Below are 55,865 nucleotides of genomic sequence, written 5' to 3'. Positions count from 1 at the left end.
ACGCCGGAGCCCGTGCAGCCTGATCCCGTGCTCGGCCTCAAGTTCACCATCGAGGCGCGGCATGGCGGGACGGTCCTGATCGATATGGCCGCACTCGATCCTCGTCCGCTCGCCATCGCCTTTGCTGGCGCATTGCGACGGTCGGCCGCGCTCGGAGGACCGATCGGTGCGGCGAGCGTCATCAAGCAGTATGTAAATGCCTACCGCCTGTTCTTCGCCTGGCTTGGCGACGAAGCGCTGAACGTGGCTGGCGTCGGCGACCTGCGCGCAGCCCATATCGATGGGTTCGCCTCCGCGCTCGACCGCCGCGGGATGGGCGCGATCCACCGGCACATAACGGTCGGCAAGATCGTCAACACATTGCGCGCGATCGAGGCAGACCGGCCCGATCGGATCGCGCCTGACCTGCATGAGCGGCTGCGCTACACACTGGCCACGTCGGCGGGCCGCTCGACCCCGCGCGATGCTTATAGCCCCTTCGTTGCCCGCGCGTTGCGCGACGCCGCGAGGACCGACGTCGAAGCGATGTTCCGCCGTCTCGGTGCCGACGACCGCACCGATGAGGGCGACCCGGTCATCGCCAGCGTGCGCGCCGAGGTCGAAGCGATCATCGCGCGGCAGGGCTTTATCGTCGCAGACCAGCCCGCGCTGAAGAGCCTCTATTTCATGCGCATGCGACGCGGATTGCCGATCAGCACGCTCATCGACGATCTGCATGGCCGCCATCACCTGCTTGCGCGCGATCTGCCGGCGCTGCTCGTGCTGCTCACGCTCGATACCGGGCTCGAGCCCGAGTGCCTGAAGGCGCTGACCGTGGATTGTCTCACCAACCCCCATGCCGGCACGGTGGAACTGCGCTATCTCAAGCGCCGCGCCCGCGGCGCCGAGCACAAGAGCATGCGCGTCCGCGACGGCGGTGGTGGCACGCCTGGCGGCCTCATCCGTCGCCTGATCGACGTCACCGCGCCAGCCCGCGAGCATCTGACCGATGATCGTCTTTGGGTTTATCACAACGTTGGCGGCCTGCGGGCGGGTATCGCTCATCCGAAGGAGCGGATCGCTGCCTGGATAGCACAGCATGCTATTGTCGATGACGACGGCAAGCCGCTCCACCTGCTGCTCTCCCGGCTCCGCAAGACCCACAAGGCGCTGTGGTACACGAAGACTGAGGGGCACATGGCCCGCTTCGCAGTCGGTCATTCGCGCGAGGTTGCGGGGCGCCACTATGCCGATCTGCCGTCGCTTCGGTCCCTGCACGAGAAGACCCTCGCTGACGCCTTTCGCGAAGCGGTCGCCACCGCGACGCCGACCGTGCTGCCGCCCACCGCCGAGAAGGCGTTGCGCCAATCGCCCGATCAGGCCGCGCCGCTGATGCCGCCCGATACCGTCGGTCCGTTGCTCGACGGCGAACAGGATGTCTGGCTCGCCGCCTGCGCGGGCTTCCATAGCAGTCCCTTCGCCGATGCCGGATCACCCTGCGCGCAGCCCTTCTGGGGTTGCCTCGATTGTCCCAACGCCGTCATCACCGCGCGCAAGCTCCCCGCGATCCTCGCTTTCCTCGCATTCGTCGAAGAGCAGAGGCTGAGCCTGCCCGCGAACGATTGGGCGGCCAAGTTCGGCCGCGTCCATGCCCGCATCACCGCCCAGGTCCTGCCGGCATTCTCCGATGCCGTCATCGCCGATGCGCGCCGGCAGATGGAAGGCGAACGGCTTTATCTGCCGCCGGAGGCACGCACATGACCATGCCAGCCCATGTCCAGGCGCCCGCCTTCGACGATCGCGCCGTGCTGGCGAGCGCGCCGCTCAAGGCCGGTCACGCCCGCGAAGATCTGTCGCGCGTCGGCGACGCGAGCTGGGATCTCGGTCCCGCCGTATTCCGCGAGAACGCCCGGCGCTGCCACGTCACCGTGCATTTCGACGTGCTCGAACATGCCGATGTCCAGGCGGCGATGCGCGCCTATCTCTACGCCCGCCTCAACGCCGATCTCCCCGGCTATCGGACGAAGTTACCGCCCGCCTGCATCCGCCAGGCATTCAACCGTGCCCGCCGGTTCTTCGCCTTCGCCCGTGAGCGGCTCGGACGGCTCGACGTTTCCCGTATCGATCAGCCATTGGTCGATGCCTATGCCCGTCATCTCCGTGACGATCCTGCCCGACGACCCGTCATCGTCGGTCACCTCCTCGAAGTGGTCTCCGATCTCTATTACTATCGTGACCACCTCGCTGACGGAGGCCTTGTATTCGAGCCCTGGGCCGGACAGGCGCCCGCCCGCGTTGCGGGCTACCGCCATGTCCGGGAGAACCGCACCCCACGGTTCCCGGAAGAGGTCATCGCCGCGCTGCTCGCCTGGTCGTTGCGCTACGTCACCGTCTTCGCTGACGATATTCTCGCCGCCCGCCGCGAGCTTGATCGGCTCGAAGCGCGCCGGGATCGCCTTGTCACCGCCGACGCCGGCCTCTCGGACCCTGATCGCCGGCAACGTCGCCGCACCCGCCTGAAGGCCTATTTCGATCGCCGACGCCGCGAGGGGCGCGGCGCACCGATCTGGGCCACCGCTCATAACGGCAAGCTGCGCGTCGACCCCAACACCGGCAGCGTGACCCCACCGATCAACGCCCATCTCTTACATCTCCATGTCGGGATCGACGTGCAGGCGGAACCGCACGCACATCTCATGCTGACCGGCGGCGAAGCGAGGCTGATCGATGCAGTGGCGGCCGAGCTGGGGGTGGAGGTCGGCGGCATGGACACGCCGATCTCGATCGATCCCGATAGCGGTCGGCCATGGCGCGAGCGCTTCGACGCGAAGACTCTCGCACACGAGGAACGGATGCTCCAGGCCGCCGCTTATATCGTGTGCGCCTATCTGACCGGCATGCGCGACTGCGAGGTGCAGGCGATGCGGCGCGGGTGTGTCTCTATCGCGCGCAGCGAGGACGGCCTGATCGAACGGCATCGCATCCGATCGACCATCTACAAGCGCCGGGCGGCGGTGGACGAAGTGGCGAGCTGGGTGACGATCGAGCCGGTCGCCGATGCGATCACGGTGCTCGAACGCCTGTCGGCAGGACCGGCGCGCGCCAGCGGCAGCGATACGCTCTGGCCGGTACTGCGCGCGAGCGCCGTCTCCAAGACGCATCTGTCGAGCGAGGTGGTCCGCCAGCTCAACGCCTTCCGCGACCACCTCAACACCGCCTTCGGCAACCCCGATATGCCGGTCATCCCGCGCGGTCCCGACGGCAAGCCGTGGCGCATCACGACACGGCAGTTCCGGCGCACGATCGCGTGGCACATCGCCAACCGCCCGTTCGGCACCATCGCCGGCATGATCCAGTACAAGCACGCCTCGGTCGCCGCTTTCGAGGGCTATGCCGGGACCAGCGCATCGGGGTTTCGCGCCGAGGTCGAAGCGCAGCGCCGGCTCGGTCAGATTGACGATCTGCTGGACTATTTCGACCGCCGTCAGGGCGGCGCATCGCTCGGCGGCCCAGCGGGACCGCGCATCGCGCGGACGCTCGACGATGCCGCCGTCAGACAAGGGCCTTTGCCCGCCATGATCGCCGATCGCGCCCGCCTGCGCGTCATGCTCGCCAGCGTCGCGCGCACCTTCCATGTCGGCCCGCTCGCGGATTGCTTCTTTGATCCCGCGACCGCGCTCTGCCTCAAGCGCGTGACGACCCCTGATCCCGCGCAGCCGCTCACCGCCCTGTGCGAGCCGACCCGCTGTCCCAACGCCTGCATCACCGCCCGCCACAGGCCGGCCTGGGAACGCGCGGCGGCCGATGCCAGGGCGCATCTACGCGAACGGCGCATCTCCGATCTTCAGCGTCAGGCTCTCCAGCGCGAGCTTGATCGCCTGACCGCGGTGATTGCCGGGATCGATCCTCCCACGCCGTAGACCACCCCGGCTGTTGGCGGAGTCCTGCGCCGGTCGGCGCGCCCGCGCAACGGCTTCGCCGTCCTTCGCTTCGCTGCGGCCCTGACGGGTGCGCGAGCCCCCCTGTGCCCGGCGCGAACGGGCCTCCGCCGCCGGGGATGGTCCCCGGCGCGAGAACGGAGAACAGATCATGTCAGCCTCACCACGTGTCGACGTCTATGCTCGCGTCACGCAAGCGATCGTCGACGCCATCGAAGCCGGCACCGGCACCTGGCGCATGCCATGGCATCATTCTGGCGCCGACGTCACCCGCCCGACGAACGTCGCCAGCGGCAAGCCCTATCGCGGCATAAATACGGTCTCGCTCTGGGCAGCCGCCTATGGCAGCGGCTATGCGAGCGGCGTCTGGGGCACCTATCGCCAGTGGCAGACGCTCGGCGCGCAGGTCCGCAAGGGCGAGCAGGCCAGCCTCGGCGTCCTCTGGAAGGAGTTTCGCGCGAAGGATGACGACGCCGGCGACGATGACGACCACCGCCGGCTTTTCGCCAAGGCGTTCAGCCTGTTCAACGCCGATCAGGTCGATGGCTATGCGCCCGAACCGGGGCCGGACCTGCCCGAGAGCGAACGCCTCGCCGCCGCCGAAGCCTTCATCGCCGCCCTCGGCATCGATACCGTCTACGGCTCGGCCAGCGCCTATTATCACATCGCCGAAGACCGCATCCACATGCCGGATTTCAGCGCCTTCCACGATGCCCACGGCTTCTACGCCACCCATATTCACGAGGCGGCTCATGCCAGTGGCGCAGCTCACCGGCTCGACCGGGATTTCAGCGCCAAGTGGACCAGGCACGCGCTCGCCATGGAGGAAGCGACCGCCGAACTGACCGCATCGTTCCTGCTCGCCGATCTTGGGATCGCGCACGAACCGCGACCCGATCACGCGGCCTATATCGCCTCCTGGCTGCAACTGCTCAAGGACGAGCCCCGCGCGATCTTCACCGCGGCGAGCAAGGCGCAGGCAGCGGCCGACTGGATGCACGCCCGTCAGCCATGATCCAGCAGCGACCAAAGCCGAGCGGCCGATCCCTCGCGGGCTCGGCCGCTTCGTCGCGCACGGCGATGCGCGGGCTTCGCCCGCTCACCAGCGGACGCCGCTGGCGCGGCGGCGCTGATTTCTGGGCCTCCCTCGATGCGGGTCTGGTCGGCGCTCCCTGCTAGGCCCGCCACGGCGCGCCGCAAGCCCGGCTTCGCCGCGCTGCTCCATTGCATTTCGCCCCTCCGGGTGCGGCCCCCCGCTTGCGCGGGCCTCTCCGGTCGTTCTCGCCGCCCACCCCCGCCTCGGGGGAGCCATGGGGTTTTTAGGCAGTGCAGGAGGCACCGATGGTTTTCACCTTTCAACCGCCATTTTTCGCTGGACTGTCAGGATATTGCGCCGAGATCGGGGCGGGGCTCTGCTGTGCTGACCTTGGTCTGCCCAACGTCCTCCATGACAGTCATGCGAGCTATGTGGCGCATTGGCTCGGTATCCTCCGCGGCGACAAGACCGCGATCATCCACGCTGCCGCCAAGGCTGAACAGGCTTTCGCGTATCTCAAAAGCTTCGGCGCGGCGAGCAAGGCGCAGCCGGCAGCCGACCGGATGCACGTCCATCGGGGCCACCCCCACGCCGAGGTTCAGTATTTCAGGCCGGTATCACAAAGCACCGTTGCCACGACGGCATCAGCCGTCAACCGCCCCGATGCCAGCAGCTTTGCCGCGGCGCAGACGTTCGCAGCGGCAGAATAGCCGACGTACAGGCCCTCGCGATGGGCCAGAGTACGCCGCCACTCTTCAGCTTCATCATCGCTGATGCCGACACTCATATCCATCAGCGACGGATCCCAGTGCGGCGGAACCGTGCCATAACCGATGCCCTGGAGTTTATGCCGGGCGTCGAGCACCGGTTCTCCGGCCAGCGGCCGCGCGTTCAGCGGTTCGACAGCGGCGCAGACCGTACCGGGATTGGCGCGCTTCAACGCCTTTGCAACGCCCACGAAGGTGCAGCCCGTGCCGACCGCTGCAACCCATCCGTCGACCGGGCCACCGAACTGCGCCAGGATCTCCGGGCCTGTCGTGGTCTCGTGCGCTGCGATCCCCTCTGCAGCGTTGAACTGATCGACGTAGAAACCGTCACGCGCCCGGGCGATCGCGCAAGCCGCCTGTGCGGCAGCATTGACATCGGAACCCGTCACCTGGCCCGGGCTTCCATCCACCTGGGCGATGAGCACCACTTCGGCGCCGAGTCCTTCGAGCATCTTCGCTCGCGCCGGACTGTTGCCTGCCGACATCGTGACGACGAGGGGATGGCCGAGCGCGGCGCATGCCACCGCCAGTCCGGCGCCCATGTTTCCGCTCGTCATTTCCACGACCGGCATTCCCGGCTTCAGCCGGCCATCCTCTCTTGCGGCAAGCAGGATCGCCTTGGCGGCACGGTCCTTCACACTTCCCCCGGGCAGCAGGAACTCGGCCTTGGCGATGATGCGACCAGGACCCGTGTAGATGCGATCCAGTGCGATCAAAGGCGTGCCGCCGATTATCTCAATGGCCGACGCGGCGAGCATGACTTCTCCGACAATGACGGGTGCGGAAGGTCACATCCGCACGACATGAAAATACTGCGACTTTGATACGCGGGCGTTCGCCTGCTGACCAGCGCTCGCGGCCCGACGATCCTCAAACCGGAAACGGCCAGCGGCCGGTTTCCTTCCTCAAGAAAGGACTCATCATGGGATGGCTCTTCATGCCCTTTACGTCGATGGGCGGCCACAAGACCGCCAAATCCTATCTCGACGCGCAGCTTACCTACGAAAACACGCTCGAGGACGGCACGAAACGCGGCCTCAGGGTGCTCGCGTCCTCCTGTCCGGGAAATCGGACCTATTACGCCGCAGCCCAGGAAATCGTGGACGGCATTGCCGGCAACGTTTTCGCGGTAGTGTGCCTGGTGCGCTGGAATCCACGCTCGCGCGATGGCCACCAGTTCGGGTACAAGGATAGTGCGCCGTTGCGGCGCTGAAATGGAGTATCAGTGATGATGAGGTAAGTTGAGAATGCCTCTGCTCGCCGGACTAACCTCGGGCCTCACAAGGTCTGAAATCCCGAAAGGGACGGGGAACAATAGCATGTTCGGAAAAGGCCAGATGCGTCTTAGTCGCAAATGGAGGCGATGACGGTCAGGGCAAGGTGCGTATGGTGAAGGCTACACTGCTTAAATCCCAGTCTGCAGCAATCTATATAGCGATACTGGCGAAAGCGACTGTCACGCCAGGTCCGGATGATGACAGCGGTCTCATGTCTTGGCCGCCTGTTTCTCAGCCCATCCGGTGCGCCTCTCGTCGAGGGGTTTAGTGGACGAACGGGACACCTAACCGCGCCGCATCTCCATTCAGCGTAACTACGGGATGCCCTAAACAGGCGGCTTCTGCCGGCCTGCATGGGTACGGAGCCGCCATATTACTCAAATGCCCGGGGTAATGCCCGGGACATCGACCTCTTCGGAGGCGGCGGTGCAACTGTATAAGGTCTCGAGCGATCGGGCCGAAAGCGGGGAAGACCGGGGGAAGGGCGGCAGCTGTGATTCTTCAACCACCGATCATGGGGTGTGCTGATGCTGCCAGAAACTGTGAAAGGCCGGTTGGAGGCCATTCCGGCGCTCGTTGCGTCGGGCAAAAGGGTGAATGGACTCTATCGTCTGATGGGGTCTCGCCTCCTTTGGGAGGAGGGGCTCCAGAAGATCGGATCCAACAAGGGTGCGATGACGCCGGGTATTGACGGCGAGACCTTCGCGGACTTCGGACCGGAAGACCTCGACCCGATTATCGCCAGCGTGACGGCAGGGACCTATGATCCCAAACCAGTGCGTCGGGTGTTTATCCCGAAAGGCAAGGGCAAACGGCGTCCGCTGGGCATTCCCACGCGCGACGACCGCCTCGTTCAGGAAGTGGCGCGGCAACTGCTCGAACGGATCTATGAACCGGTGTTCTCGAACGCCTCCCATGGATTCCGGCCGGGCCGGTCGTGTCATACGGCGCTTGAACACGTCAAAGCCGTATGGACGGGGGTGAAATGGCTCGTAGATGTGGATGTCGCGGGGTTCTTCGAGAACATCGACCACGACATCCTCCTGCGGCTGTTGCGGAAAAGGATCGATGACGAGAAATTCATCGGCTTGATCGGCAGCATGCTTAAGGCGGGTGTTATGGAAGACCGGGTTCACACCCGGACCTACAGCGGCACTCCGCAGGGCGGTATCGTCTCTCCAATCTTGGCCAACATCTACCTCCATGAACTCGATATGTTCATGGCGGAACGGATCGCGGCTTTCGAGAGGGGGAAGGTCCGTGCCACGAACCCGGAATATGGGCGACTGGCTGGGCGCATCCAGAAACAACGGAAGCGCGTCACCATGCTGCGGGCCAAAGACAATGTCGACGAGGTGAAGGTTGCGGCCTCCTTGGCCAAAATCCAAACCTTACTGCCGCAAAAGCGGTCCATCCCGTCGAGAGACGCGATGGACCCCGGTTATCGCCGACTTCGTTACTGTCGCTACGCGGACGACTTCATGATTGGGGTTATCGGTAGCAAGGAGGATGCACGAAGCGTGTTCGCCGAAGTCAGGGCATTCCTGACCGAGGCGCTGGCGCTCACGGTGTCCGAGGAGAAAAGCGGTATCCGCAAGGCGAGCGATGGAGCCGCCTTCCTTGGATATGAGGTCCGCACATATACGACACGCCAACGGGTTGTCCGGAGCCGACAAGGTTCCGTCAGCTTCCTTCGTAGGCCGCCGTCGGAAGTGATGCAGCTGCATGTCCCTTGGGAGAAGGTCCACGCGTTCGCTTCTGCAAAAGGTTATGGTGATCTGTCGGTGTTGAAGCCGCGTCATCGTAGCCTGCTGCTCAGCTGCAGCGACGTTGAGATCGTCCTAGCTTACAACGCCGAATTGCGGGGTTTTGCGAACTACTATGCTCTCGCCAAGGATGTGAGCTTCAAGCTGAACAGGCTTGAGTTTCTCCAGCGGTGGAGCTTGTTCAAGACCTTGGCCAGCAAGCACAAAACCAATGTGCGAGCGGTCTTGGCCCGCATGAGGACGGGGCAGGAATTCACCATCGGCTACGACGTCGATGGCCAGCCCCGATCGGTCAAAGTCTGGAAACTGGCTCATCTGAAACGTGATCCGGCCACCTCGTCCAGGATTGATATCCAGCCTTGGACGCAGGTGTTCACCCACTCACGTACGGACTGGGTTGATCGTCAGAATGCCAAGCAATGCGAGGCTTGCGGTCGATCCGATGTTCCGTGTCAGGTGCACCATATCCGGGGGATGGCCGATGTTTCGCACCGCGGTTTTGTCGTGAGAATGAAGGTGGCACGCGCCCGCAGGACGGTGGTCCTGTGCGAGCAATGCCACTGGGATACTCACAGAGGCCGCCTGCCCGATCTACGGCAAAGTGATGGTTCGTCACAGTGGAGAGCCGCATGCGGTGAAAGCTGCACGTGCGGTTCGGCGGGGGGATCAGGGCTGACTCCATGAGCAGCACCAATCCTACCCGACTGACCGAAAATATGGGGCCATGCGAGGCCGACTGCCCCGCGGCGATCCTCGATCTGCTGAGCCCGACCGAGCATGAATATGCGCTCGATTGGCGCGCACGTTGCCGGGCGAACCTTGCGCACCGCGCGCGCAAACTCGCGGACGGGGATCGCATCCGGCTTCCCGAGCCGGTGACCTTCACCGACGGTAATGTCGCGCAGGAGTTCGTCGTCTGCAAGCGCGGCCGGAGGCTCGTGCTTCGCGATCCGCAGAATGGCTGCTTCTACCGGATCAGTCGCCTCATGACGCGCGCCTGGGTGGTCGTACCGGTCACCAAGATCCACAAGACGCTGTTTGCATGAGCGTCAATCCTCGAGGAGAAAGGGATCAGGTCATGACGACGGCCATCGACAGGCGTTGTCTGTCTCCCAAACGCCAGTTGCTCTGCAGCCGCGAGAATGCCCTGCGCGTCGCCAGCCGGATTTTCGATCATTCGCAGGGTAAGGTAAGCATCCTGCGCACTACCGATCCGCTGCAGCCTTTCCGCATCTCTACCGACCCTGCGTCGTCGGGCCTGATCGTCCTCGAGATGGTCGCCTGAAGCCCTCTCCATTCATGTCTTCCGGAGCAAAGCCCATCCGCATGCTGACCGCCGCTGCAACGCAGCCAGGCCCATGATCCCGCCGCTCGCGACCCATGGCAAGAGGGAAGGGGGATGAATGACGGTGTTCTCCAAGCTGGAAGGATCCGCCATGGACACTAACTTTTACATTACCGCGCGGTCTTCGAAATTCCCCCTCGACTACGCACACAGCAGGGAGGACGCAGCCGCGCTGCTCGCGCGTCACCGCGATCGCCATCCCGACGCTGTTGTCGAGTCCACCAACGCCTATTTCGAACGCACGCGCGCCGAAACATTGGCGTCATTTCCTCTCAGCCGGATCACGCAGCGTTTCTACGACGCTATGCTGGGCGTTCTCCCGCCACAATATATCAAGGGCGTTGCGGGCTTCTTTCTCTCCGAAGCGGCGACCCAGAACATCCACGCCCAGTTCATCGTGCATGGCGGCTGCACCTACGGTGGTTACGCGGACCTGGCGCGCGAATCCCGCAAGATCTGGACCATTGCCGACGTCCTTGAACTCGAAAGCCGGGCCGGCGCGCGCACCTTGACGTTCGACTGGTTTCCTGGGGACTGAACTTCGTGTTCGACGCAATGGAAAAGATCAGCGCCCTTTGTCATAGACATCGAATGTATCGTTTTCTGTGTTTCCTATTCCTTGTCTCCGCATGCGACGTCCGGGGTGCTCCCGTCAATGAGCCGGGGTTTACCGCATCCGCTCGCGCGCTCGATGGCGACACGATTGCAGCCGATTTCCGTCTCCTTGGTGTCGATGCGTTCGAGCGCCGTCAGCTCTGTGAACGGGCGCGGTCGTGCTGGGAATGTGGCAAGGCGGCTCAGGATCATGCCGCGCGGATTCTGGGCGAAGCCGACGCCCAAATCCGGCTCACCAACCGCTCGAGCTATGGTCGGCCGGTGGCGACTGTGACCGTGAAAGGCCGCGATCTCGGAGAGACGCTGATCCGCGCGGGTCTCGCCATTCCCCAACCCCAATTCCTGAAAACCGATCCGGCGCGTGCGAAGCAATATACCGAAGCCTTTGCCGCCGCGCAGCGAAACAAGGCTGGCGCGTTCGCTGGCCAGTGGATCGAGCCGGCTCGGTGGCGGCGCGGCGACCGCCTCGCTTGTGAGCGGTGATCTCCAAGGCTGGAGCGGCGTACCGCGCGGTCCCGTCAGGCAGTGAGGCCGGGATCGGCCCACCAGGAACGGCCTTGCCTGAAGTTCTCGGTTGAGGCGACGACAGGGCCATCCGGTTCGTCAGCTACATAAGGCGAGACCAGCGGACGTGCCCTGATTTTCCGGCGGTGGATGCTGCCCGCGACGCGGCCGCGCGCTTCGAGCAGCTCTTCGAGCCACATCAGATCGTCGAGCATCTCGACGATGCCGCGGCCAGCGAGGCAGAAATAGATGCAGCGCTGGAAATCGTCGCCTGCCGGATTGCTCAGGATGGACGCGAGCTTGCGCTTGCCGCCCGTCTCACCCTCATGGACCCAGGACATCGCCTCGCGCAGTTCGCGCACCGAATAATAGGCATCCTCGACATGCATACCGATCGCCGCATTGGCCAGCATGCGGCGGGTGGGGCGGTTTTGATCGTCAAGCGCGGCATCGCGCAGCGTCACATCGAGATCGAACGGTTCAAAATAGCGGGCGGCCTGCTCGGTCATTAAAAATCTCCCTTGAATGGAACATAACATGAACAATTATCCGGTCAAGTCACGCTCGATCGCTGTCATGGTGGGACTGCCGCACCTTGCTGATGGGGTGCTCCTGCGGCGCGCCCGACAGCTTCAGCAGCCCGTCCTGATTTCCGCCAATGCCCTGTCGCGCTGGTCGACGAAGCGAGGTTGGCGCGAATGGGCCGGCTGGACGACGCGGCCACTCATGAATGCGCATGGTCTTCGCAGCCTCAGCCTCGACAGCGCGGGGTTCAGCGCAATGGTCACCTATGGGCGCTATCCCTGGACGGTCGATGATTATGTCGGCCTGGCCGCAGCCTATCCATTCCGCTGGTGGGCAAGCCTCGACTATTGCGTCGAGCAGGAAGTGGCCAGCGATCGCAACGAGGTGCTCGACCGCATGTCCCGTACCATCCGGGCCAACATCGAATGCCGGCTGCGCGCTGAAAATGCCGGGATCGATGCGACCTTCATGCCGGTCATTCAGGGACGTCATCCCGGTGATTATGAACGCTGTGCAGTGGCGCTCGCGCATATGATCGAGCGCGCCGGGCTTGTCGGTGTCGGCAGCATGTGCCGGCGCCCTGTCCATGGCGCGGATGGACTGATCGCCGTCGTTGATCGTCTCGACCAGGTGCTGCCAAGGCAGACCCGTCTGCATCTCTTCGGCGTCAAGGGCGCCGCCATCCCCTATCTCACCGCCTTCGCCCATCGTATCGCCTCGATCGACAGCCAGGCCTATGGGGTCAGCGCGCGCATCGCCGCGCGACGTTGTGGTCAAGCCAAGACCGACCGCTTGGTGGCGGACCATATGACGCAGTGGTTGCTCAGACAGCATGCTCGCCTTGATCGGCCTTCGCGACAGTTGCCGGTGCAACCTGAGGTGCCGCCACCTCCCGAACCGGCAGACCCCTGGGAGCGGGTGATCGCACAGGCGCGCCGCGAGATACGCGATCTCATCGAAACCGGCGATCTCGACCATGACGAGATGACGGCCCTGTGGACCGAGCAATGGGCAGCGGACATCTACGGCGCAGCATCAGCGGACTGAAGGTGAGGAGAGGGGGAACGGAGGTGTGAGCGGCCGAACCGCTCGAGACCCGGAGACTCTCATGAATTATGATCTCGCCTTCCGCTACAGTCAGGCTCTCGATCCCAGCGCGCTGATCACGATCGGCACGGCGCTGCATGCGATCCACGCCGCCATCACCGATTGCCGCAACGCCGGCATCGATCTCGAACGTGATCCGGCGGTTATTCTGCTTGCGCGCCATCTGGGGACGGTGTGCGAAACGCGTGCACCGGACGCGGATCTGCGGCGCGACTGCATCGCGCGGATCGCCGAGCTGCGGAACCGGCCGGTTCTGAAGACGCTCGCCTATCGCGGCGTTGCCCATGACGAGCCCGCCAAGCGCCTGTTTCATTCGGAGGGGCGCGCCGCCATGCGCCGCCTGGCCGACGCCCTCGCGCTCGACGAGGGCAGTTTCGATATCCGGTCCAACAAGGGTGGTCCCGCCGTGTCAGGCGAAGTGACGCTGCACGGCGAGGATGTCTGGGTGCAACTCTCGCTCGGCCTCTCCGGTCCCGATCGGGAAGTGTGCTTTCGCAAGGTGCAGGGCCGCGACGATCATCTTGGAGACCGTAATTGTTGGGCGTCAATCCGCGAACTTGTCGACCCGGGCCGCTTCGCCGCACGAATCCGGCGGGAGCTTCGCTTGTCCACATCGCAGCCCGTTGTTCCCCGTCTCGTCGCCTGAACGAAGGCGATCATGCGCATTCTTTTCGTCCGCGTCAGGATCGGCGTCCAGGAGTCGGGCTATTCCTATCGCCTCTATATACCTTTCACGGAAAGTTCGTTCGAACGGCAAGCGTTGATCTCGGTGCATTCCGATTTCGGGCGCGGGCTTGCGCGCGCGTATGCCAGTTGTGGGTGTGATCGAGAAACTGTCGGAGCGGTACGCTGTCCCCTCCGACCATCGCCGCCACGTCTCCTGGGATTCGCATCGAAGGAGACCGATGATGTCAGAGCCGTTTGACCCCGCTGACACCGACGCATGGATTGCCCATGGTCGAAGCCCGGTACAAGCAGCGGCGCTCGCTGATGCCTGGCGCCGCTTCCCGGACCTTGCGAACGATTCCCCACTCGATCAGCGCATGGCACGTATGCGCGAGCGTGTCACGGCACTGCGGCCGGTGATGGAAGCGATGGCGCACATGGTCGAGGCGGAACGACAGGCCCGCAATTTCGCCTTCACCGCAAGACGAGTCGCCGAGGGACGGGGGGATGATCGCGATCGTGCCATTCTGCGCGCGCGCGATCTCCATGGCCATGACTGGGATCGATCGGTCCGCTATGCCGATGGCTGGTATGCCGCGCATGCGGGCTGGGATCCCGAATGCCGCAAGCCTGGCCCACTCGATGCGGGCGCCGAAGCCTATGATCACGGCTTTTGCGATGGTGGCGGCAACCGCGATGACCTCTTCGACACCGCGCGCCGCGCCTTGATGGTGGATCGCACACCAACGTCTTCGGCCATTTTGCCCGCGCGGCCTCGTCCCAGCGAATGGCTCAAGCCGACTGACGTGCCGCGGCCGGCACGCTGGCATCGTCGCCTCCTCCTGATCGGTGCGCCCGAAGCCGGACTGGTCGCCGCGCCGGCAAAAACGGCCCTGCTTCGTCCGGCTCTCGATTCCTGCTCGGGCTGCGGGGAGGCGACCATCGTCGTCATTTCCGGAGCCGGTTTTCACCCTCTCGATAGAGCCGATACGGCGCTGCCCCTCGGTGGTCCCGAAGCACTGGAGGTACTCGCGTCCGATCGCGCACTCCAGGCCTGCTTGCGGGCGCTGCTCGGTGATCGCGACTTTGATGACATCCTTGTCGCTGCCCAAGGGTATTATCTGGCTTTGCTCGATGCACATGCTGCAGCGCTTCCGCTTTGCCGGACAATGGAACGAACGCGGAACACCGCGCTCCAGCAACGGACGCACTTTCGTATCTGGCTCGACCGTGGGTTTCTCGCGGGCCAGACGGTCGGGGCAGGCCACATTCGTTGGGGCAAGGCCGTCAATGGCCTGACGGGCCGGCTCGGAGAATTTACGGCCCGTTATGCCGGCAAGCTTCCCCCGCGCGGCCACCGCATCGTCATCGAAACCGCCGACGGTAAGCCTGCCGCGGGCTTCGTCACGGCGCGAGGCGAGCCATTGGCATGGGAAACCGTCATCGCAAATCGCGCCCGTCTGCGCAGCACGATGGCAGCGCGCCTGCGGGCATTCGGCGGTGCAACGCGGCTGGCATGGCCAAGGCCAGCAAACACGTCAATCCAGGGAAGGAACGATTCTATGGACGCCTCCCGCGCAAGGTAGTTTCTCGATGTTGCTCCGGCATTGGATGCGTGAATCTATCCGGCCTGTTGATTGAGGTGTTTTCGCCCCTGGCCATGATGGGAATCCGCGCGGTTCAGTGCCTTTTAAGATGAGCGGCCTCGAGGGCCATCGTTCCTTACAGGCTGTGAAGCGGCGGTCCGTGCCGTTACACCATCAAGTCTTCACCTCGCATTTGTAACCTCTGATCAGATTGCGGCCCGCTGCCCGAACGGTCACGCCATTTTGTAACTTTCGCCGCTTCGCAACATCGCCCAGGCCATGCGAGCAGTCTTGTTTGCCATGGCGACGAGTGTCTTGTTGTGGCCTGCCCTTGATTGCAGTTCCTGCGCCCATTTTGAACGCCGGTCGTCATGCTTGGCGATCCGCAGCAACGCAGACCGTGCACCATGTATCAGCTGGCGCCTCAGGTAATGATTGGCTCTGTTCCCGATACCACCGAGCCTTGGCTTTCCGCCGGTCGTGTATTGTCGCGGAACCAGTCCAATCCAGGCAGAAAGGGCTCGGCCGGATGCGAAGTGTCGGCCATCGTCAATTGCGGCGATGAGGGAGGTTGCGACAATCGGTCCTACCCCCGGCAGCGTAGTCAGACGTTTGCAACGATCGTCTCTCCGGCAGATATCAACCAGCATGTCATCCAGAGTGGATACTCTGGCATCCAAGTCGCGATACTCCTCGACGAGCTTCAGGAACAGGTCCTTCGCCAAGTGCGATAGTTCGGCAATTTCGATCATCTTGTCGACCTGCAGCCGGAACCGGGACGCACCTGCCGGCATGACGACGCCATACTCGGCCAAAAGACCACGAGTGTGATTGATCAACGCGGTGCGCTGCACGATCAGTCTGTCACGCGTTCGGTGCAGAGCTTGCAGATCCTGCTGTTCGACGCTCTTCAGCGGCACGAACCGCATGGTTGGCCTGTTGGCAGCTTCGAAAATGGCTTCGGCATCAACCGCATCATTCTTCGATCCCTTCACGAATGGCTTGACGAAACGCGGATGGATCAGGCGAACGGCATAACTCAGCGCCTCGAAGACGCGGCCCCAGTGGTGTGAACTGGCGCAGGCTTCCATCGCGACCGACTGCGGTTGCAATCTGGTCACCGCATCGACCAGCTTTGCCCTGCTAACCTTCCGCGAGATTACCTCACCTTCGCAAGTGATCCCGTAGATGTGAAAAGACTGCTTGCCCAAATCGATCGCTAGCATTTGCATGTGATGAACTCCTCTTCCCGGTCGCTGTGGCAACATGCTCGGCCCGCTTGCGGGAGGCGTCCATCCCATAAGATGAAAATCCGAAAGGTGACTATTGGCGTCACGCTGTTGATGCATGACAGCGATGAGGATCGCCTCTCGACCATGAGCCTCGCCCGTATCGGCGAGGAAATGGACTTCGGTGACATGGTTGGCGCCTTCGCCATCACATCCGCCGACGATGTCCCACCCCATGCCCTGCAGGCTGAACTCACCGCGCTCGGCAACGACGGCACCTTCTTTGACGACAGGATGGAGCACGCAGATGACTGACGGATCGTCCATGACGAAAGCATGCACAGTCGCCGCAGTGCTGTGCGAGTTGCTCGAGACCCACATGCAGGCATGCGACGTGGGAGGGCGGCCGTCAGGGGATCACCACCATCATATCGTCTCGGCTGTGCATGGAACCCGTGCTGACGTGGAAATCCTCTCCAGCTGTGAAAATGAAGACGGTGTCGAGATCGGGTTGACGCTCAATGATGGCGCCACCTTCCGGATACAGGTTGAGAGCCTGTCCGCATCTCCTGGTCAGGAATAGCCCCATGACCGAGGACGAATTCGATCAACTCGTTGATGATGCGACGCATGCAGTCAACAATCTAATCCCGGATCTCTATCTCGACGGCATGGGCGACACTGCCCATAGCGGTGTGCTTTACGCGATCAATGATGCCCTCAGCACTATATTGCGGGACGTCATCGAACCCCGCTGATGACTTCGGCCTCGATCGGGGCTGACGATGTCGGCCGTGCGCCAAGGCATCTGGGCCTGTCACCCGCGATCATTCCAATGCCTCAAAGGGAGATCAGCATGTCTGCGCCAACCCATTTCGTTCACGTCTATGCCACCGTGCGCGTCAAACTGGGCGTGACCGCACATGACCAGTTTGCAGCAATGAAGGAGGCAGATCGCCTTCTCTTTGCCAACGGTTTCGGTGTTCGTCTGATTCCGAGTGCTACAGGAGTGCTTGAAGCGGACTACGCCGAAGAAGTGTCCGGCTATCTTGTCGACGAAGCGGGCGACCACGAATACGACCGGAGCCGGACCTATGCTGCCGATGGTGCACCCATTTCGTGAAATATGTCACGCTGCGAGGCCTGACACTATCGAATTTGGGTAATGCTCGTCAGGCTTTCGTCAGACTTGTCGGCGATGTTCGCATGCGCCGAGCAAGGGGTTCTGCCTTCTTGTCCGAAATCAATCCCACAGCTGGGCCGATCGCTACAGGGCGAAGGGAACAATTGACGCAAGGGCCGGACAAGGATCGAAATGCGCAACCTGCGACTGACATTCTGGGGCCTGGCCGCCTTGGTCACCATGTTGTGGCTTCTTGCGGACCTGTCCATATTCCGGTCGTCCGGCTTTTTCGCGATCCGCAGCGCGGCGGTGCAGTATAGCGGCGCGCTGGCGATCGCCTGCATGAGCGTCGCGATGATGCTCGCCATCCGCCCCCGCTGGCCCGAACATGGGCTGGGCGGACTGGACAAGATGTATCGTCTCCACAAATGGCTCGGCATCGCGGCACTGGTCACGGCCATCGCGCACTGGCTGTGGGCGAAGGGTCCGAAATGGGCCGTGGGGTGGGGCTGGCTCGAACGACCGTCGCGTGGCCCGCAACCGCCCGCAAGCAATCCTGTCGAGGCCCTGTTCGCCAGTCTCCGCCACACGGCGGAGGGTCTGGGCGAGTGGGCCTTTTATGCCGTGGTTGCGCTGATCGCCGTCGCGCTCATCCAGCGCATTCCCTACCGCTTCTTCTATCGAACGCATCGGCTTCTGGCGCTGGCCTATCTCGTGCTGGTCTTTCATGCCGTGATCCTGACGACGTTCAGCTACTGGCTGTCTCCGTACGGCCTCACGCTGGCGGCGCTGCTTGCTTGCGGCACCGGGGCGGCGATCCTCATTCTGTCGCGCCGCGCAGGCCGGGACCGGCAGGTGCCGGGCAGGATTGCCGCCATCCACCATTATCCGGGCGTGCGGGCGCTCGAGACCATCGTCGACATGGGGGAGGGGTGGCCCGGCCACCGACCCGGCCAGTTCGCCTTTGCCGTGTCGGACCCGGCCGAAGGGCCGCATCCCTATACCATCGCGTCCGCCTGGCGCGAGGATGAGCGGCGGATCACCTTCATCACCAAGGGACTGGGGGATCATACGCGGCGCCTGCCCGAAAAACTCCATGTCGGCCAGGAGATCAGGATCGAGGGGCCTTATGGATGCTTCACATTCGACGATGATAGCGCCCGTCAGATCTGGATCGGTGGCGGGATCGGTATCACGCCGTTCATCGCCCGCATGAAGTATCTGGCCCAGAGTCCCGAAGGCGCGCGCGCGGAGATTGATCTCTTCCACTGCACGGCCGAAGTCGACGAGGAGGCTCTGGGCAAGCTGCAAGCGGATGCGGCGGCTGCCCATATTCGCCTGCATGTTCTGGTCGATGCACGCGATGGCCGCCTCGATGGCGAGCGAATACGCGCCGCCGTGCCGGAATGGCGGGAGGCGAGCCTCTGGTTTTGCGGCCCCCTTGGATTTGGTGAAACGCTGCGCCGGGACTTTGCCGCGCTGGGCTTTCCGGTAGCGAAACGTTTCCATCAGGAGCTGTTCGCGATGCGCTAAGTCAAGGCGATGTATGCGAAAAAATCCGACTTGTCACCTCGACATCAGCAGGACCGATTTCTAAAGACCGCTCCCGTGACCATGATCCGCTCCTTCCTTGCCCGGCATCGCTGGCTGGCCATCTGGCTGGCCGGGGCCGCGCTCATGCTGAAGGTGCTGGTGCCGGCCGGGTTCATGCCGACCGTCTCTTCGGGTACGATATTGGTCCAGCTCTGCTCGGGCCAGGGTCCGCAAACGGTCATGATGGAGCTTCCGGGCAGGTCCGGCGATCATGATCCCGCGGATCACAAGCAGGCCGACATGCCTTGCGCTTTCTCGGGTCTGTCGTCGCCGGCGCTCGCCGCCGCCGACCCGATCCTGCTGGCGCTCGCCATTGCCTTCATCCTGGCGATGGGCTTTCTTGGCCTATCTTTCGCCCTGCCCGGTGCCTCGCCATTTCTGCGGCCTCCGCCAATAGGACCGCCAACAGCCGCCTGATCCCTTTCGCCGTTCGTTTTCAACGGCGCGCGGACCGCCGCGCGCCCGGATCAGGATCCATCCATGTCTGTCATTTCCAAAGCCGCGAGCGCGGCTGCAATATTCTATGGCCTGTCGGCCGCGAGTGCCTTTGCGCAGGATACACAGGTTCTTCCGTCCATCGGGATCGATTCCGAGGATCGCCCTGCCGGTCCCGTGTCGTCCGAGATCCTTTTGCGTGACAAGGTCGCACCCCTGCAATCGGGAACAAGCGATACGGCGGCGCTGATCGGCCGCCTGCCGGGGGGCAGCAGCTTCGGCGCCGGTGGCTTTTCCAGCCTGCCGGTGATCCGGGGCCTCGAAAGCCAGCGGCTGACCATATTGGTCGACGGCGTGCCGATCGACATCGCCTGCACGAATGCGATGAACCCGCCTTTGTCCTACACCGATCCGCAGACGATCGACGCGATCAGCGTCATCACGGGCGTGACGCCGGTCAGCATGGGCGGTGACAGCATCGGCGGCGCGATTTCGGTGGAAACCCTGACACCGCGCTTCGCCAAGGCGGGCAAACGATTGCTGACGGGCGAACTGTCCACCTTCTACCGCAGTAACGGCGACGGCTTCGGCGGCGCACTTTCGATCACGGCGGCAAGCGACCGGCTCAGCCTCAGCTATGCCGGTTCCTTCACCCAGTCCGACAATTACAAGGGCGGCGGCCGTGACGGCACCGTCCGTTCGACTGAATACAAGAAGACGGACCATGCGCTGAGCCTGGCCGCGCAGACCGATATCGGGCTGTTCGAACTGAAGGGCGGCTACCATTTCTCGCCGTACGAGGGCTTTCCCAACCAGTATATGGACATGACATCCAACAAGAGTTGGTATCTGAACGGTCACTGGAAGGGCGCCTTCGACTGGGGCGATCTGGACCTGCGCGCCTTCTATCGCGACACCGATCATCGGATGAACTTCCTGGCGGACAAGGGCGGCACCGCGACCGGCGGCATGCCCATGAACACCGAGGTTCATAGCGCCGGCTATACGCTCAAGGGCGACATTATGCTGTCCAATCGCGACACGCTGCGTCTCGGGAGCGAATTCCACCACCAATGGCTCAATGATTACTGGCCGGCGGTCGCGGGCCACATGATGATGGGGCCCAACACCTATATCAATGTGAACGGCGCGAAGCGCGACCGGCTTGGCACCTTTGCCGAATGGGAGGCGAAGTGGACGCCGCAGCTCACCACGCTGGTCGGCGTGCGCAACGATCAGGTCTGGATGAACACCGGCGAGGTCCAGCCCTATTCCACCTCGATGATGAATATGGCCGACGCGATGGCGGCCACCGCGTTCAACGCCGCGGATCGCAAACGGCATGACAGCAACTGGAGCGCCACGGCCCTTGTCCGCTATGCGCCGAGCGATCAGGCGACGCTCGAATTGGGCTATGCGCGCAAGAGCCGTTCACCGGGCGTCTATGAGCGCTACAGCTGGGGACGCGGTTCGATGTCGAGCCGGATGATCGGCTGGTTCGGTGATGGCAACGGCTATGTCGGCGATCCCACCCTGAAGCCCGAAAGGGCTGATACGATAAGTGCCGCGGTCAGTCTGAAAGGCGCCGGCGCCAATGGCTGGACGCTCAGGATCGCACCCTATTACACGCGCGTCCATGATTATATCGATGTCGTGAAGCTGGCCGATTTCACCAATATGATGGGCACGCCGACGGGGTTCGTGCAGCTTCGGTTCGCCAACCGCGAAGCCGAGCTATATGGCGTCGATGTCTCGGGTTCGCTTGCGCTGTGGCAGTCGTCATCGGCCGGCACGGCGAAACTGACCGCAACGGCAAGCTGGTTGCGCGGGCGCAATCTGGACGACGGCGGGTCGCTCTACCATCAGATGCCGTTCAACGCGACGTTTGCGCTGGAGCATCGGCTCGGGGGCTGGGAGAGCGCGGTCGAACTGACGGTCGTGGCGGACAAGAACCGGGTCGACGCCACGCGCAACGAACCCCGAACGGACGACTATGCGCTCGTCAATCTTCGGACCGGCTATGCCTGGGGCAATTACCGGCTGGGCCTGGATGTCCAGAACCTGTTCGACAAGGGCTATGATCTGCCGCTGGGCGGCATGTCGCTCGGCGATTACAAGGCGACCGGCGACTTGCGGCCGGTGCCTGGTCGTGGCCGCTCCTTCAACATCGGCCTGACTGCGAAATTCTGAGGCATGGCCGCCAGTCCAGCATACCGGCTGGCCCAGGCGAGCGATACGAGGGCTTTCGGGTTCCTCGTGTCGCTTGCCCTGCATGCGGGTGTTCTTGCGGCCTATGGCCTGTGGAGCCACAGTCCGCGTCTAATCCCCGAAAGGCGGGAGGAACCCCGCACGGTCACGATCATGACGCTGCCTTCGCTCGAAACCGAACAGCCGTCTGCCCGCCGGCCGAAAGCCGCCCCCAGACCGGCAAATCAGCTGACGCCCCCCAGTACAACGCCAGCGACACGCGCGCGGCAAGGGCCGCAGGCGTCGCCCGACCGGCCTGCCTCCGATCAGGCTGCCTTGACGCTACCTGTCGCACCGTCGCCCTTGCCTGCCCGCATGAACGTCGACATGCCGCATCCCCAACCTGCTTCGCCGCAGGCTGCGTCATCAACGCTCAGCACTGCGCGTGCGGCCTATCTTCGGCGGTTGTGGGAATGGATTGCCGCCAGACGCCCGGCGGGCCTTCATCTTGAGGGTGAGGCGCTGATTAATTTTTCCATCGGTGCTGACGGCGCCTTGCGCGAGATCTCGCTCGCGCAATCCAGCGGCAATGCGCAGCTTGACCGGCTCGCCCTTCGCACGGTTCGCCTGGCGGCGCCCTTTCCGCGCCCGCCTGAAAGTCTCGGCGTGGGAACGCTCGATTGCGTCCTGCCTTTCCATTTCAATTAGCGCCGGAAATCACATTGCGTCAGGAGCTGGTCAGCAAATGCGGTCATGGTCTTGTGCCGACCCTTGGCTGGAGGACCCATGACCCGCTTGCACGCTCACCCCGAACGACATGCGGTATCACGTATCGGCTGGCTCCGCGCGGCGGTCCTTGGCGCCAATGACGGTATCGTTTCCACAGGAAGCCTCATTGTCGGCGTCGCCGCTTCGGGAACGGACCGATCAGGCATCCTCGTTGCCGGCATCGCGGCGCTTGTCGCCGGCGCCATGTCGATGGCCGCCGGCGAATATGTCTCGGTCAGCTCGCAGGCCGATACCGAGAAGGCGGACCTCGCCCGCGAAACGGCGGAACTGACAACGCAGCCCGGGCTCGAGCGGCAGGAACTGGCGGACATCTATATGGCGCGCGGCCTGGACCCCGATCTTGCGCTCAAGGTTGCCGACCAGCTCATGGCGGACGATGCGCTTGGGGCGCATGCCCGCGATGAGCTGGGAATTTCCGACATATCCACGGCGCGGCCGTTGCAGGCGGCATTCACATCCGCCGCGACGTTCAGCGCCGGGGCGATCATGCCGCTGGCGGTGGTTGCCGCCGCGCCGGGACAGCAATTGATACCGCTCGTCGTCGCCGTTTCGCTTCTGTGCCTCGTGCTGCTCGGGGCGCTTGGCGCGAAGGCGGGCGGGGCCCCTGTCATGCGGTCGATCGTCCGCGTCACGTTCTGGGGCGCCCTGGCGATGGCGTTGACGGCAGGCGTGGGCAGCCTGTTCGGAGCGGCTGTCTGACGTGATCGCTGCCCCGCGTTCGTCAGCGCGCCGTCAGCAATCTCTCTTATGGCCAAAGGCCAAGGAGACAAATGATGCTCATGGCAAAAACGAGCTACAGTGATAGTTTCAGGGTTTGGGATGCCCCGCTCAGGCTTTTCCACTGGCTGCTGGTCGCGGCGATCACGATTGCCTTTTTGTCCTCGGAAGGAGACAGCGGAATCGCGGACTGGCACATGGCGGCAGGCTGGACCGCCGCTGTCCTGCTTGTCTTTCGTCTTGTCTGGGGGTTTATCGGCGGCGAGCATGCGCGTTTTGCCAATTTCGTGCGACCGTCACGCCTTCTGTCCCACGTCCGGGAACTTGTGACGGGTCATCCACAACGCACGATCGGGCACAATCCGCTGGGGGCGCTCGCTGTTCTGGCCATGCTCATTGCAACCGGCGCGGTGCTGTGGACCGGCATCCAGGTCGACGCGGGGCAGGCCGACGAGGATCTTCATGAGGCGATTGCCTATGGCCTGCTGGCGCTCATCGGCGTTCATGTCGCAGCGGTGGTCCTGATGTCCGTCTTCACCCGCGAAAATCTCGCGCGCGCCATGGTTACTGGCCGCAAGAGCGTCGCTCTGCACCCTGGCGCCCACGATGCCCGTCGGCCGGCCGTCGTCGCGGTGCTGCTGGCCGTCCTGGTGATCGGGATGACGGTGTTTGGCATCCTGCGCTACGATTCCGCGGCGTTCAGTGCGCAGTCGCACGGCGAGGCAAAGCAAGGGCATGAAATCGAAGGTGGAACAGCCGTTCAAGGCGAGGATAATGACCGGGATTGAGACGGCCTCTTTCGATCCCCGCGCGGGACTGGTCAGATTGCAGGGCGGGAATTGAGGCGGGATCGTGCTAGGAAAGCCGGCATAGATGCGCGTTCTTGTCATAGAGGATAATGACCGGCTGGCGAAGCTGGTTGCGGACGGCCTTCAGCGCCGGGGCTTTTCGTGCGACATCGCCACGACCCTGTCCGATGCGGACAGCGCACTGGGTGGCGCGGTCTATGACGCGATCATACTCGATCTCGGCCTGCCGGACGGCGATGGCGTCGCCTGGCTGGCGAACCGTCGCCAGTATCGGCAAATGCCGCCCGCGATCATCCAGACCGCGCGCGGCGCGCTGGAGGACCGGGTCACGGGGCTTGACGCCGGCGCCGACGATTATGTCGTCAAGCCTGTCGAGATCGATGAACTGGCCGCGCGCATTCGCGCGTTGCTCCGCCGCCCCGGCCCGCGCGCGCAACCTGTGCTGGAAGCGGGCTGCCTGCGGTTCGACACGGCGGCGCGCACGGCGCACTGCGGGGACTACGCCATCGATCTGTCCCGCAGGGAGGCCGACCTCCTGGAATTGCTGCTACGGCGGGCGGGAACCGTCGTCCGCCGCGAGACGATCGAGGATGCGCTCTACAATTTCAACGAGCCGGTGACGCCCAATGCCGTGGAAGCGGCGGTCTCCCGCTTGCGCCGGAAGCTGGACGAGGCTGGTGCCACTGGCGCGCTCCACACCATCCGCGGCGTCGGCTATATGCTGAAGGATGTCGCGGCGTGACCTATCGGCGCTCCGTGTCGCGCAAACTTGCGCGAGGGCTTGCTCTCGTCGGCCTTGTCGGCACCATCTTGTTGCTTGCAGCGGTCGTCTTTTTCTACAGCCTGACATTCGACGATCTGACGGCGCAGGACGCGCTGATCAAGGCCGTGCGCGAGATGCTGGAGCATGTCGCGCTTCCACTGGTCGTGCTGATGGTGCCCGTCGCCTTCGTCGTGCGGCGCGTGATCCGACAGGCTTTTGGCTCCCTTGAGGAAGCCGCAACCGCGATCGAGGCCGCGCGTGGGCACGAACGCGGCTTTCGCATAGACACGTCCCATCTGCCGGCCGAAGCCCTGCCGTTCACGGATGCCGTCAATGATCTGCTCGGCCGGCTTGACGACGCCGCCATGCGCCAGGAAGCCTTTGCCGCCGATGTCGCGCATGAACTGCGCACGCCGCTCGCGGTGCTGTCGCTCGAATTTGACCGGCTCGACCATGACGACTCCGCGCGCCTGAAGCATGACGTCGCCGCGATGCGTCGCCTGATCGACCAGCTCATGCTGCTGGCCCAAATTGACGCCGCATCCGCCGCGCAATTCCCGCTGGAATCCGTGTCCCTTGTCGAGATCGCCCGCGATGTCGTCAGCCTTCTGGCGCCAGGCATCATCGCGGAAGGGAAAGCCATCACGCTCGATGCAGGTAGCGGGCATCCCGTGGCGCGGGGCCGGCGCGAAGCGATCGCCGCCGCCTTGCGGAACCTCATCGAGAATGCTGTCCGGGTGACGCCAACCGGGAGCACGGTGACCATAAGGGTTGGCCCAGATCCGGTGATCGCGGTGGGTGACGGCGGAGAGGGCCTGTCGACCGATCGGCTTCGCGAACTTGTGCGGCGGCATAGCCGGGCGGACCATGCCAGCACCAACGGCGCCGGGCTTGGTCTGGCGATCGTTGACCGGATCATGGCGGCGCACGGTGGAGAGCTGACCACCGATCCTGTCGCGCGGGAATTGTCATTGCACTTCCCCGGCGCCTGATCGCATTTTGGCCTCGTCAGGGTCTCGTCAGTTTCGCGCACTAGGCGAAGCCCATGTCGAAGCGGAACTATCTCCTTGCCGGCGTTGCCGTCATTGTGCTGGTGCTTGGTGTCTGGTGGTTTGCCGGATCCGGCACGGCCCCTGAGCCCAGCCTCCAACCCGCTGAAGCCGGGAAAGCGGCGCCGGGCATATTGCCGGTTGATCGCAAACAGGCCGCGCAGCTCGGTATCCGCCTTGTGCCCGCCATCGCCGCGATTGAAGCGCCCATCGCCGTCATTCCGGCGGTGATCCAGCCGCCCGCCAACGCGCGCGTGGCGGTGGCCGCAACGTTTCCCGGCGTGGTCATGCGGACGCTGGTGGTCGAAGGTGATACGGTCCGGCAGGGCCAGCCGCTTGCGATCATTTCCAGCCGCGATGTGTTGACCATGGGGGCCGACCTCACCCGCGCCAATGCGCGGGCGGGCGTGGCGCGGTCGAACGCGGCCCGGCTCTCGCAGCTTGCCCGCGAAGGCATCATCGCTGGCGCGCGCGCCGATGAAGCCAATGCGCTGGCGGCCGAAGCGGGCGCGGATGTCGCCGAAAAGGCGCGCATCCTCAAAATGGTCAATGGCGTGGGCGCGAGCGGCACTTATACGCTGACCGCGCCGATCGCGGGGCGCGTCACGACCGCCAGCGTCCAGACGGGCAATCCGGTGGACGGAACCACCGCGCCTTACGTGATCGACGCCGCCAACCGCTATGAGGTTGTCGGCCAGTTGCCCGAACGGCTCGTCGGCACGGCCCGCCCGGGCATGACCGTATTGATCGAGCCCGACATCGCCGGCCGGGTCACGGCCGTGGGGTCGACGATAGACCCTGCCACCCGCTCGGTCGTTCTCAAGGCCGAGATTCCTGCCGGGCCGGGCATCATCGCCGGCCGCGCGACCAGCATGTCGCTGTCCGGCCCAGCCCCGGCCGGTGCCGTCAGCGTGCCTTCTGGTGCGATCGCCATGATCGGGGACAAGACTATCGTCTTCGTCGCCACTGGCGGCGGATATGCGATCCGCGACGTAACGCTGGGTGGATCTGGGGGCGGTTCCGTCGAGGGACAAACCGTGCTGCTTTCAGGCGTCAGGCCGGGCGAGCAGGTGGTCATTTCCGGCACGAGCGCACTCAAGGCGCTCGCCTTGTCGCGATAGGTCCGGGCCATGTTGCGTTCGCTAGTCGCCGCCTCGCTGTCCTGGCGTCTGCTCGTTCTCGCGCTCGCCCTCGCGGTTGCAGGGCTTGGCGCCTGGGCCTTCGTGACGCTGCCGGTCGATGCCTATCCGAACATCGCCCAGACGCAGGTGAAAGTCATCCTGAAGGCGCCGGGCATGACCCCCGAGGAGGTGGAGAGCCGCGTCATCACGCCGATCGAGATGGAAATGCTCGGTATTCCCGATCAGGCCATCCTGCGATCCACCGCCAAATATGCCATTGCCGACATCACCATAGATTTTGTCGACGGCACCGACATCTATTGGGCGCGTCAGCAGGTTGCCGAACGCCTGTCGAGCGTGTTGCCCGATCTGCCCGCGTCGGTCAGCGGCGGCCTTGCCCCGATTTCCACACCGCTTTCGGACATTTACATGTTCACAATCGAGGGACCGCTCTCGCTTCAGCAAAAGCGTGAACTGCTCGACTGGACCATCCGCCCCGCGCTTCGCACCGTGCCGGGCGTCGCCGATGTGAACGCGCTGGGCGGCTTTGTGCGAACCTTCGAAGTCCGCCCCGATCCCGTTGCGCTTGCGGCGGCAGGCCTCTCGATCGCGGACATCCAGACGGCGATTGAAAGCGGCAACCGTAACGATGGCGCGGGACGGCTGAAAAGCGGCGAGGAATCGCTGATCGTGCGCGCGGTCGGCGCAATCCGGTCGGTCGAGGATCTACAGCAACTGGTGGTTCAAAGCCGCAACGACCGCATCGTTCGGCTGGGCGATCTGGCGACGGTCGGAACCGGCAGCCTGACGCGCTATGGCGCGGTCAGCAAAAACGGTCAGGCCGAAGCGGTTCAGGGGCTGGTGATCGCCCTGCGCGGCGCCGATGCGCGGCAGGTGGTGGATGGTGTCCGCACCCGCCTTGCGGAAATCGAAAGCACATTGCCCACAGGCACCCATGTCGATGTTTTTTACGACCGCTCCGACCTGATCGCGCGCGCCGTCGGCACGGTCGAGAAAGCCTTGCTCGAAGCGGCCGTCCTTGTCGTCGTGCTGCTCATCCTGTTCCTTGGCGACTGGCGTGCGGCGGCGATTGTCGCCGCCACTCTGCCGCTGGCGGCGCTCATCACCTTCCTCTTCATGCAGGGCATGGGCCTTTCGGCCAATCTCATGAGCCTTGGCGGTCTTGCCATCGCCATCGGCCTGCTGGTCGACGGGTCGATCGTGGTGGTGGAAAATATCGTCGAACGGCTCGGCCGGGCACACGAGGAGGGAACCCCGCGCCTCAACCTCGTCTATCAGGCGGCAAGTGAAGTCATCGTGCCGGTCTCGGCCGGTATCGCCATCATCGCACTGGTGTTCCTGCCGCTGCTGTCGCTGCAGGGCCTTGAAGGCAAATTGTTCGCGCCGGTTGCGCTCACCATCGTCTTTGCGCTGGCCGGCTCGCTCCTGCTCGCGCTCACGCTCGTTCCGGTGCTTGCATCCTTCGGCCTGAAAAGCGGCCATCATGGTGAGCCGTGGCTGATGCGCCAGCTTGGTCCCCGCTACCGGGGTCTCCTCGATGGCGCCTTCGCGCGCAAGCGGCTGGTTTATGGACTATCGGCGGCAGGGCTGGTCATCGCCGGCATCGCCTATGGCGCGGTCGGCAAGACCTTCATGCCGACGATGGATGAAGGCTCTATCATCGTCCAGCTCACCAAGCTGCCCTCCATCGATCTTGACCAGTCGGTTCAGGGCGACATGGCCGCGCAGCGCGCATTGATGCGCGTGCCGGAAGTGCAGGACGTGATCGCGCGCGTCGGATCGGACGAAATCGGACTTGATCCGATGAGCCCCAATGAGACCGACAGCTTCGTCCGCCTGAAGCCGCGCTCCGAATGGCGCGGCGACAAGGATCTCATCGTCGAGGATATGCGCAAGGCGATGGCAGGCCTGCCCGGCATCGAGCCGAGTTTCACCCAGCCGATCGAGATGCGGGTTTCCGAAATGCTGACCGGTGCGCGCGGCGATCTTGCCGTCAAGATTTTCGGGCCGGATCTGGCGACGCTGGGCGATCTCGCGGGTCAGGTGCAGGAGATTCTGTCAAACGTCGATGGCGCATCCGAAGTGCTGACCGTCGCCAATGACAGCGTAGACTATCTCCAGCTCGACATCGACCGCGCCGCCGCCGGGCGCTTCGGCATGCCGGTCGACCAGATACAGGATGCGTTGCGCGCGCAGATCGAAGGCGTCCATGTCGGCGTCGTCGCCGATGGCCAGAAGCGCGTGCCGATCGTCATTCGCGGCGATGAGACGCTGCGCGCCGATCCCGCCCGCTTTACCGATCTGCAATTGCACACGCCCGCCGGAATTGTCGCCCGGGTCAGCGACATGGCGCGGATCGAGCGGACAGAGGGGCCGGTCAAGCTTGACCATGAGAACGGGTCGCGCTTCGCGCTGGTGCAGGCGTTCGTCTCCGGGCGCGATCTGGTCGGCTATGTCGATGAAGCGAAGGCCGAGGTCGGCGCGAAGGTCAAACTGCCCGCCGGCTACAGCATCGTCTGGGGCGGGCAGTTCGAAAACCAGCAGCGCGCCTCGGCCCGGCTGGCGGTCGTGATCCCGATCGCGCTGCTCCTGATCTTCTTCGTTCTGCTGGCGACGCTGCGCTCGATGCGCGCCTCGGTGCTCATCCTTGTCAACATCCCCTTCGCCATGGTCGGCGGGATCGTCTCGCTCTGGGCTTCGGGAGAATATCTGTCGGTTCCCGCCTCGGTGGGCTTTATCGCCCTGCTCGGCATCGCGGTGCTCAACGGACTGGTCATGGTCACCTATTTCCGCCAGCTCCGCGCCGATGGGCGGAGCATGACCGAGACGGTGCGCCTCGGCGCCGAACGGCGCCGGCGTCCCGTCCTGATGACCGCCAGCATCACGGCCTTCGGCCTTGTGCCGCTGCTGTTCGCGACCGGCCCGGGATCGGAGATCCAGCGCCCCCTCGCCATCGTCGTGATCGGCGGCCTCATCACCTCCACCCTGCTGACGCTCATTCTGCTGCCGATCCTGTTCGAGCGTTTCGGCGAAAGCGCGGGAGAAACCGACAATGGCTGACATCCTGCTGACCTTCCATTGCGCCTCGCATGACGCCGATAGCGTGACTGACGCACTCCGCGCCGCCTGCGACGCGCCGATCCATATCGCCGAGCAGGCGGTGCGCGGCTGGGACTTCGGCGACGCCAGCACGGCGGAACGGGTGTCGGGCCTTCTGCGCCGCAACGCGCTGGAACTGATTGTCGATGAGGACGCTCTGGGGACACTGGTTGACGCGGTCACCCAATCGAAGCGGTCGCTGCCAGTGCGCTGGCACGTAGTCCCGGTGTCAGCCCGGGGGAGGATCGCATGAGATCGCCGATCATCCTCGGGGCGCTTGTCGCATTGCTCACACCCGCTGGGGCGCTTGCCCAGCGCGCCGATTTGCCGCCGAGCGAAAAGGTTGCCGAAGCGCTGGACAATCATCCGGCCGTGGCGGCCGCGCGGGCACGGGTGGACGCCGCCCGTGCCGACCGCGACATGCTGGCGAAGGGGACCCATGAGATTGCCGTTACCGGCAGCTATGTTCGCCGCAGCGTGGACAGGGAAGGCGGCTATGACGAGTTCGACGCCACGATCGCCCGACCGTTCCGCCTGCCGGGCAAGGCGGCGCTCGATCGCGAGGCGGGCGCCCTGGGCATAGAGGTCGCGGAAAACCGGATGGAGGATGCCCGGCATCAGACGGCTTTGCTGCTCTCCGGCTATTGGAACGACTGGCTGGTCGCCGGCGCGCTGTATCGCAACGACCTCGATACGGTGCGCTGGCTGGAAAAGGAGCTGTCCGCGCTGCGCCGGCGCGTGGCGCTGCGCGATGCGGCGGCGCTCGATGTTGATCAGGCCATGGCGGCAATGGCTCAGGCCCAGGCCCAGGCCGCGAACTCGCTCGCGGCGCGCGAACAGGCGCGTGTGGCGCTTGCCGCGAATTTTCCAGAAATACCGCTGCCCATCGAGCCGCCGGAAACGTCCGTCGCGATGGTTCCGGCCCAGAGACTTGCGGCGATGCGGGATCTGGTGATCGAACGCAGCCATGAAATCCGCGCCGCCGAGCGCGAGGCGCAGCGGCTGGCGGTCGTTGCGCAGCGTGTTCGCGCGGACCGGATTGCCGATCCGTCCTTCGGCGTCCGGCTGTTCAGTGAGCGGAGCGGCATGGAGCAGGGCGCGGGGGTGGTCATGTCGATGCCGCTGGGCGGCGGTCACAGACGCGCGGCGGCGGACCGGGCTTCCGCGGAAGGCAATGCCGCGCAGCTTGAGCATATGTCCGTCCAGCGGACCGTGAGGGCCATCGCGGATGCCGATCTGTCCAGCGCCACATTGCGGCTGGAGGCGTGGAAAAACACGGATCTGTCAGCGCAAAGCGCCGCTAGTGCGCTGGCCCGAACCGAACGTGGCTACCAGCTCGGCCAGATCGACCTTGCCGACCTGCTCTATGCCCGCCGTCAGGCGGGTGAAGCGCGCCGGTCCGAGATCATGGCGCGATCGGAAGCGGCCCGCGCCCTGCTCAAGCTGGAAATCGATTCGCATAGCCTGTGGGTGGTTCACGATGAGGATGGCGGTTGACGCCAGGTCACGCGCGGGCGCTCACCAGCCAGGCTTTCGCGCCCATGCGAACACCTTCATTATCGCAATTGCGCTCGAACAGTTCGACCAGGCTGCGGTGAACGGCTGCGCGTGTGTCGTCCCCGCTCGCCCGGACGAGATCGCCGACCTGCATGCCGTCGAGCACGAAGCGGGTGGCGCTCTCGGGATCGCTGCCGGGTCCGCCGACGCGCTGCTCGCCCGTCCAGGCGTCGAACGATATGTCACAGAAGCCGGCGCTTTGCAGAAGATCGGTGACATAATCCTGCTCGCCCAGCGCGAAGGGGCCGGGCTCGCGCGGCTGCGGCGTGGGCAGGTCGATATGCCGGCGGATCGCGGCCATGACATTGCGCTGCCACGGATTGTCGGCGATCGGCGCCCACACCGCGATGTCGAGCCGTCCACCGGCACGCAGCATCCGGCGCAGATTGGCGAATGCGGCATAGGGTTCGGGAAAGAACATCGTGCCGAAGCGGGAATGCAGCCGGTCGAAGGGGGCTTCTTCGGGCATGGCCGTCGCGGCGTCGCCTTGTTCGAAGCGGATGTTGGCAAGACCGGCGCGCTGCGCCCGATCCGTTGCCGCCGCCACCAGTTCGGGCGATATGTCGAGGCCGAGCGCCAATCCCGTGTTGCCCGTCCTTTCGGCGATCCGCCTCGTCGTCCAGCCGCCGCCGCAGCCGATATCGACCACCTTCTCCCCGGCAACATAGGCTGCTCGCGCGAGCAGCGCTGCGCCGATCGGTTCGATCATGCTCTCGAAACGGTCGAGCTGGGCGAGCCAGCGTGTGCCCGCTTCCCCCGCCCAGTCGTGCGCGGCCGGTTCCTTGCTGTTCCCGTCAGCGTCATTCATTGCCCTTCTCCCACTGTGGCACCAATTGAAACGTGTTTGGAAGTCGGCGCATCGGGCAAGTCCCAGCCCCCACCGATCGCCTTGTACAACGCCACCAGTTGCACCGCCGTTGTGGCATGCGCGCGGGCACAGGCGGTTTCAGCTTCGTGCAGGAGGCGCTCGGCCGCAAGCAGTTCAATCCCCGCGATATCGCCGGCGGCAAAACGGGCCTCGGCGTGGCCGACACTTCGACGCGCAGCGTCCAGCGCCGTTTGACGCCGCGCGAGCGCATCGCGTCCGGCGTCATAGTCGCTCAAGGCGCGCTCCGCGTCGCCCAATGCGGCCAGGACGGCCTGTTCATAGCCCAGCGCGGCCTGCCGCTGAACGGCCTCCCGCGCGCGTATCTCCGCGCGCACGCGGCCGCCGTCGAACAAGCGCCAGGAAATGAGCGGCAGGATGGAGTAGCGGGTGCTGGAGGTGTCGAACCAGTCGCCCGTGCTAAGCGCCTGAAATCCGCCGCCCGCTGCGATAGAGAGCTTGGGAAACAGTTCGGTGGTCGCCACGCCGATATCGGCGGTGCTGGCGGCGAGGCGCCGTTCGGCAGCCAGAACATCGGGGCGACGCCGCAATATATCGGCCCGTTCCCCCACGGGCAGCGCCGGCAGTATGAGAGACGATGCAGTTGCATCGAGCAGCTTGAGTTCACGTTCCGGCGGTGAGCCGAGCAGGACACCAAGGCCGAGCACTGCCGCACGCTGCCGCGCCTCTATGCCCGGCAGCAGGGCGTTGGCGGCGGCCCAGCGTTCATGGGTTGCGTCCACGTCGGCACCGGCAACATCGCCGAGCGCCGCGCGACCGCGCATGAGTTCCAGCGTCTGGTGCAGCGTCGCCACCGTCGCCCGCTGCGCGCGTAATTCTTCTCTGGCGCCGGTCGCCTCGAACCATGCGCGTGCGACTTCGGCCGCGATCCGCATACGCACGCCCTGCGCCTCCGCTTCACTTGCCTGCAAGCGGGCGTTCGCGCCTTCCAGCGCCCGCCGGTTCGCGCCGAACAGGTCGAGTTCCCAGGCCGCGTCGAAGCCGGCATCGTAGATCGTCTGAGACGCATCGAGGCCGGGAATGGACCCAACGGGCAGCGGGCCGTTCTCGCTTTGCCGACGCTGGTTCACACTGGCGCCAGCAGAAACCGTGGGCAGTTGCCGGCCAGCGGCGCGGTCTCGCAGCGCGCGCGCCTCGTCGATCCGTGCGGTGGCTTGACGGATATCGAGATTTTGCGCCAGTGCGGTATCGACCAGCCTCTCCAGTTCGGGATCGCCCAGGGCCCTCCACCAGCGGTCCAGGTCCGTTGGCGCCGACGCTTCCCCAACCGGCCGGCTCCAGCCACTACCCGTGTCAACGGCAGGTGGCGCCCGGTAGTTGGGGCCGACCATACAGGCCGTCAACGAACTGCAGCCAGCTATCAATATTGCGTAGCGCGACCATCGCGGGGAACGTCCGCCCGTATCAGACAATGACGGCGCATGACTGTGGCGGGGCGATCTCATTGCAGGCGTCCTCGAACGAAGATGGTGGCCATGGTGAGCGACACCAGGGCGATCATCGCCAATGGCCAGAGGCTGGCAAATATGTCGCCCGGCGCCATGGCTTTGAGAAAGCTGCCCTCGACGATGACCAGGAAATGGGTGAGTGGAATCGCCTGCGCCAGCCATTGCAGCAGCATGGGCATGTTCTCGACCGGCGTGGCAAATCCCGACATCAGGACGGATGGCACGCCGATGGCGAAGGCGCCCAGGATGGCCTGTTGCTGGGTCGCGCTGATCGCCGAAATCATCAGACCGATGCCCACCACCGACAGGATGAACAGGACCAGGCTGACAAACAGCAGCGCGAACGACCCGTTGAACGGAATCCGGAACGGTCCCGCGGCCGCGGCCATCATCAGAAGTCCGAGCATGGTGCCGATGACCAGCGCCGGCAAGGATTTGGACAGGATGATTTCCGGCGTGGAGGTTGGTGAGACCAGCAACTGGTCGAAGGTTCCCAGTTCGCGTTCACGGGCGATCGACAGCGAGGTTATGAGCAGTGCGCTGAAGAACGCCAGGATGCCGGAGAGGCCCGGGACGATGAACCAGCGATACGTCAGATTGGGATTGAACCAGTTGCGTACCGCCACTGGCGTCGCAGGACCTGTGCCGGGGTTGGCCTCCGCGCCGACTTCGGCGGCGATGGCGGAGAGATAACTGGCGGTGATCTGTCCCGAATTGCTGCGCCGGCCGTCGATCAACAGCTGGATACGGCCGCTGTCTCCGGCAGCGATTGCGCGCGAAAAGTCCGGCTGGATGTCGAGCGCCGCGATCACCTTGCCCTGGTCGATCAGGCGTCCCAGTTCCTGACCGTCGGTCACGCGATAGACCTGGGTAATGAAGTCGGCCCGATCGAGCCGCGCGATCAGTTCATGCGACCAGCGGCCCGCATCCTGATTATGCACGGCAATATCGACGTTGCGCACTTCGAGCGTCGCGGCGAAGGCGAACACCAGCAGTTGCAGCAGCGGCGGCATGAACACCACCATGCGGCTGCGCGGATCGCGCAGGATGCTCAGCACTTCCTTGACGAACTGGGCTCGCAGCCGGGTGAAAGAGAGATAGCCATTGTGCCGCGTCATGGCTCGTCACTCCAGATTCTTGCGCGTGGCGCGCTTGGCCAGGAGGAAAAACAGGACGCCGATGGCGCCCATCGCCAGCAGGTTCGGCACGAAGACGGCCCAGATGTCGCCGGCCAGAAAGACGGTTTTTAGCGAAGAGACGAAATAGCGCGCCGGTATCGCCCAGGTGATGGCCCGGATCGGCGCGGGCATCGCGTCGATCTCATAGAGAAAGCCCGACAGCATGAAGGCCGGCAGAAAACCGGAGAACAAGGCGATCTGCGCGGCCAGGAACTGGTTGCGGGTGACAGACGAAATCAGCAGCCCTTGGCCCAGCGCCGGCACCATGAAGGTGGCCGAAAGCAGCAGGAGCGCCGCCAGCGATCCGCGCAGCGGCACGCCGAACACGAAGACCGCCAGCGCGGTCGCACCGAGCGTGGCCAGCATGCCGAGCGCAAAATAGGGCAGGAGCTTGCCGATCAGGATCTCCGCGACCGATGCGGGCGTGGAGAGCACCGCTTCCATCGTGCCGCGCTCCCATTCGCGCGCCACCACCAGCGCGGTCAGCATGGTGCCGATGATGGTCATGACGATGGCGATCGCGCCGGGCACCAGCGCGCGGCGGCTTTCCAGTTCGGCGTTGAACCAGTAGCGCGGCTCCATCGTGACGGCTGCGCGTGGCGTCTCGCCATCAAGCCCGCCCCGCCAGGTCTGCACCACGCCCTGCGCATAGTTGGTGACATAGTTGGCGGTATTGGGCTGCGAACCGTCGGCGATGATCTGCACCAGAGGCCGCGTGCCGCGATCGGCCAGGCGCTGCTCGAAATCCTGCGGGATCACCACAAATCCGCGCAAATCGCCCGAGACGACCTGGTCGGCGACTTCGCGCCGGTCATGGGCGAAGGTGACGTCCAGATAACGGGTGCCGGCGAAGGCGGCGGCCAGCGATTGCGCCGAAGCAGATTCGGATTCCTGCACGACGCCGATGCGCACCGCGCGCACATCGAGTGATACCGCATAGGAAAACAGCAGCAGCAGCACGACCGGAAGGGCGAAGGCGATCAGCAGCGTGGACGGGTCGCGCATCGCCTGCAGGCTTTCCTTGAACACCAGCGCCCAAAGGCGCTTCGGATCGAAGCGGCGCATGGCTTGAAGGTCCGTTCGCGATCCGCCCGCGCCGTTCATGCGGCAACTCCGCTGCGGGCTTCGTCAGCGCGGTCCTCGGCTTCGACCAGATGAATGAAGGCGTCTTCCATGGTCGGGTCCGGACGGAGATCGCTTACCGCGCTGCGTTTGAGGGCGTCCGGCGTGTCGAGCGCGATCAGCCGGGCGCGATAGAGCATCGCCACCCGGTCGCAATATTCCGCCTCGTCCATGAAATGGGTGGTGACCATCACCGTCACCCCCTTGCGGGCAAGGCCGTTGATATGGGTCCAGAATTCGCGGCGCGTGATGGGATCGACGCCCGAAGTCGGTTCATCCAGGAACAGCACGGGCGGGCGGTGCATCACCGCGCAGGCCAGCGCCAGACGTTGCCTGACCCCGAGCGGCAGGGACTCCGGCGCCGCCGACAGCCAGGGTTGCAGCCCGAAGATGTCGATCATCTCGTCGATCCGCGCCTGCCGCGCGGCGCCTTTCAGGCCATAGACGCCCGCGGAGAACTCCAGGTTCTGCCGCACGGACAGCAAACCATAGAGCGAGAATTTCTGCGCCATATAGCCAAGCTGGCCTTTGGCAGCACCGGTCGCCCGGCGCAGGTCCAGCCCCACCACCTGCGCTTCGCCGCTGGTGGGTTTGAGCAGGCCGCACAGCATCTTGAAGGTGGTCGATTTGCCGGCGCCGTTCGGCCCGAGCAGACCGAATATCTCGCCCTTGCGGACCTCGAAGCTCACCATGTCGGTGGCGGTGAAATCGCCGAAACGCTTGGTCAGATCGCGGCAGGAGACGGCAACGTCTGAAGCCAGTTCGACCGGCGGCATCCCTTCGGCAAGCGCCGATGTGCCGCCCGGACCGCCGCCCAGAAGATCAATGAAAGCATCCTCGAAGCGGGCAGGCACCGCTTTCAGTTGTGCGCCGACCCGATCGGCGAGCGCGCTAATTTGCTCGGTTCCCGCATCGGCGCGCAGCACCACGCGGACGCCGGCGCCCTGGATCACCCCGTCGCCGACACTGTCCAGGCTGAGCACTTCGGCTAGCACGGCCCGCCGCCGCTCGCCGACCTGTTCCAGCCGAAAGCTCCGGCTTGTAAGGCGCGCGGTCAGCTCTCCGGGCGGTCCGTCATAGGCGAGCCGCCCTTCGTTGAGCAGCAGCACGCTGTCGCAGCGTTCGGCTTCGTCGAGATAGGCGGTCGACCAGACTACGGCCATCCCTTCGTCGGTCAGCGCCTGCACCATGCGCCACAGATCCTGACGGCTGACCGGATCGACACCGACACCCGGTTCATCGAGCAGCAGGACAGCAGGCCGGGCCATCAATGCGCAGGCGAGACCCAGCTTCTGCTTCATGCCGCCGGAGAGCTTGCCCGCCAGGCGTCCGGTAAAGGGGGCAAGACGTGTGAAGTCGAGCAGTTGGGCGAACAGGTCGGCGTGTCCATCGGCGGCCATACCGCGCAACTGCGCATAGAGCCGCATATTCTCCATGACCGACAGGTCTTCGTAGAGGCCAAAGCGTTGCGGCATGTAGCCGGTCGCGACATGGATGGCGTCATTGTCGTCCACCACATCGAAGCCCGCTACCCTGGCGTGGCCGCTGTTCGGCACCAGCAGTCCTGTCAGGATACGCATCAAGGTGGTCTTGCCCGCGCCGTCCGGCCCGACCAGCCCGGTCAGTCGGCCATAGCTTATCTGCGCGCTGAGATCCTGTAACGCAGGCGCACTGCCGAAATGCTTGCTCAACCTGTCGATGACGACCGCGACATCGCCATTTTGCTCCTGTGGCGCGGTGGCGGGCGGCACGTCAGCGGCCTTTGGCGCGCGCGCCGGAGGTTTGTCCGACTACGACCTCGATCGTTACCGGCATGCCCTGACGCAGCGCGGCATCGGCATTGGTGACCACGATCCGCAGACGATAGACCAGATCCGTGCGCAGATCGGTCGTTTCTACCGTTTTGGGCGTGAACTCGGCGCGAGGCGAAATGAACCCGATCTGGCCTTGATAGAGTTTGTCGGAGGAATCGCTGCGAACGCGCACCCGCATTCCGGGCGCGATACGCCCCAGATCCGGTTCGCCGACATAAGCCCGCACATAAACCGGAGCATCAAGGCTGAGGCTATAGACCGGGCTTTGGCTGACAGCCATGCTGCCGGGTTCGCGCACCCGTGCGATGATCGTGCCGGTGCCGGGTGCAAGCAGAACCGTGTCGGCGAGCGCGGTGGCGGCTTGAGCCCGTGCTGCCTGTGCGGCGGCGAGGCGCGCTTGCCCCGCCGCGATGTCTTCCTTGCGGAAGCCTTCGGCGGCTTGCGAATGCGCGGCCCGGGCCGCCTTGACACTGGCGGCGGCCTGATCGCGCGCAGTGCGCGCGGCATCGACCGTCTTTTGACTGGCGGCTCCCGACGCGAGCAACTGGCTCTGCCGATCAAAATTACGCTCCGTGTCCCTGGCGACGGCCAGGGCCTGATTGAGGGCCTCCTGCGCCTGCGCAATCTCCTGCGGCCGCAGCCCGCGGCGCAGTTTGTCGAGGTCTGCCTGTGCGGCCGCTACGGCGGCGTCGGCGGCCGCGAGCGCTTCCTCGAACGGCTGCGCGTCGAGAGTCGCCATATGTGCGCCCGGCTCGACATGATCGCCTTCATCGAACAGCATCTGCGCGACGCGGCCGGACTGGCGGAAGGCCAATTGCACCTCCCGGATGTCGACATTGCCGTACAGATTGAGGGCGTCGCCGTCGCGGCTGCCCCGCTGCATCCACAGCCATCCAGCACCGATGATCACGATGACGGCCGCAATGATCAGGATCCGCTTTGTCGTGCCGGACAGGCGGATGTTCTTCATGATGATGCTCCGACGCCGCGCAGATAGATGGCGAACACGCCGGGCGCATCGCTGCGGATGCGGGTCACATCGTCCGCCAGCATGGATTGCATGACCAGGCCCTGGACCGTGCCGATGAACAGGGTGGCCGCGGCTTCCGGATCGAGGTCCGCATGCAGTTCGCCCCGTGCCTTTCCGGCGTCGAGCAGGGTATGCAGCCGTTCGCCATAATGGCGGATCAGGGTCTGGGCCATGCGCTTGGGAAGCGTCTCGCCCGGTCGCTGCAACTCCCCGAACAGCATTCGCGGTACACCCGGGTGATCAGACACGAAATCGATATGCGTCATGAAAACCGCTTCAAGCGCGGCAGCCGGAGAGGCGGCTTCCTCGACCGCCTTGTCCACGCGGCCGAGCAAGCGCTCGGTCACCCAGGACATCACCGCCTGCAGGATGGCGTCCTTGGTCGGGAAGTGGCGGAAGAGCGCGCCCTGGGTCAGACCCATCCGCTGGGCGATGGCCGTCGTGGTGATGTCGCTCGGGTTCTGTTCCGCGGCCAGGCCGACCACCGCCTCCACGGTCGCCGCCCGTCGCTCGTCAGCGGGAAGATGTCTGGACCGCCCGTTCATAGCTTGCGCCTTCAAAAGATAGTAATCTATTACTATCTATCTGTCATGAGCGTCTGGCGCAAGATGGTTCCGCCTGGATCGAGGCTGTCGGCCCATCCGCATGAGTGCATCATGGTCACTCAGACCATCGGCCATCTCCATAGTGGTATATGATTCTATACTTCTCGAAATGTAGATTGACCGCGCAGGCGCCTACTATTATTCGATGAGTTTGGAAGGATGGAATCGACCATGAAGGAGTTCAATCCGCAGGACTCGGCCGTCGAGGCGCTTGGCGCGCTGGCGCATGACACGCGCCTGTCTGTCTTTCGTATGTTGGTGAAGGCAGGGCCCGATGGACTGATCGCCGGCGCCATCGCGCAGGCCGCCAATGTGCCTCCGTCCACCATGTCGCATCATCTGGGTATTCTTGAACGGGCGGGACTCGTGGAGTCCGAGCGGGAAAGCCGGCTCATCCACTATCGCGCCGATTATGAGGGGATGCGCCGGCTGCTGGCCTTCCTGATGGAGGACTGCTGCCAGGGCGTCCCTGAAATGTGCGCCGATCTGTTCGGCGAGCTCGACTGCAAGGCCTGAGGTTACTCCCATGTCCGACACGATCGGCCCCGGCAAGACCTACAACGTGCTCTTCCTGTGCACCGGTAACAGCGCCCGCTCGATCTTGGGCGAAGCCATCATGAACAAGCTGGGGGAAGGGCGTTTCCGCGCCTGGAGCGCCGGCAGCCAGCCCAGGGGCGAAGTCCATCCGATGGCGCTCTCGGTTTTGAACGGGCTTGGGTTCGACACAGCGGGCATGCGTTCGAAAAGCTGGGACGAGTTCGCCGTGCCGGACGCGCCGCAATTCGATTTCATCTTCACCGTCTGCGATAACGCCGCAGGCGAAACATGTCCCGTGTGGATCGGCCATCCGATGACGGCGCACTGGGGCATCGAGGATCCGGCCGCCGTCGAAGGCGATGATCAGCGCGAGGCCTTCATGCAGGCCCTGCGCTACTTGCAGAACCGTATTTCGCTGTTCCTCGCGCTCCCGCTCGCCAGCCTCGACGAGATGGCGATGCGGCGCAAACTCAGGGAAATCGGCCAGAGCGAGGGCGCCAGCGTCAGGGCAGGAGCATGCGAATGACCCACCCGGAGACGCCTGTCGACATCGTCATCTACCACAATCCTGAATGCGGAACCTCGCGCAATGCGCTGGCCATGATCCGCAATGCCGGCATCGAACCGCATGTCATCGAGTACCTCAAGACTCCGCCTTCGCGTGCCTTGCTGGCAAGCCTCATCGTCCGCGCCAGCGTCACCCCGCGCGCCCTGCTGCGCGAGAAGGGCACGCCCTTTGCCGAACTGGGACTCGACAATCCGGATCTCACTGATGCGCAGTTGATCGATGCGATGATGGAACATCCGATCCTCATCAATCGGCCGCTGGTCGTCTCGCCGCTGGGCGTGAAGCTTTGCCGTCCGTCCGAGGAGGTCCTCGACCTCCTACCGGCTGACCAGCGCAGCGCCTTCGCCAAGGAAGACGGCGAACAGGTGATCGATGCCGCCGGCAGGCGTGTCACCGGTTGAACGAGGGATCAAGATGACCGCACAGCCCAGGCGTGAACGCCTGTCGTTTCTCGATCGGTATCTCACCTTGTGGATTTTCCTCGCCATGGCGCTCGGCGTGGGTCTGGGATCGACCTTCGAAGGATTGCCAAGGGCGATCGACAGCCTGTCCTGGGGGACCACCAACCTGCCCATCGCCATCGGCCTGATCCTGATGATGTATCCGCCGCTCGCGCGGGTGCGCTATGAGGAACTGCCGCGCGTGTTCGAAGACAAGCGGGTGCTGGCGATCTCGTTGATCCAGAACTGGATCATCGGCCCGGTGCTGATGTTTGCGCTCGCCGTCATCTTCCTCAGCGACAAGCCGGAATATATGACAGGCCTGATCCTTATCGGCCTCGCCCGTTGCATTGCCATGGTCATCGTCTGGAACCATCTCGCCAAGGGCGACAACCAGTATGTGGCTGCGCTGGTCGCGTTCAATTCAATCTTCCAGATCCTGTTCTTCAGCGTTTACGCCTGGTTCTTCCTCGCCTTTTTGCCGCCGCTGCTCGGGCTGGAGGGCAGCGTTATCAATGTCAGCTTCTGGACCATCGCCGAGGCGGTGCTGATCTATCTCGGCATTCCCTTTCTGGCTGGATTTCTCTCCCGCAAATGGCTGGTCAAGGCTAGGGGGAATGAATGGTATGAAACCTGCTTTCTGCCCAGGATCGGCCCGATCACGCTCGTCGCGCTGCTGTTCACCATCGTCGCCATGTTCAGCCTCAAGGGCAATGAGATCGTGACACTGCCGGGTGACATACTGCGGATCGCCATCCCGCTCACCATCTACTTCGTGGTTCAATTCAGCATCAGCTTCTTCATGGGCAAGCTGATCGAGAGCGACTATCCGCGCACGACGGCGGTGGCGTTCACGGCCGCGGGCAACAATTTCGAACTGGCGATTGCGGTCGCCATCGCCGCCTTTGGACTGGCTTCCCCGGTCGCCTTCGCTGCGGTGATCGGGCCGCTGGTCGAGGTTCCGGTGCTGATCCTGCTGGTCAACGCCGCCTTCTGGTTCGGGCGGCGCTGGTTCCCCGACAGCGTGCCGGCGGAGGTCCGGGCATGAACGAGACGAACCACAGCCGATTGCGGACGCTTGCCGATCCCGACCGTCTTCCAGCGCTCAAGCCTGACTATGTTCATCGGCGTCCAGCCCTGGGCCTGGGGGATCTCAATCCGCCGCCGCGCATCCTGCTGCTCTACGGATCCTTGCGCGAACGGTCCTATTCGCGGCTTGTGGTGGAAGAGGCGGCGCGTCTGCTCCAGTTCTTCGGCTGCGAAACGCGGATTTTCGATCCCTCCGATTTGCCGATGCCCGATCAGGTCCAGGATGACGATCATCCGGCGGTTCACGAACTGCGGGCGCATGCGCTCTGGTCCGAGGGCCAGGTCTGGTGCAGCCCGGAACGGCACGGCCAGATCACCGGGATCATGAAATCGCAGATCGATCACCTGCCGCTGGCTTTGAAGGGCATGCGCCCGACGCAGGGTCGCGCCCTTGCCGTCATGCAGGTCTCCGCAGGTTCACAATCGTTCAACAGCGTGAACAGCTTGCGCGTCCTCGGCCGCTGGATGCGGATGTTCACCATCCCCAACCAGTCGAGCGTCGCCAAAGCCTTCACCGAGTTCGACGAGGCCGGGCGGATGAAGCCGTCGAGCTATTACGACCGGATCGTCGACGTGATGGAGGAACTGGTGCGTTTCACTGTCCTGCTCCGCCCGCATGTCGATCAACTGGTCGATCGCTATTCGGAGCGGGTCGAAACGGATCGACCGGTCATTGCTCCGGCGGAAATCCTCGCCTCGATCGATGGGACTCTGGTTCCGCCACGACAGAAGGCATGATGCCCAATGGCCCCGCGCGTCTCGGTATCCAGAACGAACTGGCAGACATTTATGGCCGTTTGAGTGCCTTCGACTGACCGGGTCTGGACGAGGGCGTGACGGCTTGCTGCTATGCCGAGTCCGAAAGGAGCTGGATCGCCGGTGCCCAGGATGGGGCGTGGGCGGCTTTCTACATCAGCGGCGATGCGACGGATTATGGGAATGGTTCGAGGCTGAGCGCACTTTTCCGCAAAACGCCGCCGATGACGCCTGTTGTGCGCCGGCGGTGCCAATAGCGAAATCAGGCTGCCGCGGCCAACGGCGCGCAACAATATCTCATGGACGTGGATCGATGCCGGAGCCGTCCAGATGAGAGGGGAGTGGGAAGGAGTGATCGAGCCAAAGCTCTGCTCAAGCCCATTTGGATATCCCCATGTGCGATCTCACCTCAATCCCGGCCGAGGCCGGCTCCGCTCCCGCGCGCCTGCTCGATTATATTCGCGTCGATGCGCCGCAGCCCGTCGTCCTGGCCTATGGCATCGGTGTCGACAGCACCGCGCTTCTTCTCGAACTTGAAAGCCGGGGCACGCCGCCTGACCTCGTGATCACCGGGGATCCTGGCGTCGAGAAGCCGGAAACTTATGCCTATCAGAAGATGATCGCCGCCTGGATGGCGGCGCGAGGAATTCCCTATGTGACGGTGCGCTACACACCGCGCCGTTTCAAGCATTGGCCGCCCTATTTCGATCTGCTGTCCAACGTTCTGACGAACGCCACCTTGCCGAGCATTTCGCTGGGGCGCCATTCGTGCTCGTTAGGTCCGGCTTCGGCGACTGTCTCTTTTGCTCGCGATGAGTGACGGGCCGACCGCCGCGCTAACCCAAAGAGCTGGCGGTGGTCGGCCCGTCACTCGCGTCGCGCAGCGACGCCTGATTGCCGGATGAACCCGCTGGGCCTCAACTACCGTACTCCATCCTCGAGCAGATCGCTTCAGAATCGATTTCTCTGGCGAAACGAAGGCTGGGCTTGTAGAAGGCCGGAGAACAAAAGGGGGCCTTATGGCGCGGCGCGTTTTCTTCAGTTTCCACTTCGCGAACGATTTTTGGCGCACCCAGCAAGTGCGCAACATCGGTGCTCTTGAAGGGCAGTCTCTTTGCACCGCGAATGCGTGGGAAGAGGTCAAGCGGAAGGGCAAGGCCTCGATCGAAAAATGGATCGATGACAACATGTACGGCAAGAGCTGTGTGGTGGTGCTTGTCGGCTCTGAAACAGCGAACCGGCCTTGGGTAATCCGCGAGATCGTTAAAGGCTGGGATGCCGGCAAAGGAGTGGTCGGTATTCGGATAAACAAACTTCTCGGCCACGACGGGAATTCGTGCACGGCTGGTAGCAATCCGTTTGACGAAGTGGGCTATGGAAATACCGGGAAAAAGCTATCATCTATAGCGAAGCTGGTCACCCCTTCCGGCTCAGATAGCAAGGCAGTCTATGATTCGATCAAGAACGGAATCGAGAGTTGGATTGAGGACGCGATAGCGATCCGCTCAAATAACTGAGGTAGCTCCGTGAGTTCGGTCTATATCCGATAATAGAGTTTCGATTATGATCGAATACATTACAAAATCCGAGCTTCGGAATTTCGCTGATAAGTTAAATGTTAGCGAACAGGCAAGCCTCAGAAAGTCTGCTGCTTCCCGTAGCCTCTCAGGCACCACATTTCTTTCACACTCGAGCAAAGATGATGATCTGGTCGTTGGCGCTATTCGTGTGTTGGAAGGGCACGGAGCTAGGGTCTATGTCGATGAAATCGACCCGGAAATGCCCCCATACACGACGGAGGAAACGGCGGGGCTGCTAAAGAGCCGTATTCGCCAGACCAAGCGCTTTGTCCTTCTTGCAAGCAAGAATAGCAAGGACAGCCGTTGGGTGCCCTGGGAGTTGGGCGTGGCCGATGGTTATAAAGGGTTGACGAAGATCGCGCTGTTCCCGGCATCCGACAGCGCGCATGAGCAGGCATGGGCGTCGTGGGAGTATCTGGGATTATACCGCCGCATCGTCTGGGGGGATCTACAGGGTCATCAAAAGCGCGTCTGGATGGTCCTTGACGAGAAAAGGAACACAGCTACGGAGCTTAGCGAATGGCTTGCTGGCGACTGATGAGTTCCCACCCCGTTTAAGCAGTGGCAGGGGGCTGCCAAAATCGCTCCTCAACGACAGCTGGTTGGAGGGCCGGGCTTTCGAAGCGCTCCTCTCGGACGGAAACGTCAAGGTGGCGGTGAAATAACGCAACATAGTCCCGGTCTTCCGTTAGGTCGGGCGCTAAAGACTCAACTTGCGCTCCTACGTCAAGCGTCGCGCCGCCCGTGGAGATTACCGGTATCACTGCAGCCTCGGGTTGCAGGCGTCGAAACATCTCATATTCTTGTATAATTCCTCCCATGCCTCCAATAAAAACTGCTGCTTTGAACTTGTGTTCGGAAAACATGCGTTCACGCATGTTCAGCAAGCTCTTCTCCCGATCCCTTTCGATCTCTTCCGTATAAACCACGTTGTTGAACCGCTCATTATCCTCGGGATACTCATCCTTGAAATGGCGAGACTGGTAGAGCCGGACCCAGTGTCCGTAATTTATTCCGATGTCTTGCGAGACCACCCAGATCATCGGTGTGATTGCGGGTTGACCACCCCAGACAAGCAGCCTGCGCCCTAGTGTAACGTGCACCAAAGCGGAGACTGCGGCTGTAATCGCGACGGTGTCAGCAGTCGCTGCATATTGTGGGCCTCGCTTTGGATCTGGCACGCCCGCCGAAAGAAAAATGGCCTCAGTCATGGTCAATTCTCCCATGCCGCAAGAGCCCATCCGGCTTCGGAAACTTTAATCGTACGGACCGCGCGAATATGATCCCCAAGCCATCGGAGATGAGCATTCCATGCATCACGGATGCCGATATGATCGTAGACCAGTACCGGTATCTCCTGCTGTTCCGCTCGTCGCGCCTTATCGGCCACGTCGTTCAAAATTTCAGCCGTGGGGATTCCGACGATCGGATATGCCCAGATCTTTTCGCCGTCCAGCAACCGCACGGCGACGGCCCGATGTGCACCGACGCCTTCCACTGACGCACCAATTTTTTCGACGTCAGCGCGAAGCTTGCCGGTAATCGACATATATCGAGATGCGATGCTGCGGCTTCTTAGCCGCTCGACCTCCAGGACGATTGTATCTGCCGTTTGGGCTACTATTGGGCCATCCGGCCCTTCGAGTTCCTTTGGGTCAAGATATATAGTCTCTGCAAGATCGGTCAGCTTGTTTGGCGTATGCTCAGGCCAAATTACACGAAGGACCTGGATCTCTTTCGCGCGTGCTCTTCCTATTTCCTGTCGCGTCCAGCGGCTATCGAAATAGGTAGGCGTGTCGAGCATAACCATAACATCAGAATCAACGAGCCTATGCCAAAGCACATCTTGGAACGGATCGCCGGGCCTAATGTCGTGCGTGTCCAAGAATACGTCGAATCCGCGGGACGCAAGGAGATCGTGAAGTTGCAACGCAGCTGCTCGGGATTCCACCCGCCGATAGCTCACAAAAACCCGTCGCTGTCGACGAAGTAAACCCACACATTCCAGCATTGTCGACGCGAGTTCAGTCATATTTGGATCGTCAGCGCGCCGCGTTAGCCCATTGATGGGCTGGAGACACTGGGGGATCTGAGCATTGAAGTCTGCGCCAGCGGCAATCGTGGGAATGATGGGCGCGCTCGCTCGGATCAGGTCCTGGGCCGCTTCGAGATCTTGTTGGGCATTTCCTCCAAAATATGCACCTGCGAATGCTGCTGGCTTGTGCCGCCCACCCAGCGTTTCCGCATTATGCACAACTATATCGTCCCCCAACGTCAATCCAAAGTCGGAAACGATATCGGTGAGCGTCGCTGTCAGTGTCGCGCGCTCCTCTGGCGTTGCGGCGCCAAGTATGGCGAGTTCATAAATACTCATTGATGTCAGCGACCGGCCGCTTTTGCTGCAGTTTCGATCCAAGCCGGCATGTTGGCATAGCCGTTATCCCGAACCCAATCATACGTCCCGTATAGGTTTGACAGCGGAATATCTCGACCATTCTGCTTTATTGTAAAATAGCTGAGAGGGTTGGTCCCCTGTCGATCAGTCCCGAGTTGCGGATCTTTTACGCTATGGATGTCGATGGCCAATAGGCCTTTCCCAAGCTCGTAGCTTCTCTTGATCTCGTGCCGGACCCATTCGCGGTCATACGTCTCCGCGCCAAAAAGCACCACCGTCACGGACGTGCCTTTGAGCTGCTCCTCGATCCATTTTTCTATGCCGCCCGCGCGTCTTTTTGCCTCTTCGAACTCTGCCTTGTCATAGAAAGGCTGCGCTTCGCCACCTGGACGAACCACCCAGGAATTGCGGACTTGCACGACCCGTCGAACGTCACGGTCATAGTGAAAGCTAAAGAATACCCGACGCGCCACCGCTTCCCCCCCTTGATCCTCGTTCACTCATATCAAGGCGGGCGCCAGGTGTCAGCAGGCACGGTGAGTGCTTGGGGTAGCTGGTCGCAGCGACACCCTTCGGCATGGCGAGGAAAGCGCCCATTCCATCGAAATGCTTCGGCCAAATCGAGCATGTTGCTCTACTTTCGAAATTGCACCTGTGCGGGCGAGGGAGATGGCCCGTGGTATCAGTGATTCGGGCTGCCTCTGGCGTGCCCAATGTCCCCGCCGGCTTCCCGATTCTGTTCGACGCCGACATGGCGATCATCGAGCCGGCCTTCGTCTGGCTCATGGAGCATGCAGAGCTAAGCGGCCGCGCCCACGCTACGGAAACTGTGCGGACCTACGGCGAGCATCTCCACGATTGGTTCGACTCGCTCGAACAATCGGGGATCGAATGGCGCGAAGCCGACGAACGCGTCATCGCTGCCTATCGCAACCGGATGCTGGAGAACCCCAGCGCACACACCGGGAAGCCCTATGCCCGGACCACGATCAACGCGCGCGTCTCGACCGTCTGCCGGTTCTATGGCTGGGCGCTCGATAAGGGCCTGATCGACCACTGCCCGTTCCGGTTGACCGAAAAGATGACGCTGATGCTCGACGGCGCTTATCGCCCAGGCTTGCAGCGGCGCCAGGTCAACGAGCTGATCGTCTCACGCCCGGAAAAACTGCCGCGACCTCTGCGCGCCGACGAACTGGCACGGCTGTTCGCGCATCTGAGGCCTACCGCCCGACTTGCCGCGCAATGGGCGCTTGGGGCGGGACTGCGCCGCAAGGAGCTTTGCGCGCTCGCCATCGACCAAATCCCGGATAGCTGGCCACTCGACCTCGACAGCGATCCACTTGTCGGCGTGCCGATCCATATCACCAAGGGAGACCGGCCAAGGACAGTCTATCCGCCGATTCGGCTGCTCGATCATACGGACTGGTATGTGGGAGAGGATCGCGCCCGGATCGTCCGCCGTGTCCGCCGTTCCGACCGGGGCTATCGCGCGCCGCCCAATCTCCTGCTGAACGAGCATGGCCGGGCTATGACGCGAAAACTCCTGACGGCGCAGCTCGCGGAAGCTTTCGCGGCTGCGAGACTTCTGGGTACATTGCACTGCCTGCGGCACACCTTCGCGATGGCGATGCTGGCCCGCCTTCAGATCCAGGCCCGCACCAATCCCGATCTCAACCCGCTCAAGGTCGTGCAGGTGCTGCTGGGCCATGCTTCGATCACGACCACCGCGATTTATCTGCGCTGCGTCGAACTGCACGAGCGCGATCTGAGCGAAAGCCTCGCCTATCTTTATGGCGAGCTGATCCCCGCCGATGGCTAGGGGCCGCCTCGATCGGACGCTGAGACTCGATCCGGCACCGGCGAACCATCCGGCGCAGGTCGCCGAAATCCAGTTCCGCGACGAATGGGGCAAGATCGTCCAAAGCTTCAGCCCGGCGCTGTTCGGAATGCCGGACGATATCAGCGCCGCCATCGCCCGGGCTTTCCGCGATCATGATGTAGCATCCAGCGCCGCGACCCGCACCGCGCACTGGTTCGCGCTGCGCGTGTTCGGGAGGTTCCTGCGCGAAGACGCGCGTGTCAGGCGCGCGGCAGACCTCGACACGGCAACGATCCGCCGGTTCATCACCTGGCTGGCGATGCCCACCAACGGGCGCAGGCGCGGCGTCCGCTCACAATCCGGTCAGCTCGGTATGATCCGGCCGGTCCTCAAGCGCGCGATCGCGGACAATCCAGGCTTGTTCGCACCGGGCTTCGCCGTTCCCAACAATGCGATCCCGCTGGCCGGCGTCCAGCGGCTACCGCAAGACCGGCTGACACCTGCCGCAATGCGCGCCCTGCTGGCAGTCTGCTATGCCGAGATCGACACTGCGTGGGACAAGTTCCAGCACGGGCAAGCCATCGTTGGTCTTCCGAATGTGCCGCTCCATGGTGGGCGGACCGTCGAACGGGATCGCTGGATCTGGAAGCTCCATCGCCGCGGCCACGGCATCATGCCGACCGACCGAGGCTTGGACCTTAATAAGCCCGATCGGCAGAGGATCGCCGAGGTAGGCGGGTTCCGCGAGCTCGAGGGTTATCTCCACCTCACGACCGACACGCTGGTTGCGTTCTATATCGTGCTGCTGATCCAGACGGCGGCCAACGCCGGTCCGCTGCGCCAGATCAAGCGGGACTGCCTCGTGCCGCATCCGCTCGAGCGGCATCGCGTCATGGTCGAGTGGGTGAAACCCCGCGCCGGCGGTAAGGTGAAACGCATGCAACGGCGCTCGTTCGACAATCGCCGACCCTATGCGGCGCCGCGCCTGATCGAAAAACTGCTTGCGATGACGGCACCCCTATTGCCGCATGTGGAGCCGTCCAAACGCGACCGACTGTTCCTCCACCGCTTCCTCATGACGACAGGACGCCTCGAGCGTGAGCATCGCGCCGGTCATATCGTGCAGGCCACGTTGCGATCGGCAATGTTGCGCTTCTACGAGCGGCACAATGGCGCGATCGCTTCCTGGAACGAAGCGCATCCCGGCAAGTCCCGTTCCCTGCTTCCCGACTTCTCGCCCAAGCTGTTCCGCAGCAGCATGGCAAGCGCCCATTACACAGCGTCGCAGGGCGATATCATGGCGGCCAAAGCGGTCCTCAATCATGCGAATGTCGCCACCACCGACATCTATGTCGATGGCGAGGCCGTCCGCCGCCTCGAACGCGATACGATCGCTCGGCTCCAGTCGCTGATGATCACATGGGTCACCGGCGAGACGCCCGCCCATGACTCGCAACATCAAGGGCCAGATACCAGCGCGCGGGTGACGGCGCTGTTCGGCCACGACTGCCTTCGACCGGTCGACGGCGGGCAGGCACAGCCTGGCCGCGTGTGCCCGAAACTGGGAGGCTGCCTTGCCTGTCCAGGCCTGATCGTCCCGATCGACCCGGATCATCTGGCGCGCATTGTCCAGGCCACCATGCATCTTGAAGCGGCGCGGGAACGCATCGACCCGATCCGGTTCAGCCTCTTCTATGCCCCCAGCCTTCGGGTGCTGACACAAGACCTGCTGCCGGCGTTCCCGCCCGAAATGATGCCGGACGCGGAACGGCACATACCCGCCTTGCCGCCGCTGCCGGACCTGGAATAGCCTCATGGCCTCCGTCCCGACATCCACGCCTACCCAACTTCCGGCGCCATTGCTCGGAAACGAAGGCATCCCCGCCGCCACGACGTTCAACTGGGGCTTCGAAATGCCGGACGGGAGCCGGTTCCGGGACGATCGGTGGACGCCGCTCCGGCACGCCGCCGAACTGTTCCTGCTCTCGCTGCGGGCCGATCCGCCCGAAGGGCGGAGGCCACTTCGCAAGGAAGCGATCGATGGTCACTTCAGCCACATCCGCTTCCTCGTTCGATGGATGGCAGCCGAGAACGTCCGATGCTTCAAGGATCTCGATCAAGACGCCGTCGACCGGTTCGTGGCCATGTTGCGCGCTCGTCCCGGCAGGAACGCTTCACGGCTCTCCCTCAGCACCGCCGAAGGCTATCTCGGCACGATCCGCACGTTCCACATGCAGCGCGACAAGCTGGACGACGCGCCGCTGATGGCGCCGCCTCGCGCCGGTTCGGTTGGGAAGCGGCACTGGAAACCTTATGGCGGCCATCCCTATACGCCCGACGAGATCGCCGTGCCTCTCATCAGCGGCGCTATGGAACTGCTCGGTGACCCAGCGGACCAGATACTCGCGCTGCGCGACCGTCTCGAAGATCTGTATGAGCAGTTCCGACCACAGCATCAGGGGCGAAGGCTCCACTGGCATATCAGACGCGCCATGTTGGCTGAGCCATGCCCCTACGCGGATCTGTATCCGAATCCGGAATGGCCGCTGCGCCGCCTGACGTTCATGCTGGATCGGCTTGGCGACGCCTGCTTCGTCGTCATCGCCTATCTCGTTGGCGCGAGAGCCTCCGAAATACTCAGGCTTGAGGAGGGTTGCCTCGAACGGCGCGCGGCCGATGGAGACGGTGAGGAACACGTCTATCTGGTCGGCACGATCACGAAGACGTCGCTGACGGAACATGGGGACATCCATCGATGGCTTGCGCCCGAGCCGGTCCGGCGGGCGATCCACATCCTCGAACGTCTCTCCGCACCGCTTCGCGAACTTAGCGGGAAGAGGAACCTCTGGCTCCACCAGCTCGGCCGGGGACGCTCGCCGCTTCCGACGATGATGCCCGTCGCCCTACTGCGATCACCCATGGTCAATATCCGCTTGAACGAACGACTTGCGCCGTTCCTTGCCTTGCCGGAACACCAAGGCGGCACCTGGCACCTGACCACCTATCAGGGTCGCAAGACGTTCTCGCGGTTCATCGGGCGGCGCGACCGCACCGGCCTGACGGCGCTGCAACGCCATCTCGGCCATGTCCACCGCGCGATGACCGACCGGGCCTATGTGGGCACCGACTTCGAGCTTGCCCAGCTGATCGACGACCAAGCCGCCGAAGAAACCCGCAAGGCGCTGGAAGACCTGCTCCTGGCGCCGAACGTCGCCGGGAAGGCGGGCGTCATGCTCTCCGAGCGATCGCCGTTCCGCGGGCGCACGCTATCGGGCGACGTCGATGGCTATATCACCGATATCCTCGCCGAAACGGATATGCGCCTCGGCGTGTGCGACTGGGGCTACTGCCTCTACCGCCGGGAAACCTCGGCATGCCTCGGCGGCGAGCGCGAGCCGAACCCGGTGCTCCGCACGCAAAGCACTTGCTCGACTTGCGCCAACTTCGCCGTGACCGGCAAGCATAAGCCGGTCTGGGAAGCGCGCCTTGAGCGCAACAGCGCTTTGCTCCAGCGCGATGACCTCGACTCCGAGAGCCGTGCGCTTGCAGAAGCCCGCATCCAGGAATCTCGCCGTATCCTGGACCAGTTAGACGAAGGAAATACCGATGGCGACCGAAATTGACCTGTCCAGCCCGCAAGCTCGACGGCGGGCAAAGACGGATGCGCGCCTGCGTGAAGCCCTTGCAGGCCTCGCCGGCAATCCCTCCGCAGAACCCACAGTCGCTGCGCTCGCACGGGCAGCCGGGGTCGGCCGCAACATCATATATACCCATCATGCCGGCGTTCTCGACGGCCTCCGCGCGCTTCAGTCGCAGCGTGCCGGCGCGAACGAGACGACCGCCAGAGAGGCCGATCGCACACGCTCGGCTCTTCGGGATGCCGAAGCTCGAAGCGCCGCCCTCGCGACACATAACGCTAGCCTGTTGAAACGCGCCGTCGACGCCGAGCAACGTGCCGAGAGGCTTGAGCGGCGCAATGCCCAACTCGTGCAGGAACTCGATCGGATACGTAGACCAATCCCGATCCGCCCCAGCGCTGAAGCGCACGATCCTTCCGCTGTCTGACGTCGGTCACGCCCTAATCGGGCGTCCCGAAAGGAAAGGGGGATGAGGAACGCTGGAAATGCGGGCTTTGTGAGGCAAAGGAGACAGGCCCGTCCAGACCTAATGCTCGCTCAAATGGAAGGTCGCCCCGCAGGACGCCTTTCTCAAGCAGTGGGAACCGGCCAAGGACGCCTGGGCGCGCGGCCAGAAGGTCGTTCGCCTTATCGGCTACGACGCATCGCCGGCTGACACGCGGCGCTATACCCATGCCTCGACCATCACGAGCGATCTTTTCGAATGCCGCTACCCACTGCGCGAATGGGGCTGGGATCGCGCGGCCTGCATCGCCCGGATCGAAGCCGCTCAGCTTCCCGTCCCGCCAAAATCGAGCTGCTTCATCTGCGGGGCGATGAAGCCGGACGAAGTTCGCGCCCTTCCGTCCTGGTGTCTGCGCCTCATCGTGCTGGTCGAGGCGAGAGCGGCCCCGCGTCTCAGGACCGTCGAAGGCCTGTGGCGCCGCTCGACGCGCACGCGGCCCGGGCGCATGACCGATTTCATCCGCGCCGAAGAGTTGCTGCCGGCCGCCGACATCGACGCGATCATCCACGACGCGCCTGCCGACCTCATCCGGTTCCAGGATGTGGCGGCCCATGTCCCGCTCCCCGACCGTCCGGCCATGGCGGAGTGGCTCGAGCAGTTCAACGCCGGCCTGAAGGAGGCAGCATGACCATCTCCGTTACAGAACAGATCGCCCGTTTGAACGACCGTTGCCGCCAGGGTTTCGATCCGACCGCTCGCCTTGTCGTGACCCGCGCCTGCCTCGCTCGTCTCGCAGGCGAAGAAGACGCGGTTCGTGAAATCATTGCCCAGGCTGAACTCCTCGCCGCCGTCCGCCGGTATGACTTTGGCCCCGGCGACGGCCCGGAACGAGACTTCGGCGCCTTCGATCTTCGGGGCGAACGCATCTTCTTCAAGATCGACTATTATGATCCCGCCCTCGAATTCGGATCGGAAGATCCAGCGGACGCATCGCTCACGCGGCGCGTGCTCACGATCATGCTCGCCGAGGATTATTGAGGGCTTCGATCGCGCCCTTCGGCGGTCCGGGAAAAGGGGAGGGGGACTGCAGGCGGAGAATTTCCACTTGTCGAGGAGCCCCAGATGTCCCTTCCCGCCACGATCAACAGCCAGGTCGATCCTGCCGCCGTCACCAGAGTCACCCGCCTCTTCAATAACACGCTCGGCGATATTCTCTCCGAGCTTATCCAGAACGCACGCCGGGCGGGTGCGAGCGCGGTCGACCTCAAGGTCATCGACGCCGATGGGACTGCGTTTCTCGCCATTGCCGACGATGGCGCCGGGATCGAGGATCCATCGGTCATTCTCGCCCTCGGTCGGTCGGGTTGGGGTGACGAGATCGCGCGGCGGGAGGATCCTGCCGGCATGGGCGTGTTCAGCCTTGCCGGTCGCGATGTCGAGATTCGCTCCTGCCCGCGCTCGACTGGCGAGGGCTGGTCGATCCGCATCGCTTCAGGCGATTGGGAGTCCGGCGCGCCCATCGCCGTTGCGCCCTGCACCCACCCGTTCGGAACCGAGATCCGGGTGCCGATTGACGCGCAATGGCTCAAGTCACTCGAGACTATTGCACAAAGCGCCGCGCGTTATTGCCCGCTTCCGGTTCGGCTCGACGGCCAGGATCTACTCCGCGAGGACTGGCTGAAGGGCGCAGAGACGATCATCGAGCAGGACGGCGTCCGCATCGGCATCTATCGCAACTATCTTCACCGGCATTTCAGCCCGAGCATCAACTTCCATGGCGTGACTGTCGCGTCGCTCCTTCCAACGGTCGCGGAAAAGGATCGCCACTGGGCGGCCAAGATCGACATCGTCGATGCTCCGGAATTGCAGCTCGTACTCCCGGCCCGCAAGGAGATGGTCGAGAATGGCGCGCTGCAGAGCCTGCGCGCGGCGATCCGCCTCGCCATCTACCGGCATATCCAGGCGCTCGGCAGTCATCGTCTGGCCTTCGCGGACTGGTGAGAGGCGGCCGATCTCGATGTTCAGCTTCCCGAGGCACGGGGTGAGCTATTCTCATGGACGCCGGCGGTCGCCGACTACAATAGCGGGTCCGGTCGCCAGCACCTGACCTCGACGGACGATCTCGTCCTGATCGATGATTTTGGGCCACCGCTCGAGCAGTGCGCTGCTTTCGCGCTCTCGAAGGACGGCCGCTATGAGGGACGGCTCGCCGAATCCGACGAGGCGATGGTGGGCTATGGCTGGTATGACCGGCTTCCCCGGATCACTGATCTCCGCTTCGAGATCGACAAGGGGGGCGAGACGCTTGTGCTCGGTGGGTCGGACCTTCCCGGTATCGACAGCGGCACGGTCGAGCGACTGGATCTCGTGCTGACGATTTCTGGCCCCGCCCCTGAAACGCTTCATATACCGGCGCCTGTCGCCATCGAATATGACGATGGCCTCTTCTGGAGCTTTGAGGAGGCTAATATTCTCCTGGCGGCACCCACGGCCGTCACGCCTGCCGAACTGGTCGATCTGCTCGACGGCGCCTGCTTTTGCGCCAGCGACGATCGCGAGGCTGATAGCTGGGATACGCAGCACGATCGTTTCCTGCTCGATGCGCAGGAAATGGCGACCCGTCTCCTTCTGGGCGATGAAGCGGCCCTGCTCGAGCGCCTGCGCGCCGTCCTCGCCTACCGGACCCAATGGTTCGTTCCGGAAGGCTCCCGGTTCGTCGCCGTTATCGGACGCGAGGCCATGGATCTACGGATTGAGCGGGTTTCGGCGAGCAGCTGATCTGCTGCCCGACGATTGGCGTCGGGGGTGGGGTTGATCAGGCCGGGACCAGGCGGGGGCTGTTCGGATCGATCCATGGATCGACCGGATCGTCCCGAGGCCGCGGACGCGGGCCTCGGCTATGGCGCTTGCGC

General features: G+C 63.7%; 54 protein-coding genes and 4 pseudogenes (1 of these 58 running past the window's edge). 45 read left to right on the top strand and 13 right to left on the bottom strand.

The genetic code is table 11. The features are described from left to right. From B5X82_RS23495 to B5X82_RS27365, 4 genes are all read left to right on the top strand, one after another. Window positions 1–1,740: the 3' portion of a hypothetical protein gene (locus B5X82_RS23495; RefSeq protein ID WP_020818726.1), read on the top strand. The gene continues 48 nt to the left of window position 1, outside the view; only the last 1,740 of its 1,788 coding nucleotides appear in the window; its start codon lies beyond the left edge, outside the window; the stop codon is at window positions 1,738–1,740. Further along, window positions 1,737–3,899 carry an integrase gene (locus B5X82_RS23490; RefSeq protein WP_020818727.1) on the top strand — a complete coding sequence of 721 codons (2,163 nt, stop codon included), beginning with the start codon at window positions 1,737–1,739 and terminating at the stop codon, window positions 3,897–3,899. Before B5X82_RS23495 ends, B5X82_RS23490 begins: the two co-directional genes overlap by 4 nt. 169 nt (window positions 3,900–4,068) lie before the next feature. After that, window positions 4,069–4,932 carry an ArdC family protein gene (locus tag B5X82_RS23485; RefSeq protein ID WP_020818728.1) on the top strand — a complete coding sequence of 288 codons (864 nt, stop codon included), beginning with the start codon at window positions 4,069–4,071 and terminating at the stop codon, window positions 4,930–4,932. A gap of 326 nt (window positions 4,933–5,258) precedes the next feature. Continuing rightward, entirely contained in the window at window positions 5,259–5,663 is a 405-nt protein-coding gene (locus B5X82_RS27365) for a zincin-like metallopeptidase domain-containing protein (protein ID WP_377266453.1), read from the top strand. Here the strand turns inward: B5X82_RS27365 and B5X82_RS23475 are convergent. After that, window positions 5,552–6,478: a PLP-dependent cysteine synthase family protein gene (locus B5X82_RS23475; protein WP_020819407.1), complete on the bottom strand. Its 927-nt coding sequence runs from the start codon at window positions 6,476–6,478 to the stop codon at window positions 5,552–5,554. The two genes, B5X82_RS27365 and B5X82_RS23475, sit on opposite strands and share 112 nt — an antisense overlap. A 164-nt stretch (window positions 6,479–6,642) precedes the next feature. On the opposite strand from B5X82_RS23475, the pseudogene B5X82_RS23470 reads away from it, so the two are divergent. The 6 genes and pseudogenes from B5X82_RS23470 to B5X82_RS23445 all read left to right on the top strand — a co-directional run. Then, a pseudogene (locus tag B5X82_RS23470) lies at window positions 6,643–6,912 on the top strand (DUF6927 domain-containing protein); the annotation flags it as partial. 612 nt (window positions 6,913–7,524) lie between these two features. Then, window positions 7,525–9,447, top strand: a complete 1,923-nt coding sequence (locus B5X82_RS23465) for a reverse transcriptase domain-containing protein (protein WP_020819409.1) — start codon at window positions 7,525–7,527, stop codon at window positions 9,445–9,447. Window positions 9,448–9,467: 20 nt separating this feature from the next. Next, window positions 9,468–9,809: pseudogene (locus B5X82_RS23460) on the top strand (DUF6927 domain-containing protein); the annotation flags it as partial. Between the two features lie 32 nt (window positions 9,810–9,841). Beyond that, window positions 9,842–10,048, top strand: coding sequence for a hypothetical protein (locus tag B5X82_RS23455; RefSeq protein ID WP_020819411.1), 207 nt, complete (start codon window positions 9,842–9,844; stop codon window positions 10,046–10,048). Between the two features lie 118 nt (window positions 10,049–10,166). After that, a complete protein-coding gene (locus tag B5X82_RS23450) occupies window positions 10,167–10,646 on the top strand; it encodes a hypothetical protein (protein ID WP_020819412.1) in 480 nt (159 codons plus the stop codon). A 53-nt stretch (window positions 10,647–10,699) separates the two neighbouring features. Further along, a complete protein-coding gene (locus B5X82_RS23445) occupies window positions 10,700–11,206 on the top strand; it encodes a thermonuclease family protein (RefSeq protein ID WP_020819413.1) in 507 nt (168 codons plus the stop codon). Between the two features lie 35 nt (window positions 11,207–11,241). Here the strand turns inward: B5X82_RS23445 and B5X82_RS23440 are convergent, their stop codons facing one another. After that, entirely contained in the window at window positions 11,242–11,736 is a 495-nt protein-coding gene (locus tag B5X82_RS23440) for a hypothetical protein (protein ID WP_020819414.1), read from the bottom strand. 28 nt (window positions 11,737–11,764) lie between these two features. Between B5X82_RS23440 and B5X82_RS23435 the strand changes: the two genes are divergently transcribed. From B5X82_RS23435 to B5X82_RS23425, 3 genes are all read left to right on the top strand, one after another. Next, window positions 11,765–12,799: a deazapurine DNA modification protein DpdA family protein gene (locus tag B5X82_RS23435; protein WP_020819415.1), complete on the top strand. Its 1,035-nt coding sequence runs from the start codon at window positions 11,765–11,767 to the stop codon at window positions 12,797–12,799. Between the two features lie 61 nt (window positions 12,800–12,860). Then, window positions 12,861–13,505, top strand: a complete 645-nt coding sequence (locus tag B5X82_RS23430) for a hypothetical protein (protein ID WP_020819416.1) — start codon at window positions 12,861–12,863, stop codon at window positions 13,503–13,505. A gap of 259 nt (window positions 13,506–13,764) precedes the next feature. Further along, on the top strand, window positions 13,765–15,111 hold the full coding sequence (locus B5X82_RS23425) for a hypothetical protein (protein ID WP_025160947.1): 1,347 nt from the start codon (window positions 13,765–13,767) through the stop codon (window positions 15,109–15,111). A 233-nt stretch (window positions 15,112–15,344) separates the two neighbouring features. Here B5X82_RS23425 and B5X82_RS23420 read toward each other — a convergent pair whose 3' ends face one another. Beyond that, window positions 15,345–16,343 (bottom strand): IS110 family RNA-guided transposase, encoded by a 999-nt coding sequence (locus B5X82_RS23420; protein ID WP_020819418.1) that lies wholly within the window; start codon window positions 16,341–16,343, stop codon window positions 15,345–15,347. A gap of 72 nt (window positions 16,344–16,415) precedes the next feature. Here B5X82_RS23420 and B5X82_RS23415 point away from each other — a divergent pair, with 72 nt between their 5' ends. The 16 genes from B5X82_RS23415 to B5X82_RS23345 all read left to right on the top strand — a co-directional run bounded on the left by B5X82_RS23415 (window position 16,416) and on the right by B5X82_RS23345 (window position 31,543). Then, on the top strand, window positions 16,416–16,655 hold the full coding sequence (locus B5X82_RS23415; protein WP_020819419.1) for a hypothetical protein: 240 nt from the start codon (window positions 16,416–16,418) through the stop codon (window positions 16,653–16,655). Continuing rightward, window positions 16,648–16,923, top strand: coding sequence for a hypothetical protein (locus tag B5X82_RS26495; protein WP_025160948.1), 276 nt, complete (start codon window positions 16,648–16,650; stop codon window positions 16,921–16,923). The genes B5X82_RS23415 and B5X82_RS26495 overlap by 8 nt, the downstream gene beginning before the upstream one ends. A 4-nt stretch (window positions 16,924–16,927) precedes the next feature. Further along, on the top strand, window positions 16,928–17,098 hold the full coding sequence (locus tag B5X82_RS26865; RefSeq protein WP_020819421.1) for a hypothetical protein: 171 nt from the start codon (window positions 16,928–16,930) through the stop codon (window positions 17,096–17,098). 98 nt (window positions 17,099–17,196) lie between these two features. Beyond that, window positions 17,197–17,463: a hypothetical protein gene (locus tag B5X82_RS23405; protein ID WP_025160949.1), complete on the top strand. Its 267-nt coding sequence runs from the start codon at window positions 17,197–17,199 to the stop codon at window positions 17,461–17,463. 192 nt (window positions 17,464–17,655) lie between these two features. Next, entirely contained in the window at window positions 17,656–18,996 is a 1,341-nt protein-coding gene (locus B5X82_RS23400; RefSeq protein ID WP_020819423.1) for a ferredoxin reductase family protein, read from the top strand. Window positions 18,997–19,005: 9 nt separating this feature from the next. Next, on the top strand, window positions 19,006–19,473 hold the full coding sequence (locus tag B5X82_RS27130; RefSeq protein WP_021224254.1) for a hypothetical protein: 468 nt from the start codon (window positions 19,006–19,008) through the stop codon (window positions 19,471–19,473). Window positions 19,474–19,536: 63 nt separating this feature from the next. Next, window positions 19,537–21,681 (top strand): TonB-dependent receptor, encoded by a 2,145-nt coding sequence (locus B5X82_RS23390; protein WP_020819425.1) that lies wholly within the window; start codon window positions 19,537–19,539, stop codon window positions 21,679–21,681. 372 nt (window positions 21,682–22,053) lie between these two features. Further along, complete coding sequence (locus B5X82_RS23385) at window positions 22,054–22,386, top strand: energy transducer TonB family protein (RefSeq protein WP_021223103.1); 333 nt, start codon at window positions 22,054–22,056, stop codon at window positions 22,384–22,386. Window positions 22,387–22,464: 78 nt separating this feature from the next. Further along, entirely contained in the window at window positions 22,465–23,166 is a 702-nt protein-coding gene (locus B5X82_RS23380; protein WP_020819427.1) for a VIT1/CCC1 transporter family protein, read from the top strand. A 71-nt stretch (window positions 23,167–23,237) separates the two neighbouring features. Then, entirely contained in the window at window positions 23,238–23,972 is a 735-nt protein-coding gene (locus tag B5X82_RS23375) for a cytochrome b/b6 domain-containing protein (RefSeq protein ID WP_020819428.1), read from the top strand. A gap of 85 nt (window positions 23,973–24,057) precedes the next feature. Continuing rightward, window positions 24,058–24,735, top strand: a complete 678-nt coding sequence (locus B5X82_RS23370) for a winged helix-turn-helix domain-containing protein (RefSeq protein WP_020819429.1) — start codon at window positions 24,058–24,060, stop codon at window positions 24,733–24,735. Further along, window positions 24,732–25,748: a sensor histidine kinase gene (locus B5X82_RS23365; RefSeq protein WP_020819430.1), complete on the top strand. Its 1,017-nt coding sequence runs from the start codon at window positions 24,732–24,734 to the stop codon at window positions 25,746–25,748. Before B5X82_RS23370 ends, B5X82_RS23365 begins: the two co-directional genes overlap by 4 nt. Before the next feature lie 53 nt (window positions 25,749–25,801). After that, window positions 25,802–26,926 (top strand): efflux RND transporter periplasmic adaptor subunit, encoded by a 1,125-nt coding sequence (locus B5X82_RS23360; protein WP_020819431.1) that lies wholly within the window; start codon window positions 25,802–25,804, stop codon window positions 26,924–26,926. Between the two features lie 9 nt (window positions 26,927–26,935). Then, on the top strand, window positions 26,936–30,007 hold the full coding sequence (locus B5X82_RS23355; RefSeq protein ID WP_020819432.1) for an efflux RND transporter permease subunit: 3,072 nt from the start codon (window positions 26,936–26,938) through the stop codon (window positions 30,005–30,007). Further along, on the top strand, window positions 30,000–30,299 hold the full coding sequence (locus B5X82_RS23350) for a DUF3240 family protein (RefSeq protein WP_020819433.1): 300 nt from the start codon (window positions 30,000–30,002) through the stop codon (window positions 30,297–30,299). Before B5X82_RS23355 ends, B5X82_RS23350 begins: the two co-directional genes overlap by 8 nt. Beyond that, complete coding sequence (locus B5X82_RS23345; protein WP_020819434.1) at window positions 30,296–31,543, top strand: TolC family protein; 1,248 nt, start codon at window positions 30,296–30,298, stop codon at window positions 31,541–31,543. The genes B5X82_RS23350 and B5X82_RS23345 overlap by 4 nt, the downstream gene beginning before the upstream one ends. A gap of 7 nt (window positions 31,544–31,550) precedes the next feature. Here B5X82_RS23345 and B5X82_RS23340 read toward each other — a convergent pair whose 3' ends face one another. The 7 genes from B5X82_RS23340 to B5X82_RS23310 form a co-directional block, all read right to left on the bottom strand. After that, window positions 31,551–32,411: a class I SAM-dependent methyltransferase gene (locus tag B5X82_RS23340; protein ID WP_020819435.1), complete on the bottom strand. Its 861-nt coding sequence runs from the start codon at window positions 32,409–32,411 to the stop codon at window positions 31,551–31,553. Further along, entirely contained in the window at window positions 32,408–33,832 is a 1,425-nt protein-coding gene (locus B5X82_RS23335) for an efflux transporter outer membrane subunit (RefSeq protein ID WP_237229880.1), read from the bottom strand. The genes B5X82_RS23340 and B5X82_RS23335 overlap by 4 nt, the downstream gene beginning before the upstream one ends. 98 nt (window positions 33,833–33,930) lie before the next feature. Next, the gene (locus B5X82_RS23330) at window positions 33,931–35,055 is read right to left on the bottom strand and encodes an ABC transporter permease (protein ID WP_020819437.1); all 1,125 of its coding nucleotides are present in this window, start codon (window positions 35,053–35,055) and stop codon (window positions 33,931–33,933) included. Between the two features lie 6 nt (window positions 35,056–35,061). Further along, window positions 35,062–36,219 carry an ABC transporter permease gene (locus B5X82_RS23325; protein WP_021223102.1) on the bottom strand — a complete coding sequence of 386 codons (1,158 nt, stop codon included), beginning with the start codon at window positions 36,217–36,219 and terminating at the stop codon, window positions 35,062–35,064. Then, window positions 36,216–37,988 (bottom strand): ATP-binding cassette domain-containing protein, encoded by a 1,773-nt coding sequence (locus B5X82_RS23320; RefSeq protein ID WP_020819439.1) that lies wholly within the window; start codon window positions 37,986–37,988, stop codon window positions 36,216–36,218. The genes B5X82_RS23325 and B5X82_RS23320 overlap by 4 nt, the downstream gene beginning before the upstream one ends. A gap of 1 nt (window position 37,989) precedes the next feature. Continuing rightward, on the bottom strand, window positions 37,990–39,021 hold the full coding sequence (gene hlyD / locus B5X82_RS23315) for a secretion protein HlyD (protein WP_020819440.1): 1,032 nt from the start codon (window positions 39,019–39,021) through the stop codon (window positions 37,990–37,992). Continuing rightward, complete coding sequence (locus B5X82_RS23310) at window positions 39,018–39,626, bottom strand: TetR/AcrR family transcriptional regulator (RefSeq protein WP_020819441.1); 609 nt, start codon at window positions 39,624–39,626, stop codon at window positions 39,018–39,020. The genes hlyD and B5X82_RS23310 overlap by 4 nt, the downstream gene beginning before the upstream one ends. A 231-nt stretch (window positions 39,627–39,857) precedes the next feature. On the opposite strand from B5X82_RS23310, the gene B5X82_RS23305 reads away from it, so the two are divergent. The 8 genes and pseudogenes from B5X82_RS23305 to B5X82_RS23270 all read left to right on the top strand — a co-directional run bounded on the left by B5X82_RS23305 (window position 39,858) and on the right by B5X82_RS23270 (window position 45,194). After that, window positions 39,858–40,202: an ArsR/SmtB family transcription factor gene (locus B5X82_RS23305; protein WP_025160953.1), complete on the top strand. Its 345-nt coding sequence runs from the start codon at window positions 39,858–39,860 to the stop codon at window positions 40,200–40,202. Window positions 40,203–40,212: 10 nt separating this feature from the next. After that, window positions 40,213–40,749 carry an arsenate reductase ArsC gene (locus B5X82_RS23300; RefSeq protein ID WP_020819443.1) on the top strand — a complete coding sequence of 179 codons (537 nt, stop codon included), beginning with the start codon at window positions 40,213–40,215 and terminating at the stop codon, window positions 40,747–40,749. Further along, entirely contained in the window at window positions 40,746–41,192 is a 447-nt protein-coding gene (arsC, locus tag B5X82_RS23295; RefSeq protein WP_020819444.1) for an arsenate reductase (glutaredoxin), read from the top strand. The genes B5X82_RS23300 and arsC overlap by 4 nt, the downstream gene beginning before the upstream one ends. 13 nt (window positions 41,193–41,205) lie before the next feature. Beyond that, window positions 41,206–42,279 (top strand): ACR3 family arsenite efflux transporter, encoded by a 1,074-nt coding sequence (gene arsB / locus B5X82_RS23290; protein WP_025160954.1) that lies wholly within the window; start codon window positions 41,206–41,208, stop codon window positions 42,277–42,279. Beyond that, entirely contained in the window at window positions 42,276–43,058 is a 783-nt protein-coding gene (gene arsH, locus B5X82_RS23285; RefSeq protein ID WP_021223100.1) for an arsenical resistance protein ArsH, read from the top strand. The genes arsB and arsH overlap by 4 nt, the downstream gene beginning before the upstream one ends. A gap of 412 nt (window positions 43,059–43,470) precedes the next feature. Beyond that, window positions 43,471–43,854, top strand: a pseudogene (locus B5X82_RS23280) (hypothetical protein); the annotation flags it as partial. Between the two features lie 241 nt (window positions 43,855–44,095). Continuing rightward, complete coding sequence (locus B5X82_RS23275; protein WP_020819448.1) at window positions 44,096–44,593, top strand: TIR domain-containing protein; 498 nt, start codon at window positions 44,096–44,098, stop codon at window positions 44,591–44,593. Between the two features lie 46 nt (window positions 44,594–44,639). Further along, entirely contained in the window at window positions 44,640–45,194 is a 555-nt protein-coding gene (locus B5X82_RS23270) for a toll/interleukin-1 receptor domain-containing protein (protein WP_021224402.1), read from the top strand. A gap of 16 nt (window positions 45,195–45,210) precedes the next feature. Here B5X82_RS23270 and B5X82_RS23265 read toward each other — a convergent pair whose 3' ends face one another. The 3 genes from B5X82_RS23265 to B5X82_RS23255 are packed head-to-tail and all read right to left on the bottom strand — an operon-like array spanning window position 45,211 to window position 47,551. Next, window positions 45,211–45,867 carry an SLOG domain-containing protein gene (locus B5X82_RS23265; protein ID WP_025160956.1) on the bottom strand — a complete coding sequence of 219 codons (657 nt, stop codon included), beginning with the start codon at window positions 45,865–45,867 and terminating at the stop codon, window positions 45,211–45,213. Window positions 45,868–45,869: 2 nt separating this feature from the next. Further along, window positions 45,870–47,030 carry a toll/interleukin-1 receptor domain-containing protein gene (locus tag B5X82_RS23260; RefSeq protein ID WP_020819451.1) on the bottom strand — a complete coding sequence of 387 codons (1,161 nt, stop codon included), beginning with the start codon at window positions 47,028–47,030 and terminating at the stop codon, window positions 45,870–45,872. A 5-nt stretch (window positions 47,031–47,035) separates the two neighbouring features. Then, on the bottom strand, window positions 47,036–47,551 hold the full coding sequence (locus tag B5X82_RS23255) for a TIR domain-containing protein (protein WP_021224400.1): 516 nt from the start codon (window positions 47,549–47,551) through the stop codon (window positions 47,036–47,038). Window positions 47,552–47,727: 176 nt separating this feature from the next. Here B5X82_RS23255 and B5X82_RS23250 point away from each other — a divergent pair, with 176 nt between their 5' ends. The 8 genes and pseudogenes from B5X82_RS23250 (at window position 47,728) to B5X82_RS27115 (ending at window position 55,731) form a co-directional block, all read left to right on the top strand. Further along, a complete protein-coding gene (locus B5X82_RS23250) occupies window positions 47,728–48,870 on the top strand; it encodes a tyrosine-type recombinase/integrase (RefSeq protein ID WP_025160957.1) in 1,143 nt (380 codons plus the stop codon). Next, window positions 48,863–50,680 (top strand): site-specific integrase, encoded by a 1,818-nt coding sequence (locus B5X82_RS23245; RefSeq protein ID WP_020819454.1) that lies wholly within the window; start codon window positions 48,863–48,865, stop codon window positions 50,678–50,680. Before B5X82_RS23250 ends, B5X82_RS23245 begins: the two co-directional genes overlap by 8 nt. A gap of 4 nt (window positions 50,681–50,684) precedes the next feature. Continuing rightward, a complete protein-coding gene (locus B5X82_RS23240; protein ID WP_025160958.1) occupies window positions 50,685–52,493 on the top strand; it encodes a site-specific integrase in 1,809 nt (602 codons plus the stop codon). Then, window positions 52,477–52,935, top strand: coding sequence for a hypothetical protein (locus tag B5X82_RS23235; protein WP_020819456.1), 459 nt, complete (start codon window positions 52,477–52,479; stop codon window positions 52,933–52,935). The genes B5X82_RS23240 and B5X82_RS23235 overlap by 17 nt, the downstream gene beginning before the upstream one ends. 103 nt (window positions 52,936–53,038) lie before the next feature. Beyond that, window positions 53,039–53,641: pseudogene (locus tag B5X82_RS27125) on the top strand (hypothetical protein); the annotation flags it as partial. Continuing rightward, a complete protein-coding gene (locus B5X82_RS23225) occupies window positions 53,638–53,991 on the top strand; it encodes a DUF3768 domain-containing protein (protein WP_020818778.1) in 354 nt (117 codons plus the stop codon). The pseudogene B5X82_RS27125 and the gene B5X82_RS23225, both read left to right, overlap by 4 nt. An 84-nt stretch (window positions 53,992–54,075) precedes the next feature. Beyond that, window positions 54,076–54,954 carry an ATP-binding protein gene (locus B5X82_RS27120; protein WP_020818777.1) on the top strand — a complete coding sequence of 293 codons (879 nt, stop codon included), beginning with the start codon at window positions 54,076–54,078 and terminating at the stop codon, window positions 54,952–54,954. Window positions 54,955–55,179: 225 nt separating this feature from the next. After that, window positions 55,180–55,731, top strand: a complete 552-nt coding sequence (locus tag B5X82_RS27115) for a hypothetical protein (RefSeq protein WP_020818776.1) — start codon at window positions 55,180–55,182, stop codon at window positions 55,729–55,731. The last annotated feature ends 134 nt before the right edge of the window (window positions 55,732–55,865 follow it).

Origin of the sequence: Rhizorhabdus histidinilytica, assembly GCF_900167915.1 — a bacterium.
Lineage (GTDB): Bacteria > Pseudomonadota > Alphaproteobacteria > Sphingomonadales > Sphingomonadaceae > Rhizorhabdus > Rhizorhabdus histidinilytica.
The sequence above is the reverse complement of the archived record's forward strand: the minus strand, read 5'-3'. Positions and strand labels throughout refer to the sequence as shown.

What these genes read in the sequence shown, in the direction of transcription:
- B5X82_RS23490 (WP_020818727.1), top strand. Translation starts at nt 1,737, where the DNA reads ATGACCATGCCAGCCCATGTCCAGGCGCCCGCCTTCGACGATCGCGCC.
- B5X82_RS23485 (WP_020818728.1), top strand. Translation starts at nt 4,069, where the DNA reads ATGTCAGCCTCACCACGTGTCGACGTCTATGCTCGCGTCACGCAAGCG.
- B5X82_RS27365 (WP_377266453.1), top strand. Translation starts at nt 5,259, where the DNA reads ATGGTTTTCACCTTTCAACCGCCATTTTTCGCTGGACTGTCAGGATAT.
- B5X82_RS23475 (WP_020819407.1), bottom strand. Translation starts at nt 6,478, where the DNA reads ATGCTCGCCGCGTCGGCCATTGAGATAATCGGCGGCACGCCTTTGATC.
- B5X82_RS23465 (WP_020819409.1), top strand. Translation starts at nt 7,525, where the DNA reads ATGCTGCCAGAAACTGTGAAAGGCCGGTTGGAGGCCATTCCGGCGCTC.
- B5X82_RS23455 (WP_020819411.1), top strand. Translation starts at nt 9,842, where the DNA reads ATGACGACGGCCATCGACAGGCGTTGTCTGTCTCCCAAACGCCAGTTG.
- B5X82_RS23450 (WP_020819412.1), top strand. Translation starts at nt 10,167, where the DNA reads ATGACGGTGTTCTCCAAGCTGGAAGGATCCGCCATGGACACTAACTTT.
- B5X82_RS23445 (WP_020819413.1), top strand. Translation starts at nt 10,700, where the DNA reads ATGTATCGTTTTCTGTGTTTCCTATTCCTTGTCTCCGCATGCGACGTC.
- B5X82_RS23440 (WP_020819414.1), bottom strand. Translation starts at nt 11,736, where the DNA reads ATGACCGAGCAGGCCGCCCGCTATTTTGAACCGTTCGATCTCGATGTG.
- B5X82_RS23435 (WP_020819415.1), top strand. Translation starts at nt 11,765, where the DNA reads ATGAACAATTATCCGGTCAAGTCACGCTCGATCGCTGTCATGGTGGGA.
- B5X82_RS23430 (WP_020819416.1), top strand. Translation starts at nt 12,861, where the DNA reads ATGAATTATGATCTCGCCTTCCGCTACAGTCAGGCTCTCGATCCCAGC.
- B5X82_RS23425 (WP_025160947.1), top strand. Translation starts at nt 13,765, where the DNA reads ATGATGTCAGAGCCGTTTGACCCCGCTGACACCGACGCATGGATTGCC.
- B5X82_RS23420 (WP_020819418.1), bottom strand. Translation starts at nt 16,343, where the DNA reads ATGCAAATGCTAGCGATCGATTTGGGCAAGCAGTCTTTTCACATCTAC.
- B5X82_RS23415 (WP_020819419.1), top strand. Translation starts at nt 16,416, where the DNA reads ATGAAAATCCGAAAGGTGACTATTGGCGTCACGCTGTTGATGCATGAC.
- B5X82_RS26495 (WP_025160948.1), top strand. Translation starts at nt 16,648, where the DNA reads ATGACTGACGGATCGTCCATGACGAAAGCATGCACAGTCGCCGCAGTG.
- B5X82_RS26865 (WP_020819421.1), top strand. Translation starts at nt 16,928, where the DNA reads ATGACCGAGGACGAATTCGATCAACTCGTTGATGATGCGACGCATGCA.
- B5X82_RS23405 (WP_025160949.1), top strand. Translation starts at nt 17,197, where the DNA reads ATGTCTGCGCCAACCCATTTCGTTCACGTCTATGCCACCGTGCGCGTC.
- B5X82_RS23400 (WP_020819423.1), top strand. Translation starts at nt 17,656, where the DNA reads ATGCGCAACCTGCGACTGACATTCTGGGGCCTGGCCGCCTTGGTCACC.
- B5X82_RS27130 (WP_021224254.1), top strand. Translation starts at nt 19,006, where the DNA reads ATGTATGCGAAAAAATCCGACTTGTCACCTCGACATCAGCAGGACCGA.
- B5X82_RS23390 (WP_020819425.1), top strand. Translation starts at nt 19,537, where the DNA reads ATGTCTGTCATTTCCAAAGCCGCGAGCGCGGCTGCAATATTCTATGGC.
- B5X82_RS23385 (WP_021223103.1), top strand. Translation starts at nt 22,054, where the DNA reads ATGAACGTCGACATGCCGCATCCCCAACCTGCTTCGCCGCAGGCTGCG.
- B5X82_RS23380 (WP_020819427.1), top strand. Translation starts at nt 22,465, where the DNA reads ATGACCCGCTTGCACGCTCACCCCGAACGACATGCGGTATCACGTATC.
- B5X82_RS23375 (WP_020819428.1), top strand. Translation starts at nt 23,238, where the DNA reads ATGATGCTCATGGCAAAAACGAGCTACAGTGATAGTTTCAGGGTTTGG.
- B5X82_RS23370 (WP_020819429.1), top strand. Translation starts at nt 24,058, where the DNA reads ATGCGCGTTCTTGTCATAGAGGATAATGACCGGCTGGCGAAGCTGGTT.
- B5X82_RS23360 (WP_020819431.1), top strand. Translation starts at nt 25,802, where the DNA reads ATGTCGAAGCGGAACTATCTCCTTGCCGGCGTTGCCGTCATTGTGCTG.
- B5X82_RS23355 (WP_020819432.1), top strand. Translation starts at nt 26,936, where the DNA reads ATGTTGCGTTCGCTAGTCGCCGCCTCGCTGTCCTGGCGTCTGCTCGTT.
- B5X82_RS23350 (WP_020819433.1), top strand. Translation starts at nt 30,000, where the DNA reads ATGGCTGACATCCTGCTGACCTTCCATTGCGCCTCGCATGACGCCGAT.
- B5X82_RS23345 (WP_020819434.1), top strand. Translation starts at nt 30,296, where the DNA reads ATGAGATCGCCGATCATCCTCGGGGCGCTTGTCGCATTGCTCACACCC.
- B5X82_RS23340 (WP_020819435.1), bottom strand. Translation starts at nt 32,411, where the DNA reads ATGAATGACGCTGACGGGAACAGCAAGGAACCGGCCGCGCACGACTGG.
- B5X82_RS23330 (WP_020819437.1), bottom strand. Translation starts at nt 35,055, where the DNA reads ATGACGCGGCACAATGGCTATCTCTCTTTCACCCGGCTGCGAGCCCAG.
- B5X82_RS23325 (WP_021223102.1), bottom strand. Translation starts at nt 36,219, where the DNA reads ATGAACGGCGCGGGCGGATCGCGAACGGACCTTCAAGCCATGCGCCGC.
- hlyD (WP_020819440.1), bottom strand. Translation starts at nt 39,021, where the DNA reads ATGAAGAACATCCGCCTGTCCGGCACGACAAAGCGGATCCTGATCATT.
- B5X82_RS23310 (WP_020819441.1), bottom strand. Translation starts at nt 39,626, where the DNA reads ATGAACGGGCGGTCCAGACATCTTCCCGCTGACGAGCGACGGGCGGCG.
- B5X82_RS23305 (WP_025160953.1), top strand. Translation starts at nt 39,858, where the DNA reads ATGAAGGAGTTCAATCCGCAGGACTCGGCCGTCGAGGCGCTTGGCGCG.
- B5X82_RS23300 (WP_020819443.1), top strand. Translation starts at nt 40,213, where the DNA reads ATGTCCGACACGATCGGCCCCGGCAAGACCTACAACGTGCTCTTCCTG.
- arsC (WP_020819444.1), top strand. Translation starts at nt 40,746, where the DNA reads ATGACCCACCCGGAGACGCCTGTCGACATCGTCATCTACCACAATCCT.
- arsB (WP_025160954.1), top strand. Translation starts at nt 41,206, where the DNA reads ATGACCGCACAGCCCAGGCGTGAACGCCTGTCGTTTCTCGATCGGTAT.
- arsH (WP_021223100.1), top strand. Translation starts at nt 42,276, where the DNA reads ATGAACGAGACGAACCACAGCCGATTGCGGACGCTTGCCGATCCCGAC.
- B5X82_RS23275 (WP_020819448.1), top strand. Translation starts at nt 44,096, where the DNA reads ATGGCGCGGCGCGTTTTCTTCAGTTTCCACTTCGCGAACGATTTTTGG.
- B5X82_RS23270 (WP_021224402.1), top strand. Translation starts at nt 44,640, where the DNA reads ATGATCGAATACATTACAAAATCCGAGCTTCGGAATTTCGCTGATAAG.
- B5X82_RS23265 (WP_025160956.1), bottom strand. Translation starts at nt 45,867, where the DNA reads ATGACTGAGGCCATTTTTCTTTCGGCGGGCGTGCCAGATCCAAAGCGA.
- B5X82_RS23260 (WP_020819451.1), bottom strand. Translation starts at nt 47,030, where the DNA reads ATGAGTATTTATGAACTCGCCATACTTGGCGCCGCAACGCCAGAGGAG.
- B5X82_RS23245 (WP_020819454.1), top strand. Translation starts at nt 48,863, where the DNA reads ATGGCTAGGGGCCGCCTCGATCGGACGCTGAGACTCGATCCGGCACCG.
- B5X82_RS23240 (WP_025160958.1), top strand. Translation starts at nt 50,685, where the DNA reads ATGGCCTCCGTCCCGACATCCACGCCTACCCAACTTCCGGCGCCATTG.
- B5X82_RS23235 (WP_020819456.1), top strand. Translation starts at nt 52,477, where the DNA reads ATGGCGACCGAAATTGACCTGTCCAGCCCGCAAGCTCGACGGCGGGCA.
- B5X82_RS23225 (WP_020818778.1), top strand. Translation starts at nt 53,638, where the DNA reads ATGACCATCTCCGTTACAGAACAGATCGCCCGTTTGAACGACCGTTGC.
- B5X82_RS27120 (WP_020818777.1), top strand. Translation starts at nt 54,076, where the DNA reads ATGTCCCTTCCCGCCACGATCAACAGCCAGGTCGATCCTGCCGCCGTC.
- B5X82_RS27115 (WP_020818776.1), top strand. Translation starts at nt 55,180, where the DNA reads ATGGTGGGCTATGGCTGGTATGACCGGCTTCCCCGGATCACTGATCTC.